Source organism: Nocardioides sp. (assembly GCF_014360585.1).
Classification (GTDB): Bacteria; Actinomycetota; Actinomycetes; order Propionibacteriales; family Nocardioidaceae; genus Nocardioides.
This window is the reverse complement of sequence record NZ_JACIXG010000029.1, coordinates 1-55,640: the sequence shown is the minus strand read 5'-3', so window position 1 is coordinate 55,640 and position 55,640 is coordinate 1. Positions and strand designations below refer to the sequence as shown.

Genomic DNA, 55,640 nt, shown 5'->3' with positions numbered 1-55,640 from the left:
ATCTAGCGCCACTCAACCGTTTCGCCGCAATATCTCCACCCGATGATGGCGAAAACGACGTGGGAGCCCCGGTGTCAACCAGTGACACCGGGGCTCCCACGTCAGGGATCGTCAGCCGATCGGGATCGTCACCTCGGCGACGTTTCCGACCGCGGCGTGGACCTTCTTGTCCACGGGCTCCGCCTTCGGCGCGAGCGTACGCAGGGTCCACTCGCCGTCGCCGGCGAAGAACCGGAAGTGGCCGGTGGCGGAGGTGGGCACCTCGGCGGTGAACTCGCCGGTGCGGTCGAGCAGCCGGACGTACGCACCGTGGACCGGCTCGCCGCCGCGGGTCACCTGACCCTGGATGACTGCTTCCTTGGCGACATCTACGCCGGCGAGCGAGAGCCCGCCCTCAGTCGCGCCGCACATCAGGCGACACCCGGCTCGTCGCCGGTGACGACCGGAACGCCGACGAGGGATCCGTACTCGGTCCACGAGCCGTCGTAGTTCTTCACGTTCTCCTGGCCGAGGAGCTCCTTGAGCACGAACCAGGTGTGCGAGGAACGCTCGCCGATGCGGCAGTAGGCGATGGTGTCCTTGCTCCAGTCCACGCCGGCCTCGGAGTAGATCTCCTTGAGCTCCTCGTCGGAGCGGAAGGTGCCGTCATCGTTGGCCGCCTTGGACCACGGGACGTTGGCCGCGGTCGGGATGTGACCGGCGCGCTGAGCCTGCTCCTGCGGGAGGTGGGCGGGGGCCAGGAGACGGCCGGCGAACTCGTCGGGCGAACGCACGTCGACCAGGTTCTTGACGCCGATGGCCTCGACGGTCTCGTCGCGGAAGGCGCGGATCGAGAGGTCCTGGTCCTTGGCGGTGTAGCTGGTCGCCTCGCGGGTGACGGTCTCGTCGGTCAGCTCGCGGGAGTCGAGCTCCCACTTCTTGCGGCCGCCGTCGAGGAGCTTGACGTCGGTGTGGCCGTAGAGCTTGAAGTACCAGAAGGCGTACGCGGCGAACCAGTTGTTGTTGCCGCCGTAGAGCACCACGGTGTCGTCGTTGGCGACGCCACGCTCGGAGAGCAGAGCGGAGAACTGGTCCTTGTTGACGAAGTCACGGCGGACCTGGTCCTGCAGGTCGGTGGTCCAGTCGAGCTTGATCGCGCCCTTGATGTGGCCCTTGTCGTAGGCGGTCGTGTCTTCGTCGACCTCGATCAGCACGACCTTCGGGTCATCGAGGTGCTCCTCCACCCACTGGGCGGAGACGAGGGAGTTCTCGCGGGTCATCTAGGTACCTTTCGTTTGTTTCTGACGTTCAGAGGATCAGGCGAAGCGCCTGATCAGCAGATAGATCTCGCAGCCGAGGCAGAACCGGAAGACGGCGTTGAGCACGGCCGCGACGAGCGCGAGACCGAGGGCGATCTGCGCCACGAGCGTGGCGCCGAGGACGTACGCCACGAGCGCGACCAGCACGAAGACGAGGCCGACACCCTGGGCGAACCGGGGCGGGGCCGGGTCCTCGAGCTCGTCCGGCGCGCTGAGGCGGGGACGTACGAACTTCTTGAACAACCAAGCGTGCGGGGTCCGCTGAACGCCGAGCCCCGTCCCGATCGCGAAGAGCACCGTCTGGATGACGGTCACCAGGAGCGCCCAGGGCTGCGGCAGCAGCAGAGCCAGGATGAGTACGACGACGGTCAGCGCCGCAGCGAACTGCGGGCCGCGCGGGTCGATTCCGGTCTGCGTCGCCGTCTGGCTTGAGGTCTCGGACATAGGTGTGCTCCTGCGAGAGAGAAGGGGGTCGTCAGAACGAGCCTGACAGGCGAGAGCGATCCCCGGGTCGACTCGGTCGACAAATCTCAGGGATTCAGCGGCAGGAACGACACAGCGCCGAGCGCACGCGGCAGTGATCCACTGCGCGGCGCTTGGTCAGCATGGTCGAGAACATGGGAAGACAGTAACGCGCTGCCGAACCAGCAGGAAACGAATGTCTCGTCATTCGGACGGGCGTATCAGGCTTCGAGATCGACGGTCGGGATCGCGCTCAGGACCTGCTCCTTGCGCGGCGCCCCCGAGGCCCGTGCGATCTCGTATCCGCCGCCGTCGATCACCAGGGTCGTCGGCGTACGCAGGATGTCGAGGCGGCGCACCAGAGCGAGGTGATGCTCGGCGTCGATCTCGAGGTGCACCACCCCCGGCACGACCTCGGCGACCTCGCTCAGGATCCGCCGGGTCGCCCGGCAGGGCGCACAGAAGGCGCTGGAGAACTGCACGAGGGTCGCGCGCGTGCCGAGCTCGGTCTCACCCAAGGCGTCAATGACCGCATCCCATGCGTGCGGCTCGGGCGAGTGGACCTCGTGGGGCACGTGAAGCTCCTTCGTACCTCGGAAACGGCCGTCACTGAGCATCCGGAACAGGCCGAAGGCGAGGGCGACGGCAACCGCGATGACGGCGATCCAGGCTCCGGTGCTCATAGGACTATTGAACCCGCATTCGGTTCCACTCATTCCCTCGAGGCACGACGAAGCCCTTCATTGTCGGACTCCAGGCGGCGTACGTCCTCCTCCAGGGCCAGCACGCGGGCGACGCCGGCGAGGTTGAGACCCTCGGCGAGGAGGTCCCGGATGCGGATCAGGCGCTCGACGTCGGCGAGCGAGTAGAGCCGCGTGCCGCCCGAGGTGCGCGCAGGGTCGACCAGGCCGCGGCGCTCGTAGACGCGGAGGTTCTGGATCTGCATGTCAGCCATCTCGGCAGCCACAGAGATGGCGTAGACGCCCCTGGTTCGCTCCTTCATGCGGTTGATTCTGACACGCAGACTTGAAATTATGTAGCCGTTGGACTATATGAAAGGTGTAACCGCTGATATAGATCCCGTGAGGAGGGAACCATGCTGATCCGAAGCACCGATCCGTTCCGCGAGTTCGACCGCATCACCCAGCAGCTCCTGGGCAGCGGCACCACGAACCGTCCGGCTGTGATGCCGATGGATGCCTGGCGCGAAGGCGACCGGTTCGTCATCGAGTTCGACCTACCCGGCGTCAGCCCGGACACGATCGACCTCGACGTCGAGCGCAACGTGCTCACGGTCAAGGCCGAGCGGGTCACCAAGAACGGTGATTGGCAGATGCTGGCCAACGAGCGCGTCCGCGGCAGCTTCAGCCGCCAGCTCGTCCTCGGCGACAACCTCGACCTCGACAACATCGAGGCGGCGTACGACGGCGGCGTGCTGCGGCTCGTCGTCCCGGTCGCCGAGAAGGCGAAGCCGCGCAAGATCCAGATCTCGACCGCCCCCACGTCGGAACCGGCCGCGATCACCAGCTGAGGCACATGCCCGCCCCGGCAGGCCCTTACGCAGGCGAGTCGCCGGGTGCGGGCTCCCCCTTTGGAGCTATCCGCCCGCGAACGGAGGGAGGAACTCGACCGTGGACCCCGGCGGGACCTCGATCCCGTCGGGGTCACCCGTACCTGCGGGCCGGTCACCGATGAGTGCCGAGCAGGCCTTCAGCACGTCGGGAAGTCGGGTGTCGGCGTGCAGCGCCGCGGCGCGGCGTACGACTTCTGCCAGCGACAACGGGCCGTCGACCTCGATCTGGTCGGACGGAGTCCCGGCCGCTGACTTGGCTGCCGCCCAGTAGCGGACCTCTATAACGTTCGTCACTTTCTCGTGGACAACCTTCCTATGTCACCGAGAGGTTTCGTTAATATGGTCTAACGATCACCTCACCGAGGCTCAATGTTGCGTTTCGGTGCTCTTTCTCAGACTGAGAGGCACCCCCGATGAGCTCGCTTCTGTTGTTGACCAGTTCACTCCAGCCTTCGACAGATGTCCTTCCCGGGCTCGCGCTCCTCGGCCATCAGGTGAAGATCCTCCCTGCTGAAGGTAGCGCGCTTCTCGAGGCTCCCGAATCCGACCTGCTGCTGGTGGACGGACGGCAGGAGCTCGCTCAGGCCCGCGACCTGTGTCGGCTGATCCGCACGACCGGCACCGACATCCCCGTTCTGCTGATCGCCACCGAGGGCGGCCTCGCCGTCGTCTCCCACGACTGGGGGATGGACGACGTCGTGCTGCACACCTGCGGCCCGGCCGAGCTCGAAGCCCGGATCAAGCTCGCGATCGGCCGCAGCTCGGCAGCCCGCGACGCCTCCGACCCCGAGGCCCACGTCATCCGCTCCGGCGAGGTCGTCGTCGACGAAGCCACCTACACCGCCAAGATCGGCGGCCGCCCGCTCGACCTGACGTTCAAGGAGTTCGAGCTCCTGAAGTTCCTCGCCCAGCACCCCGGCCGGGTCTTCTCCCGCCAGCAGCTGCTGCAGGAGGTGTGGGGCTACGACTACTTCGGCGGCACCCGCACCGTCGACGTCCACGTACGCCGCCTGCGCGCCAAGCTCGGCCCGGAGAACGAGACGCTCATCGGCACCGTCCGCAACGTGGGCTACCGCTTCGTGCTGCCGTCGAAGAAGAACGAGGCCAACGCCGACAGCGCTCGGCTGGCCCCCTCTCGCGGGCTGGGTGCTGACGCCTAGGCTTCTCCCATGGCACTCACCGTCGAGCAGGTCCTGGCCATCGCGAAGGCGACCGAGGCGTACGACGGGGTGGCGCCGCTCGACGAGGCGACCCTCCTGACGCTGCGCAACCGGCCGGAGGACGTCACGATCTGGGGAGACGTACGTGGCTTCGGGGCGCTGGTCTCGACAGGCTCGACCGCCGGAGAACTGTCGCTAGTCGTGCTCACCCAGCACCGCGGGGTTGGCCTAGGGCGCCAGCTGCTGCTCCGCGCGCCTTCGCTCCCGACCGGGACGACGGCGTGGTCGCACGGCGACAACCCGGCCGCGGCCGCTCTGGCTGCCAAACAGGGCTGGGAGCGCACCCGCGAGCTGTGGGTGATGCGGCGCCCGGTCGCCGGTCTGCCGCCAGCTCCCTCGTTGCCGGAGGGGGTCGTCGTACGCGGCTTCGAGCAAGGCGACGAGGCCGAGCTGCTCCGGGTCAACGCCGCTGCCTTCGCACACCACCCCGAGCAGGGCGGCATGACCGCGACAGACCTGGCCGAGCGGATGGCGGAGTCATGGTTCGATCCTTCGGGGTTGATCATGGCTTGGGAGGTCTCGACAAGCTCGACCACCGGGGGGCGGTTGCTCGCGTTCCACTGGACCAAGCGCCACAGCGAGACCGACGGTGAGGTCTACGTCGTCGGTGTCGATCCCGCCGCCCAGGGCCGAGGCCTCGGCAAGCTGGTCACGCTTCTCGGGTTGAACCATCTGGCTTCCGCCGGTGTCAGCGAGATCCACCTCTACGTCGAGGGCGACAACACTCCGGCCGTACGTCTCTACGAGGGTCTCGGCTTCACCCGCGCCGCGGCGGACACACACGTGCAGTACACCCGCCGATAGGCTCTGGTCGCGTGAAGTCGACCGAATCCCATCTCACCGATTCTCAGAGCGACCGGGCCGTCGGAGCCATCATCGGGACCGCGGTCGCGGACGCGCTCGGGGCTCACTACGAGTTCGACCGGCCGAAGCTCGGCGCGGACGAGAAGGCGCAGATGCTCGGCGGCGGGCTCGGCCCCTTCGCGCCCGGCGAATGGACCGACGACACGACCATGTCGTGGTGCATCCTCGACGCCGCCGCAAGCGGTCTGGACCTGCGTACCGAAGAGGGCCTGACCGCGGTCGGCCGCAACTTCCGGACGTGGGCGGAGTCGGAGCCGAAGGACATCGGCAACCAGACCGCCCGGGTGCTCAGCACCGCCGGCGAGTCCCCCACCGCCGAGCGGCTGTGCTTCGTCTCGGAGAAGCTGCACGAGATGACCGGTCACACGGGCGGGAACGGCTCCCTGATGCGTACCGCGCCGGTCGCGCTGCGTCATCTCGGCGACCGCCCGGCGGTTGCCGACGCAGCCGCGGCGGTGAGTGCCCTGACCCACTGGGACGAGCACGCCCAGTCCGGCTGCGCCCTCTGGTCGCTGGCGATCGAGCACGCGGTGATGCACGGCGAGCTCGACGTACGCTCCGGCCTCTCCCTCCTCTCCCCCGTCGAAGCCGACTTCTGGACCGAGAAGCTCGACGAGGCCGAGACCGTGCCGCCGGCGACCTTCAACCCCAACGGCTGGGTCGTGACCGCCCTCCAGGCAGCCTGGTCCTCGATCGCCCAGACACCGGCGCCCGAGGCAGATCCGGGCAGCCACTACGTCGAGGCGCTGAACACCGCCATCCGGATCGGCAACGACACCGACACCGTCGCCGCCATCGCCGGCGGCCTCCTCGGTGCCCGTTGGGGCGCCTCCGCGATCCCGGCCGAGTGGCGCAAGCTCAGCCACGGCTACCCCGGCATCCCCGGCGACTTCCTGGTCACCCTCGCCCTCGACACCGTTGCCGCCGGCCGGCGCTGATCCCTGGGCAGCACCGCGTCGCACGCCCCCTACGCCAGTGGGCGATACCTTGTGAACGGTTCACAAAGTGTCGCCCACTGGCGTAGGCGCGGCAAGCACGCAGGGATGTCGGTGCTCACGCTTACCTTCGACATATGAAGCTCACCGCTCGGGTCGCCGCTGAGACGATCTCGGCCGCTCACAACATCGGGCTCCGAGATGCGGGGCGGGTGCTGACGGCTGGGCTTGCGGGCCGGCCGACGAGGCAAGGAAGTGCGCTTCTCTATGACGAGCAAGGGCTCGACGAACTCGTCGACCGCCCCGAATGCCCAGCCTCAGAGCTTGATCGGTGGCGCCCCTTGGTCGTTCGAGTCGGCAGAAAGCAGGCATTCGACATCGACGCTCCCTGGAACGAGCGTGCTCGCGGCATCGCCGGGCCGTGGCGGCTTCCGCTACCGACGTCGTTCTACCTCGCACGTCTCAGCAGCCTCAGCCCACCGACGGGCATGCGACACCCTTTGATCGGTGTCCTCGCCGGCTGGGTGGCTGTCGGCGCCGAGATCGTCGGATACGACGAGGGCCGCTTCCGCCTAGACCCGCCAGGGCCCTGGTTCGACTCGTTTCAAGGCACCTGGCTGCCCCTCGCGCCGCGGCGGCGCTGGATCCTCTGGGGCGCGCCCGCGAGTGAGACCCGGACCCCGGCCACACCCGAACGCACAGCGTCTCAGGCGGCCTACAGGGTCTCACGCGACTGGCTGAGCGACGACCTACCCGTCCGTTCGAACGGACGGCTCTGATCGACCCGGTGGGTTGGACCCGATCAGCGCAGGGGGCGGATGTGGAGGCCGATCTCGGGGTCGACCAGGATCTCCTGCGCGACCGGCATCCCGTCGACGACCAGCTGCGCGTCGACAGCTACGTTGCGCTTGACCAGCCCCAACGCGATCGGGCCGAGCTCGTGGTGACGGGCCGAGGACCCCACGAAGCCGACCGTCTTCTCCCCGAGGACCAATTCCGACCCAGCGGCCGGGAGGCGGTTCTCCGAGCCGTCGAGGTGGAGCAGGACGAGACGGCGGGGCGGGCGACCCAGGGTGTGGACGCGGGCGACCGTCTCCTGACCGCGGTAGCAGCCCTTGTCGAGGTGGACGGCGTACTCCGAGCCGGCGGTCTCCGCCGCGCCCGGCACCCAGCCGACCTCGTTGGGAATCGTGCGGGTGTCGGTGTCGACCCCGAACCGCGGCTCACCGCGCTCGATCCGGAGAGCCTCGAAAGCCCAGAATCCGCAGGCGGGACCCGCGGCAGCGGCGTACGTCTCCAGGGACTCGCGCGGGATGAACGAGTAGCGCCCGGTGGTCGAGCCTGTCGAGACCCGCCAGACCACCACCTGCGACGGCTCCGGCGTCACGGTGACGTCGGACCAGAACTTCATTCGCTCCAGGTACGCCGCCAGCGCGTCACCCCGGCCCGGCTCGGTCCACGCCAAGAAGGAGGTGCCGTCGTCGACACCGGAGAAGAAGTGCTCGACGTGGCCCTGCGGCGACAGGACCAGGGCCGAGGTCCAGACCCCGGGAGCCAGCCCCTCGAACGCCTGCGAGGTCAGCGAGTGCAGCCAGGTCAGCCGGTCGGGCCCGGCGATCCGGACCACGTCACGGTGAGAGAGGTCTACGAACCCCTCGCCGGAGGCCAAGGTCCGCTGCTCCACGTTGAACGAGCCGTAGTGGGCGGCGACGGGTGCGTCGGCACCATCGCCGGCGACGGCGCCGGGCAGGGACAGCAGCGGGCTGGGGGTTGTCATCATGGCTCCTCAGAAGAACAGTCGACACACGCTCCGAAGACGGTCAGATGAGCGACATCTGCCTCGAAGGCGTACTCCTCACGCAGCCGCTCGCAGATACCGTCGGCCACTGATGGGTCAACACTGGTGACCTTCTGACACTTCCTGCAAACCGCATGAAAATGCGGACGACCGGAGACCGAGTGGTAGGTCGATGCCCGCTCGCCCAGATGGGCGTGCCTCACCAGCCCGAGCTCCTCGAGGACCTCGAGGTTGCGGTAGACGGTGGAGAGGTTGATCGCCGAGGACGACTCGCGCACGACCGCTAGCACCTCTTCGGGGGTGGCGTGCCGCAGCTGCTCGACGGCGCCGAGGACCAGCTCGCGCTGGGGCGTGAGGCGATAGCCCTTCGCGCGAAGGGCCTCACGCCAGTCCTCAGCGGCCTCGGTCATCGTGACTGCTTCCTGGGCCTATTTGTTGACCCGCTTGAGCCGCGCCCACAGGTGCGGCTGCAGGGCCTGGCCCATCGCAGCCATGTCGAAGGCGTAGAGCAGGTCGCCCTCGACGTTGCCGTAGAGACGCTTGCCCGCGGTGTATTCCTTCGCGGTCTCGGTGCGGCCGACCGCGTCGGTGGTGAGGTCGAGCTTGCCGCCCTCTGCCTTGCCGTACCAGACCTCGATGATGCCGGTGTTGTGGGTCATCACCCACTCGACCTCCCCCTGGGGGCGGAATCGGACGAAGCCGGTCTCCAGCGCCGCGTCGCGCACCTTCTCCCCGGTCTCCGGGTCGATGATCCACGAGCGCGCGAAGTAGTGGAAGAACGGCCGCCCGTCGTGGGTGAAGATCAGCTCCTGCCCGAACTCGAACTTGTCGATCGTCGGATAGTCACCGTGTCCGTTGCCCTGCCAGGTGCCGAGCATCCACGCGCAGGGACCGGCGTCGGGGTGAAGGTTCTCCGGAAGTTCGAAAGCCACACGCCGAGTTTAGGCCGTAGATCGGCTACGACCCGAAACGCAAGCGCTACTGTGCCGACATGCAAGAACTCGTAGTGAAGGTGACCGTGGGCGCGGAGGCGCCCGAGCGTACGAACCAGGCCTTCACGGTCGCCTCGGCGGCCGCGACCGCCGGCGCGAAGGTGTCGCTCTGGCTCACCGGCGAGGCGACGTGGTTCGCCGTCCCCGGGCGTGCGGAGGAGTTCGAGCTCGAGAACGCCGCGCCGCTGCAGGAGCTGATCGGGCTGGTCATGGAGAGCGGCGAGGTGACCGTGTGCAGCCAGTGCGCCTCCCGCCGCGACCTGTCCGAGGAGGACCTGATCGACGGCGTCTCCATCAAGGGCGCGTTCGTCTTCGCCGAGGAGATCCTGCGCGACGGCGTACAGGCGATCGTCTACTGAGGTCGTCACCTCCGGGAATTACATGAATGTAGTTCCAGGTCGCGGGGATGTTAAACCTCTCGGAGACTCCACACACCGCTTGGATCGCCGTTACCATTCACCCTCGTGAGCACGCAGACCCCCAGTGGCAAGTGGTGGAGCCGTGATTCGGCCGCCCAGCCGGGTGACGACGAGGACCTGACGGCGCGTGCTGCGGAGTTGGCCCGCGCCGCTGCCGCAGCCGAGTCGCTCCGCATCTCCGCCGAGCAGGCGGCCGCCGAGCAGGCGGCAGAGCGGCTGGTGGCCGAGGAGTCCGCTGCCAAGCACGCCACCGCCCGCGCCAAGGCCGACGAGACCGCCAAGCTCCACGCCGAGCTGGCGGCCGACGCCCACCAGGCGCGCGAGGCCGCCGAGAGGGCCGCGGAGGAGTACGCCCTCGCCCGGGTCGAGGCCGAGAAGCTCGCCGACACCCGCACCAAGCAGCGCGCCGAGGCCGAGGAGGCCGCGGTGGCGAGGGGCAAGGAGCTGGAGGAGGCCGAACGCCGCCTTCTCGAGGCGTCCCGTGTCGCCGAGGAGCAGTCCCGCGCCCGCACCGAGGCCGAGGAGGCCGCGCGGACCAAGGCCGAGGAGGCCACCGCAGCGGCCGCGGCTGCCGCCGAGGCCAACACGAAGGCCGCCGAGCACGCCGAGCTGGCCCAGGCCGCCTACGCCGCACGCAGCGTCGCCGAAGCAGCCGCCGAGGACCGCCTCGAGGAGATGGACGAGCTTCGCGACGCGCTCGCGGCGGCCGAGAGAGCCGCCCGCAAGGCCGCCGACGAGTCCCGCGCCGCCTACGAGGCCCGCAGCGAGGCGGAGGCCGCGGCCGAGGCCGCCTACACCGCTCGCGCCGAGGCCGACACCCGCTCCGAGGAGCTCGCGCGGATGCGCGAGGAGGCCGACGCGGCCGCCGCCGGGCGGGCCGACGAGGCGCTGGCCGCGTTCACCGCGCGCCAGGCCGCGGAGCAGGCCGCCAACGAACGCGCCACCGAGGCCGAGGAGGCCGCGGCTGCGCGCATCGTGGCCGAGGAGGCCGCGGTCGCGATGGCGACCCAGGCCGAGCAGGCCGAGCAGGCTCGCAAGGAAGCCGAGGCCGCGGCCGAGGCCGCCTACGCCGCGGCCGAGACTGCCGCGACCGCCCGCGCCGAGGCCGAGGAGGCGGCGAAGGAGGCCTTCGAGGAGCGCAAGTCCGCCGACGCCAACGCCGAGGACCACGCGATGACCCGGGCCGCGGCCGAGGCCGCGGCCGCTGACCAGTACGCCGTGGCCGCCGAGGCGCTCGCCGCCCGCACCGAGGCGGAGGAGGCGGCTCTGCGCGCCTTCAAGGCCGCCGACGCTGCCAACGACGCCCGCCTCGAGGCCGAGAAGAGCGCGAAGCAGTACGCCGAGTTCGCAGCTGCCGCGGCTCACGAGGCCAACGAGAACGAGGAGCGCTATCGGCAGCTCACCGAGCTCGCCTCGCAGGCCGAGCAGGCGGCCGAGTCCGCCAACCTGGCCCGGATGGCCGCCGATCAGCGCGCCTCCGAGCACGCCGACCTGGCAGTGCAGGCCATGGAGGGCCGCCGCGCCGCCGAGCGTGCCGCGACCGAGGCCAACGAGGGTCGCCGTGCGGCGGAGACCGCGCTGCGCGCCGCCCACGAGGCGATGACCGAGGTCGTCACCGGCCAGGCCCGCGAGCGGGAAGAGGCCGAGCGCCGGATGACGGAGATGATGACCCGTCTCGCCGACGTCCAGGAGCAGGCCGCCGAGGCCGTACGCCTGCGGGTCGAGGCCGAGGAGGTGGCCGGCCAGAAGGCGATCGACCGTCAGGCCGTCGAAGCCTCGATCCTGCACAACACCCAGTTGGTCGAGAAGGCCATCGTGGACCGGCAGATCGCCGAGCGCCGCAGCGCCCAGCTCGCCAAGCAGCTCGCCGACCTGCGCGAGGCCGTGATGCTCGCGGTCAAGGGCGGCAGCACCAACAAGCGTGCGATGCAGGCCCTCGAGCTCACCCTCGCCGCGACGCCCTCGCCGCCCGAGGCGAAGCTCCCCATCCCGGACGCACCGGAGGAGCCGCTCGTCGTCGATCCTCTCCCGGCCGCCCCGCCGGCCCCGCCGGCCCCGCCGGCCGAGCCTGCCCCAGCAGCCGAGTCCGCCCCGGCGGCCGAGCCCTCCGAGACCGCACCTGCGCCGGTCTCCTCGTCCGCCAGCCCCGAAGCTGGTCCCCCGACCGCGCCCGTGACCCTGCCGGAGCGGCAGCCCGGCAAGACGCAGGGCGACAAGAACCAGGCATCCTCCAAGGACCCGTTCGCGGATCCGACTGACCTGCCGGACACCCCGAGCGACGCCCTCCCCCAGCGCTCCAGCGGCTGGCTGGCCGCGGTCAAGCTCGCCGAGTCCGGCAAGTTCCCCGGAGCCAAGATCCCTGGCGCCGACAATGTCGCGCCGGCGCCCGCCGACGACTCCTCTGATGCCGACCAGAAGGACGAGAAGGTCGGCACCAAGAAGCTCACCGTCCGCACCTTCAGGCCCGAGGACGGCTCGCTCATGACCGAGAGCACCGTCACGGTCACCGAGGAGGGTGTGCTCGACGTCCGCAAGGACGAGCAGACCCACACCTACGACCTCTACGACACCCACACCGACATCACCATCAAGGGTCAGCCGACCACCGACGAGTGGGTCGTCGAGTTCGCCACCGACGAGGCCGGTGCGGTCCAGGTCGACAAGTCGATGGTCGACCCCGAGGCGTTCCAGCGCGAGGTGCTCCGCTGGCGCCCCGACATGGCCGGCTGAGCAGCTTGCAGCGATACCCGGTCAACCGGGTGTCGCTGCGCTTCTCAGGCGTTGCAACACCTGAGAAGCGCAGCAATTGCCAGAGAAGTCAGAGGTTGTCGCGCAGGACCTGAGCGATCTCGAGGACGGCGGCGCGTGAGGTACGCCCCGCGCCGACCACGTTCAGGAACCCATGGATCTGGTCGGCGAAGCGCTTGTGCGCGACCTTCACCCCGGCCTCCTCGAGCTTGGCCGCGTACGCCTCACCCTCGTCGCGCAGCGGGTCGAAGCCCGCGGTCGCGACGTACGCAGGGGCGACCCCGCTCGTCGGGATCTCCGCGTACAGCGGAGCGTGGCGCGGGTCGCGGCGGTCGATCCCCTCGGGCAGGTAGTTGTCGGTGGCCGCGGCGATGAAGTCGGCGGTCAGGTAGAAGCCCTCGCTGAGCTCCTCGCGGCTGCGCGTGTTCGCCTCCGACTGGGTGACCGGGTAGATGAGCAGCTGGAAGGCGCAGTCCTCGCCGACCGCGAGCGCGACCCCGGCCGCCAGGTTGCCACCTGCCGAGTCACCACCGACCCCGATCCGGGCCGGGTCCGCGCCGAGCTCGGCCGCATGCTCGACCGCCCACCGGAACGCCGCGACCGAGTCGTCGTACGCCGCCGGGAACGGCGACTCCGGTGCCAGCCGGTAGTCGACCGAGAGCACCTTGACCCCCGACTCGCTGGCCAGCAGCCGGCAGGGGGCGTCGTGGGAGTCGAGGTCACCGAAGATGAAGCCGCCGCCGTGCAGGAAGACCAGCAGCGGAGCGTTGCCCGAGACGCCCTCGGGGGTGTAGAGCCGCGCCTTGAATCCCGCGACCCAGAGCTCACGTACAGACCCGATCTCCTGGCGGCCACCACCGAGCTGCGACTGCCGCAGCAGCGCCACCCGCCCCTTCGGGATCGGCAGCGTCGACGGGTCCGGCTCCCCCGACACCTTCATCAGCGCGAGCATGATCTGCGTGTCCACCGCCAGCGTCTGCCCGTCGTAGGTCACCGGCTTGCCCACGATCCGCCGCTGCACCGCCGGCGGCAGGTTCATCGCGGCCGCGAAGGCAGACTTCTTCACCGGCACCAGCAACGGATCGATCAGGGACGACGCACGCGCGAGAATCGACATGCGCCCAAACTACCCCGTTACCGGGACGTCGTGTAACAGGTAGTTCACCAGGCGACCGCGCACCTGGTGCGCAGGAGCGGGACGTACGGTGGAATCGACGGTTCCAAACCACGCTCGGATGAAAGACTGGCCCCATGAGTCTCGACCCGCAGGCCCCCACCCGGTCGGCCGAGGACACCGTGAGCCTGACTGCGGTTCCCGACCAGCCGTTCGACGTCGAGCCCGAATACATCCCCGACCACGAGGCGCTGGCCGAGGTCGAGAAGTACGAGGACCGGTTCCTCGACCGGGAGCTGTCCTGGCTGCGGTTCAACGAGCGAGTGCTGGAGCTGGCGGAAGACGAGACCCTGCCGCTGCTGGAGCGCGTACGCTTCCTGGCGATCTTCACCTCCAACCTGGACGAGTTCTTCATGGTCCGCGTGGCCGGGCTCAAGAGAAGGATCGCGGCAGGGGTGGCGGTGAGAGCCGCCTCCGGGCTGATGCCGCGCGAGGTGCTCGAGCTGATCTGGAAGAAGACCCGGGAGCTCTCCGAGCGCCATGCCGAGGTGTTCCGCGGGCAGGTGAAGCCGGCGCTGCTCGACGAGGGCATCCAGCTGCTGCACTGGGAGGACCTGACCCCCGAGGAGGTCAAGGCCTGCAAGAAGCTGTTCAAGGAGCGGGTCTACCCGGTGCTGACGCCGCTCGCGGTGGACCCGGCCCACCCCTTCCCCTATATCTCCGGCCTCTCGCTCAACCTCGCCGTCCGCCTGCGCGACCCGAAGTCGAAGAAGAAGCACTTCGCCCGGGTCAAGGTGCCCCCGATCTTCGCCCGGTTCGTGCCGCTCGGCAACGACCGCTTCGTGCCGCTGGAGGAGGTCATGGCCGAGCGGCTGCAGAAGCTCTTCCCGGGCATGGAGATCATCGAGGTACACACGTTCCGGGTCACCCGCAACGAGGACCTCGAGGTCGAGGAGGACGACACCGAGAACCTCCTCACCGCACTGGAGAAGGAGCTGCTGCGGCGACGCTTCGGTCCGCCCGTACGCCTCGAGGTGCAGGAGTCGATGACCGACTCGACGCTCGACCTGCTGGTCTCCGAGCTCGGCATCTCCGACAAGGAGGTCTTCCGGCTGCCTGGCCCGCTCGACCTGCGCGGGCTGCACGGGATCGCCGACATCGACCGCGGTCAGCTGAAGTATCCGGCCTTCCTGCCGAGCACCCACCCGGCCCTGGCACCCGTCGAGAGCGCCGCGCCGGTCGACGTCTTCAAGGCAGCGCGCCGCGGCGACGTACTCCTCCAGCATCCCTACGACTCGTTCGCGACCAGCGTGCAGCGCTTCCTTGAGCAGGCGGCGGCCGACCCCCGGGTGCTGGCGATCAAGCAGACCCTCTACCGCACCTCGGGCGACTCCCCCATCATCGATGCCCTGATCGACGCCGCCGAGGCCGGCAAGCAGGTGCTGGTGCTGGTCGAGATCAAGGCACGCTTCGACGAGGTGGCCAACATCCGCTGGGCACGCAAGCTCGAGCAGGCCGGCTGCCACGTGGTCTACGGCCTGGTCGGCCTGAAGACCCACTGCAAGCTGGCGATGGTGGTCCGCGAGGAGCCCGACGGCACCATCCGCCGCTACACCCACATCGGCACCGGCAACTACAACCCCAAGACCTCCAGGCTCTACGAGGACATGGGGCTGATCACCACCGACGAGGCCATCGGCGAGGACGTCGCCCACCTGTTCAACAACCTCTCCGGCTGGAGCCGCGAGGCGACCTACGGTCAGCTCCTGGTCGCGCCCGGCAACGTACGTCTCGGCCTGATCGAGCAGATCCACGCCGAGATCGCCCACCATCTGGCGGGGCGGCCGGCCCGGATCCGGCTGAAGGCCAACTCCGTGGTCGACGAGGCCATCATCGACGCGCTCTACCTGGCTTCCCAGGCGGGCGTTCCCGTGCAGCTGCTGGTCCGTGGAATCTGCGCGCTCCGTCCGGGGGTGGAGGGGCTCAGCGAGACCATCGAGGTGCGCTCGATCCTGGGCCGGTTCCTCGAGCACTCGCGGATCTTCTGGTTCGAGAACGGCGCTCCCGACGAGGGCGACGGACCGAGCGCCTGGATCGGCTCGGCCGACATGATGCACCGCAACCTCGACCGACGGGTCGAGGCCCTTGTACGCCTCCCCACCCCGGAGCTCGTGGCGGAGGTCGGCTCGCTGTTCGACATGGCCTTCGAGCCGACCACCGACGCCTGGGTCCTCGGTCCCGACGGGACATGGGCCCGCAACCACGCTCCCAACCATCTCCAGGCGATGTTGATCACACGGCAGCGCCGGCGCAGGCGCGCTTCGACAGGCTGAGCACGCCCTGACTTTCGTCGTGTCAAGCGGACTCGCCTAACATGAGCCCGCAGGTCTGCCTCATCCAGCCAGGAGCCCCCCGTGCGTTTCCGAATCCGCCCGGTCGACACGTCGTTCTACGACCTGTTTGCCGAGTCCGCCAACCACCTCGTCGGCGGTGTCTCGCTGCTCGCCGAGATGCTCAGCGACACAGCCGATCGCGAGGAAGTCGCGCGACGGATGCGCGACGCGGAGCATGCCGCTGACGAGACGACCCACGAGATCGTCAAGAAGGTCAACTCGACCTTCGTCACGCCCTTCGACCGCGAGGACATCTACGCCCTCGGCTCCGGTCTCGACGACGTGATGGACTCGATGGACGAGGTCGTCGACCAGATCTTCGTCTACGGCGTCAACATCCTGCCCCCGGAGCTCTCCGACCAGGTCACCGTGCTCCAGCGCTGCGCCGAGCTGACCGCCTCCGCGATGCCCAAGCTTCGCTCGATGAAGGAGCTCTCGGAGTACTGGATCGAGATCAACCGTCTCGAGAACCAGGGCGACAAGAACCACCGTCGCATCCTCGCCAAGCTCTTCTCCGGTGAGTACGACGCGATGGAGGTCCTCAAGCTGAAGGACATCGTCGAGTCCCTCGAGGATGCGATCGACGCGTTCGAGAAGGTCGCGAACACCGTCGAGCAGATCGCCGTCAAGGAATCCTGACACCGTGGAACTTGCCATCGTCATCACGGTGGTCGTCGTCGCGCTCGTCTTCGACTACACCAACGGCTTTCACGACGCCGCCAACGCCATCGCGACCTCCGTGTCCACCCGCGCGCTCACGCCGCGCATCGCCCTCCTGCTTGCGGCGGTGATGAACTTCGTCGGTGCCTTCCTGGGCCAGAAGGTCGCCCAAACCGTCTCCGACACGATCACCCCACCATCGGGAGCGCAGGGTCTGACCGTCGTGATGGCCGGCCTGCTCGGCGCCATCGCGTGGAACATGATCACCTGGTACTTCGGTCTTCCGTCGTCCTCGTCGCACGCCCTGATCGGCGGCCTGGCCGGCTCGGCGCTCGCCGCCGGCGCGTTCGTCAACTGGGTCACGGTGCTGGAGAAGGTCGTCATCCCGATGTTCATCTCGCCGTTGGTGGCCTTCGGTCTCGGCTTCGGCGTGATGCTCGCGATCATGTGGATCTTCCGGCGCGCCAACCCCCACAAGGCGCAGAAGGGCTTCCGGATCGCGCAGACGATCTCGGCCGCCGCGATGGCGCTCGGTCACGGTCTCCAGGACGCGCAGAAGACCATGGGCGTCATCTTCCTCGCCCTGGTCACCGGTGGCTTCCTCTCACAGGGCGACGACCTTCCGTTCTGGGTCATCGCCGCCGCCGCGACCGCGATCTCCCTCGGCACCATGTCCGGCGGCTGGCGCATCATGCGCACCCTCGGCCGTCGCATCATCCACCTGGACCCATCGCGCGGCTTCGCCGCGGAGTCGGTCGCCGCCTCGGTGCTCTACACCACGGCGTACATCTGGGAGGCTCCGATCTCGACCACCCACACGATCACCTCGTCGATCATGGGTGTCGGCGCGACCAAGCGGTTCTCCGCGGTCCGCTGGGGTGTGGCGAAGTCCATCGTCATGGCCTGGATCTTCACCTTCCCCGCCGCCGGCGGCGTCGCGGCCCTGACGTATCTGCTCTGCCACTTCGTTTTTCAGCTCCCGTAAAACCGCGCCGAGTCGGCGCATCTGACCCCGTGTCTCGCGAAGCGAAGCGAGCGAGAGGGGTCGGATGCGCCGACTCGGCATTTCGTCCTCAGCCGAAGCGGCCGGAGATGTACGCCTCGGTGTCGGGGTTGTCCGGGTTGGTGAACATCTGCTTGGTGGGGTTGAACTCCACCAGGTGACCCGGCTGACCGGCGGCCTTCAGGTTGAAGAAGCCGGTGTCGTCGGAGACCCGGGCGGCCTGCTGCATGTTGTGGGTGACGATCACGATCGTGTAGTCGGACTTCAGCTCGTGGATGAGGTCCTCGATCGCGGCGGTGGAGATCGGGTCGAGCGCCGAGCACGGCTCGTCCATGAGCAGCACCTCCGGCTGGACCGCGATCGCACGGGCGATGCAGAGCCGCTGCTGCTGACCACCGGAGAGCCCCATGCCGGGCTTGCCGAGGCGGTCCTTGACCTCGTTCCACAGGTTTGCGCCACGCAGCGCGCTCTCCACGATCGTGTCCGCCTCGGACTTCTTCATCCGCTTGGCGTTGAGCTTGTTGCCGGCGAGCACGTTGTCGTAGATCGACATCGTCGGGAACGGGTTCGGCCGCTGGAAGACCATGCCGACCTTGCGGCGTACGGCCACCGGGTCGACGTTCGGCCCGTAGATGTCCTGGCCGGCGATCGTGATCTTCCCCTCGACGTAGGCGCCGGGGATGACCTCGTGCATCCGGTTGAGGGTGCGCAGGAAGGTCGACTTGCCGCAGCCGGACGGCCCGATGAAGGCGGTCACGGACTTCGGCTTGACGGACATGGTGACGTCCTCGACGGCCTTGAAGTCGCCGTAGAAGATGCTGGTGTCCTTGACTTGAATGGACATGTGTTACTCCTAGCGCCCGGTCTTGGGGGCGAAGATCGTGCCGACGATACGGGCGATGAGGTTGAGGACCATGACGAGGATGAAGAGCACCAGTGCTCCACCCCAGGCGTACTCGACGCCCTTCGCAGTGGCCTCGGACAGCTGGGTGTAGATGAAGACCGGCACGGTCATCATCGGGCTGTCGTCGAAGGCATTGGTGTTCAGGTTCGGGTTGAAGCCCGAGGCGACCAGCAGCGGCGCCGTCTCACCGATCACTCGCGAGATCGAGAGCACGACACCGGTGACGATGCCGCCGATGGCGGTCGGGAGCACCATCTTGGTGATGGTGCGCCACTTCGGCACGCCGAGGGCGTACGCCGCCTCGCGCAGGTCGTCGGGGACCAGCTTGAGCATCTCCTCGGTCGAGCGGACCACCGTCGGGATCATCAGCAGCGAGAGCGCGACGCCGCCGCCGAAGCCGAAGCGCGTGCCCGGCCCCATGATCAGGGTGAAGAGCGCGAACGCGAACAGGCCCGCGACGATGGACGGGATGCCGGTCATGACGTCGACCAGGAAGGTGATCCCCTTGGCGAGGCGGTTGCCCTTGCCGTACTCGATCAGGTAGATCGCGGTCATGATGCCGATCGGGATCGAGATCACCGCCGCGATGCCGGTGACGATCAGGGTGCCGATCAGCGCGTGGTAGAGCCCGCCCTGGTCGTCGCCGGTGACCGAACGCATCGAGAAGGTGAGGAACTCCGGACTGATGGTTGCGGCGCCGCGGGAGACGACCGTGTAGATGAGCCAGATCAGCGGGATGACCGCGACCGCGAAGGCCGTCCACACCAGCCCGGTGACGAGCTTGTCGGTCGCCGAGCGCTTGTTCTCCACCAGCAGCGCCCACAGGGGGTAGCCGATGAGGAACGCGAGCACACCGATGACAGCGGCTCCGACGATGCCCACGCCGAGCACCACGGCGAGGCCGCCGAGGGCGAGCGCAGCGACGCCGACCAGCCACTGGGCACCGCGCGGGAGCGTGGCGTGAGCCAGCATGTTCTCTTCCTGTACCACGTCGTCGACAGAGGGGTCGATCTTGCTCACTTGGCCCTCCCTCGGGCGACGATCCAGCGGGCGAGCGCGTTGACCAGGAAGGTGAACGCGAACAGCACGAGGCCGGTCGCGATCAGCACGGAGAGCCGGTCGGGCGTGCTCTCCTTGTAGCCCTGGGCGATGTATGCCGCGATGGTCTGCGGGTTGTTGGTGCCGATGATGAACAGCGAGATGATCACCTTCGGCGAGACGATCATCGCGATCGCCATGGTCTCACCGAGGGCCCGGCCGAGGCCGAGCATGACCGCGGAGACCATGCCGGAGCGGGCGTAGGGGAAGACCGCGTAGCGGATCATCTCCCAACGGGTCGCGCCCAGCGCCAGCGCCGCCTCCTCGTGCAGTCGCGGCGTCTGCGCGAAGACCTCGCGGCAGATCGAGGTGATGATCGGCAGGACCATCACGGCCAGCACGATCGCGGCGGTGAACAGCGTACGGCCGTTGCCGGAGGGCTGGCCGTCGAAGAACGGCAGCCAGGCCAGGTTCTCGGAGAGCCAGGTGTGGGCCGGCACCAGGTACGGGCCGAGCACCACCGCACCCCACAGGCCGAAGACGACCGACGGGACCGCGGCGAGCAGGTCGATGACGTACGCCACGGGGGTGGCGATCCGCCGCGGGGCGTAGTGGCTGATGAAGAGCGCGATCGCCACGCTGAAGGGGACCGCGACGATCAACGCCAGCACAGCGGCGTACATGGTGGCGAACAGCAGCGGCACGACCAGGCCCAGGAACGAGCCCCGGCCGGTGTAGTGCTGCGCGTCCACACTGAAGCCCGGGATGCCCTCGATGCCCAGGAAGATGAAGACGGCTGCCAGCGCCACCAGGATGAGAGTGGCGGCAGTGACGGCGATGCCTCGGAAGACGACATCACCCACCGAGCCACGGCCGGACAGCTCCGACTTCGTGTCAACGCCAGGGTCGGCGCCGGGGTCAGCGGCGACAGTCACAAGGCATTCCTCGACTTTCTTGTTTCGGTTCTCAAGACAGCCGTACGGGCGGCGGCCGCAGCCACCGCCCGAACGGCGATCACGTCAGACTAGTCGGCACTACTTGATCGCGCCGACGAGCTCCAGAGCCTTGTCCGCGGTCTCGCGGTCCAGCGGCGCGGAGCCGGCCTCCTCGGCGGCGGCCTCCTGGCCCTCCTCGGAGAGGATGAACTCCAGGTAGCCCTTGACGTTGGCCGCGTCCTCGGCGTTCTCGTAGGTCGGGCAGGCGAGCAGGTAGGTGACCAGCACGACCGGGTAGACGCCGGCCTCGGTGGTGGTGCGGGCGACCTCGACGGCCATGTCGTTGTCGCTGGTGCCGACCGACTTCGAGGCAGCCAGGATCTTGGCAGCGGCCTCAGGGGTCGGCTCGACGAAGTCCTCGCCGACCTTGACCTTGACGGTGGCGAGATCGTTCTCGGTCGCGGCGGAGGCGTCCACGAAGCCGATGTAGCCGGCACCCTGCATGGCGGTCACGACACCGGAGGTGCCGTCGCCGCCCTCGCCGCCCTTGATGGAGGCGGGCCACTCACCGTCGGGCTCCTCGGCCCAGCCACCGGCGGCCGCGAGGTACTCGGTGAAGTTCTCCTGGGTGCCGGAGTCGTCGGCGCGGTGGACCGGGGTGATCGCGGTGTCCGGAAGCTTGGCGTCCGGGTTGGTCGCGGCGATCGCCGGGTCGTTCCACTTGGCGATCTTGCCGGAGAAGATGTCGGCGAGGGTCTTGGCGTCGAGGTTGAGCTCGTCGACGCCCTCGACGTTGAAGACGACGGCGATCGGAGAGACGTACGCCGGGACCTGGATCGGGTCACCGCCGCACTGCTCCTTGGCCTTGGTCAGCTCGCCCTCGTCGTCGTTGAGGGCCGAGTCGGTGCCACCGAAGAGGTAGCCGCCGGTCGCGAAGCCCTCACGGCCCGAGCCGGAGCCCACGGGCTCGTAGACGACGCTGAGGTCGGGGTTCGCGTCCTGGATGCCGGCGACCCATGCCGCCTGGGCCTTTTCCTGAGCAGAGGAACCGCCACCCTTGATGGTGCCCGAGAGGGTGCCTTCGCCTTCGCTGCCGCTGTTCTGCTCGTTGGCGGCGCCGCAGGCGCTGATCGAAAGAGCAAGGGCCGCGGCTGTGATGCCCGGGACAAGTGCCCGGCGCAGCGAGGTGGTGTTCACGCAAGTCTCCTGATGATGATGCAGTCGATTCGGAGTTGTCGCGATGACCGTAAGCAGCCGAGGTGGACGGGAAACTCGGCGTAGGTGAACACAGGCTGAACGTGGGACACAAAGTCGATGGCAAATCGGCGTCAGTTGCGGGCACGGAAGATGAACAGGCAGGCCTCGAGCCCCTTCAGGCCTGAAAGGCCTCCGCCGCACACACTTCGCCGGCCCGCACGTGCAGCACCATCAGCTCGCCCTTCGCCAGCTTCGGGTCGCGCACACCCAGGCCGCCGAAGAGCCACGGCAGCACCGGTCGGTGCGTGCAGATCACCGTCGGGACGGCCAGGTCGCGCAGGGTCTCCGCGGCCAGGGCCGACACGCTACCTTCCTCCGCGCCCTCCTCGCTCAGCTGTCTCAACTGCTCGGACGAGATGCCAGCCATTCCGGCGTACGGCGCGACGGACTGCACGCAGCGGACGCTCGGCGAGGTGATCACCCGGCCGACATCGTAGGCCATCAGCAGGCCGGCCAGGGTGACCGCCTGGGTCCGCCCGGTGTCGTCGAGCGGCCGCTCCCGGTCCGCGCGGGACCAGGCCGAACGGCCGACTGCCGACCCGTGCCGAAGGATGACGAGGGGCGTGGTGGGGTGGCGTACGTCCGCCGCCTCCTGCAGCGTGGCCCGGTCGTACGGATAGGTGAGCCGCTCGCGCGCCTTCTCCACCGAGAGCCACTCGACCTCGTCGATCTCGTCGTTGACCTGGTAGCCGTCGACGTCGTCGTCGGTGCCGGCAGCGGCGCGGCCGACCCAGTAGTGGACCACCTTCTGGCCCGCATCGACGGGATAGCGCTGCGGCCGGAGCGGGCGGCCGAGCGCGACCCTCAGGCCGGTCTCCTCGCGCACCTCACGGATCGCGGCCACCGGCACCGTCTCGCCGGGGTCGACCTTGCCCTTGGGGAAGGACCAGTCGTCGTACTTGGGCCTGTGGACCAGTGCCACCTCTGACTGGTCGTCGTGCTCGCGAAAAACCACTACGCCGGCGGCCGGGATCTCGGGCATGGGCACAGGGTATGTCGGCTGGGTGTATCAGTTGGGCGATCGGCTCGTCTAAGGTTCGTCGGGATGCTCCGCAACCCTCAACTTCTCGACCGCCCCCGGACGTGGGCCGGTCGGTCGTCCCGAGTCGTACGCGCCCACCCCCTGTTGACCGTCGCGGTGGGCGTCCTCGTCGTGGCGCTCGTTATCTTCCTGGCCCGGACGTGGGCGACCCGCGGCGGCGACCTCGACGAGGCGCTGCGGCTGGCCCCCAGCGAGGCGACCCGGGTCTCGTTCACCGACTGGGCCGGGATCCGCGAGAGCGTCGGCACCGACCTCGATGCGAGCTCCACACCGGCAGACGTCCACGAGATGATCGACGAGGCCTATGCGTTGGACCTCACCTCGACCTCGGTGCTGCCTGATGCCTCGGGGCTGCTCCAGCAGCACTTCGGCTGGTCACCGGCGACCCTCGACTGGGAGCTCTACACCCAGTCGTCCGAGGGCGCGCTCATGCTCGCGCACCTCGAGGACATGGACGCCGACCACCTCGTCGACAAGCTCACCTCGATGGGGTTCACCGCTCCTGAGGACGATCCCGCCGACGGCGGCGTCTGGGACGGCACTCTGGTCCCGTTCGGCAACTTCACCGACTCCGGGATCGACTCGACGATCTCCCCGCAGCTCACCTACATCGCCTTCCTGCCCGAGCGGGACCTCATCGTGGCCTCGGACGGTCGGCGCTACCTCGGCGACCAGGTCGAGAACCTCGGCGACGGCGATCTGAACGAGCCGATGACAAAGGCAGCCGACCGGCTGAGCGACCCGCTCTCGGCGTTCGTCTACGACGGTGGCTTCACCTGCAGCGAGATCGGGCTCGGCGGTGCCTCTGCCGCCGACCAGGACCAGGCCGACGGCCTGGTGGACGCAGCCGGCGACATCAACCCGATCGCGGGCTTCGCCATGGCGGCCGAGCCGAGCGGGAACGTACGCGTCGCGATGGCCTTCGAGAACGACGACCAGGCGCGCACCAACGCCGACACCCGGGCCAAGCTCGCAGTCGGCCCCGCCCCGGGCCAGGGCGGCACCTTCGACGAGCGGTTCGAGCTCGGCAAGGTCGCGGCCGAGGATGCGGTCGTCACCATGCAGCTGCAGCCGAAGGACGGCGCTGCCGTGCTCTCCGACCTGGCGAACGGACCGCTGCTGTTCGCGACCTGCTGAAGACCTCTACGGGATGATCCCGAGGATCCGGTCGATCTCCTCCTGCGAGAGGTGGTCGTCGGACTCGCTTGCGGCGACGATGAGGTTGGTGGTGAGCTCGACCTCGAGGAGCAGCTCGGGATCTTCCAGCGTCACATCGAACTGGTCAGCCACGCCCGCCTCCTCACCCTAAGACCTCGTCTTCACATCATCTCCCAGTCTCGGTGGATCTGCGTGCTGATCCACCAAGAACCATCAAAAGTTGTCATATCAAGCGTGACACAGAATTCTGAGAGCGCTCCAATCAGACCAGCTCTGGGCTGAGACCACGAGGCCCCAGCCAGACGGCTGGGGCCTCGGTGCAGATGATCAGTGTCGGCTTACGCCGAACCCGAGATCGTCTTGATGTTCAGCGAGCGAATCAGAGAGGACGAACGTTCTCGGCCTGCGGGCCCTTCGGGCCCTGCGTGACGTCGAACTCGACCTTCTGGTTCTCGTCCAGCGACTTGTAGCCGTTGGTCTGGATCGCAGAGTAGTGCACGAAGACGTCGTCGCCGCCGTCCTCCTGCGCGATGAAGCCGAAACCCTTCTCGGCGTTGAACCACTTAACGGTGCCCTGAGCCATCTGCTCGTTACTCCTTAGTCGGGGCGAGAGGCCACCAGGTTCGGTAGCCCCGCATCAGGGGCGGGTGACACGTCGCTCCGACCTGTGTTTCCCGAACCGAGGCCCGGGCGGGCACAGAGCAGAAACGCCGTTGGCTCACAAACTCCGCAGGCGTCAGACCTTCTGGAACTTGCTCCTGTTGCGGGAGTGACATTAGCAACTCGCGGGCCGCTGCGAACCCCCCTTGGCGGATCGTTTTCCGCGCGAGGGGGTGAAGCTTGCGCGACAGAGCCGTGAAACGGCCGCTCAGCGGGACGTTCGCCGACGCCTTCCGAGTCCGCCTCCGGCAAGCAGAAAGACCCCCGCCCGGGCCCCGGGCGGGGGTCTGACCTGGTAGGCCGTGTCGGTCTCGAACCGACGACCCATGGATTAAAAGTCCACTGCTCTACCAACTGAGCTAACGGCCCGCCGGGAGTCTACCGGAGCAGCGGTCTTCTCCTATTCATGGACGCCCGGCGACGCGCTCATCCGCTCGCTGACGATCCGGGAGCACCGCTCGGCGGCGGCCGCGCCGGTCAGCGCATGCTCGAGCAGCAGCTGGGCCCAGCGCTCGTAGCGGGCGACCTCGACCGGGTCGGCGATCTCGAGATCGCCGGCGCTGGTCTCGAGGGTGACGATCCGGTCGCGCTGGTCCCAGCCGTGCTGGACCAGGACCGGGAAGCTCTCGAAGGGAACGATCCCGATCGTCGCCTTGGTGGTCGTCGCCAGCCTGGCGATGTGATCGATCTGGGCGCGCATGATGTCGGGGGAACCGACCAGGTGATGGAGGGCAGCCTCGCCGACCAGGATGGTGATCGATCTTCCCGCCTCGTAGAGGATCGCCGAGCGACGCAGCCGCGCCGCGATCACGCCCGAAGTCTCCTCGGGCTCGGCGTCCCGTTCACGAGAACCGCCCGCCAGGGACAGCAGGGCACGCGCGTAGTCGGGGGTCTGCAGCAGCTCCGGGACGCTGTGTGGTGCGAAGCTGGTCAGGACCTTCGTGGCGACCTCGGTCGCCGCGTACGCCTCCTGGCGCTGCTCGGCGCCGCCGCCGGTCGGAGGGGCGTCCCGGAAGGCAGCCTGCTCGAGGTCGGCACGGGCACGCAGCGCGAGCAGCATCTCCCTGTCGGCGCCCACCGCGGCCGCCCAGTCGCGGACCTCGGACTCGGAGATCGACTGGCGGCCCGACTCGATCTTCGACACCTTCGGCTGGGACCACCCCGACCCCAGAGCAGCCGCGAGGTCGATCCCGGTCAGCCCGGCAGCGCGACGGGCATCTCGGAGCGCCTCGGTGAGCGCTTCGCGGGCTCGACGGTTGGGACGGGACACGGCAGGGGCCTCCTTCGACGGGCGGGGCCGCTTCGGCAGGAGCGGCGACTAGACGGAACCATCGTGCCTGATGTGCATACTGCGCGTCCAGATGCACATCACGATTGGCATTGGCGTCATATAATGCTTTACTGAGGTCGGGGTCGGCATCGACAGGAAGGCAGGGCCTCGGATGAGCACCAGACGAACCCAACCCGGACGACCACGCCTCGTCCCAGCGAGCACGACAGCCCCACCACGCGAGCAGGTCCTTCATGCCGCTGCGCAACTGTTCGTCACCAAAGGCTTCTCGGCGACCTCCACCCGGGAGATCGCCGAGAAGGTCGGGATCAGGCAGGCGTCGCTCTACTACCACTTCACCGGCAAGGACGAGATCCTCGCCGAGCTCCTGGAGCGATCCGTCCGTCCCACCGTCGACAGGGTCGAGCAGATCGAGAAGCTGACCGCGTCGGAGTCCCCCGAGACCGCCCTCTACCTGCTGGCTCTCGTCGACATCCACACTCTCGCCGAGGCGCCGGACAACATCGGCACGCTGGCCACCCAGCCCGATGTGACCAGCAGCGAGGCCTTCGACGCCTTCCGGAGCACGCGCGCCGAGCTGGCCGACGCCTACGGTCGGATCGCCACCCGCGCCGCGGCGCCCAGCCTCGCTCCGGCAGCCGACCCGCGCCATCTCGGCGAGATGCTGATGCACCTGGTCGAGGTCACCACCAGTCTGCGCAGCAGCGGCGTCCCGATCGACGACACGACCGCCGACATCATCGCCTCGACCTGTCTGCGCGCCTGCGGGGTCCCCGGCAGCCGCGTTGCTCCGGCGGCACTGTCCGCGGCTGCGCTCATCGACCAGACGCGCCCTGTGCGCGCCCAGCGCCCGGACCGGGGGAACTGACAGCCCAGCGGGGCCCGACCGGCTCAGTGCCGGTCGGACCCCGCTGCGTACGAACGAATTTTCGTTCAGTGGGTCCCGGTGATGCGGTCGAGCGTGCCCGGGGTGTAGGGCGAGCCGGCCTCCAGGTAGTTGGCGAAGGCGTCGATGTCGAGACCGCCGTAGTAGGGGTCGGTGCCCTTGGTGAAGGCCTCGAAGGCGTCGCCGCCGCCCTGCAGGAAGTTGTTGGTCACGACCCGGTAGGACGCGGCCTTGTCGATCGGCTGCCCGTCCAGCTTGACGGACCCCTCGACCGGACCCGACGGGCTGATCTCGTAGGAGAAGCCCTCCGAGACCTGCAGGATCTTGTGGGTCGTGGCGTTGGCACCGGTGACCTGCTGGGTGAGCAGGTCATAGACGTCCTGGCCGGTCATGGTCAGCGAGACCAGGTAGTTGTTGAACGGCTGGACCGTGAACGCCTCGTCGTAGGTGACGTCGCCGACGGCCTCACCGTAGGGCGAGTTGGCCGCGGTCAGGTCGGCGCGGATGCCACCCGGGTTCATGAACGCGATCACCGGCGTCTGTCCGTTGTGGACCGTCGACTGGTCGGCCAGCTGGGCGTCGGCGATCAGGTCACCGAGCGCAGACTCACCGGCGGGGCTCTGGTCACGCTTGACGTCGGTGGTGATCGTGCCGAGCACCCGGGAGGCGATCGGCTCGACCAGCTCCTTGTAGGTGTTGATCAGCTTGGTCTGGTCCTGAGCCTTGGCGACGTCGCGGGTGACGAGCATGTTCGAGCCCTTGACCGAGGAGCGGACGATGTCGCGCGACTTGAGGTTGTACTTCAGGTTGGTCTCGGTGTAGAGCCGCCCGAAGGACGAGGCCGAGGTGATCATGCGGGACTTGCCCTCGGGGTCGGGCACGTCGCAGACGTAGGGGTTGTGGGTGTGACCGGTGACCACCATGTCGATCTCGGGGTCGAGGTTCTGGGCGATCGGCAGGATGGGCGAACCGGCGACCAGCTCGCCGCCGCCCGCGCAGGTGTAGTCGTAGCTGGCGTTGACGTCGTAGACCTTGCCGGTGGCCGGGTCGGTCCACTTCTCCTTCGGCAGGTTGGCGCCCTCGTGGATCAGGGTGACGATCGCCTTGACACCCTTCTTCTTCAGCACGGGCACGAGCGCGTTGGCGGTCTCGACCTCGTCCTTGAAGGTGAGCCCCTTGACCCCCTCGGCGGTGACGATGTCGGGGGTGGCCTCGAGGGTCATGCCGATGAAGCCGATCTTGGCGCCGTCGACCTCCTTGATCGCGTACGACGGCAGGATCGTCTCGCCGCTCGCGTCCTCGATCACGTTGGAGGCGAGGATGTCGAAATCGGCGCCCTCGTACTCGTGGGCGGCGCAGGAGTTCTGGTTGTCCTTGCCGTCCCCGTCGTCGATGCAGCCGCCGTCGGCGATGCGCTGCAGCTCCTTGTAGCCCTCGTCGAACTCGTGGTTGCCGACCGCGGTCACGTCCAGGCCGAGCTGGTTGAGCGCCTCGATGGACGGCTCGTCGTGGAAGGCAGCCGAGAGCAGCGGCGAGGCCCCGATGAGGTCGCCCGCGGCGACGGTCAGGGAACGGTCCTGGCCCTTGCGGGCCTCAGCCAGGTGGGAGGCGAGGTATTCCACGCCACCCACGTTGACGGTGTCGTCGACGGGCTTGCCGGTGGCCGGGTCGATGTGGTGGCCGGTGACCAACCGACCGCCCGAACCCGACGGGGCCTCGAGATTGCCGTGGAAGTCGTTGAACGAGAGCAGCTGGACATCGACCAGGTGCTTCCCAGGTTTGGCCGAGGCAGAGTTCGCGAGCGGAGTGGCAACTGCGGCGGCCGCGAGTGCGACGGCGGCAACAGCCACAGCGGGGCGAAGAGTTCGGGTGAAACGAGGCATTTGCTGTGCTCCCCATCTGAGTGATCAACGAGGGGAACGATGCCCCTTCGGGTTCTGATTGTGAAGAGGTAACAGGATTACCGCCGCCGAATCGTCATCAACCGTTAATCAGCAGCGTTATTTTGCTTCGGGCTCCGCTTCAGCCGAAGAACTCGGTAACGTCGACGGCTCCCCCGGCCTCCTCGAACTCGTCCCGGACCGCCTCTCGCAGCTTCGCGTCGGAGAGATAGTCGGCGGCCACCGCGGCGAGGCCGTAGGCGGCGTCGACGAGCACCTCGTCGGCGTACGGCGTGACCGCGGCAGCGGCGAACTCCCGGCTGTGCAGGGACACGTCGGGCTCGGCGATCTTGACCATCGCGTGCAGGCCGGGGACCCGGAAGGAGACGTTGCCGAAGTCGGTGGAGCCGGCGAGGAGATCCGGGACCACACCGGGCGCGAGGACGGTGTGGTTGCGCTCCTGGTAGCGGCGGTTCCAGGCCTCCGCGAGCCCGGTGTTGTTGCGGATGGGCAGGTAGACCGGTGACTCGTCCCAGCTGAACTCGACCCCGCAGCCGGTCATCAGCGCCGCACCCATCGCCATCTCCTCCAGCCGCTGGGAGAGGATCTTGAGCGTCTCGGGGTAGGCGGAGCGGACGTAGAACTGGATCGAGGCGTGCTCCGGGATCACGTTGGGGCGCAGACCGCCCTCGGTGATGATCGCGTGCACCCGGTCGGTCGGCGGCATCTGCTGCCGGTTGAGCGCGACGCCGGTGTAGAGCAGGTTGGCCGCGTCCAGGGCGTTGCGCCCCATGAACGGCTGGATCGAGGCGTGCGCCGGCACCCCGACGTACGTCACCCGCAGTTGCCTGCGGCCCAGGAAGACCGGCTCGGAGTTGTCGTAGGTGAACGGGTGGACCATGATCGCGGCGTCGACGCCGTCGAACGCACCCTTCTGCGCCATCAGCTCCTTGCCGCCACCGCCCTCCTCGGCGGGGGTGCCGAGCCAGATGACCCGGCCTCCAAGGCGGTCGATCACGCTCGCGATGGCCAAGAACGCGCCCACGCCGACCGTGGCGATCAGGTTGTGGCCGCAGCCGTGACCGATGCCGGGGAGCGCGTCGTACTCGGAGAGCACCGCGACCGTCGGACCGTCCAAGGTGTCTCCGGCTGACGCGTAGAGAGCGGTCGGCAGGCCATAGGCACCGCGCGCCACCTCGATGCCGTGGGCCTCGACGAACTCGGCGAGCCCGGCCGCGCTCCGGTGCTCCTCGAACCCGGTCTCCGGGTGGTCGGCGAGGTCGTGGGAGACCGCGACCAGCTCAGGGCCGAGATCCACGAGCTTGTCGCGGATCGCGTCCAGGATCCCCCGCGGCGCACCCGCCGAGGGGGACTCGACCGCCTTGGTGATGAGCGCCTTGGCGTCCGCCTCGTCGCGGAGCTGGTTGACCAGGAACGGGTTCGGTTGCTGCGGCTGGCTCATGCCGCCGCCTCGGTTGAGAAGGGCAAAGAATACCGAAACGGCGGCCTGAGGCCTATGGTCACTCGCTGGCGCTCGCTCATGCCGCCAGAGGCTATCGGTGGCCTGTCGTCGCCAGCCCCCGAGGGCCCAGCCGTCATCGATCGCTCAGAGCCCAGCCGTCGGCGACGATGCGGGCCTCGTCGCCGGGACGCGCCGAGTCGAACACCGTACGCCGCCCCTGGCTGACCACGATGCCGTCGACGTAGATCCCGCGGCCCTGGGAGGACGAGTCGGTCTCGTAGGTCCACCTGACCGCGGTCGTGCCGGCGGGCAGCTCCGCGTGTCCGCGCAGCCACCGGCGGCCGCCGTAGCCGTTGACCGCCTCGCTGGTCTCCCAGCTCCAGCCGCCACCCTCGAGCTTCCACGGCAGAGCACTGAAGGTGGTGCCGTCGGTGGAGTACTGCAGCCGGCCGAAGTCGAAGCGCGGCTCGGTGTCGAAGTAGTAGTCGAAGTCGAGCAACGCAGCGTCAGTGGCCGCGAGCGGCACGTCGAGCGTCGCCTTCTTCGCGTTGGTGCGACCCGAGTACCACGACGTACGCCCCTTCGCGGGCTTGACTGCCGAGGCCATGCCGAGCTCGTCGGAGACGACCCGGCGGGAGGGGTTGTTGCTGCCCCAGTCACGGCTGGGGTGGACGCGGTTGGTCATGAGCACGACGAGCTGGTGGCCGATCGGGTCCATCACGATGCTGGTGCCGGTGTAACCGGTGTGGCCGAAGGAGACCGGCGACCAGATCGGTCCGTGGTACCAGGTCGTGGCGAGCTCCCAGCCAAGGCCACGGGAGCTGGTGAACTGGCCACCCGTGAAGTCGCGCAGCGAGAGCCTGACCGTCTCCTCCTCGAGGATCCTGGTGCCGTTGTAGACACCGCCGTTTAGGAACATCTGGCCGAACCTGGCCATGTCCGCGGCGGTCGAGAAGATGCCCGCGTGGCCGGCGACGCCGTCGAGAGCCCAGGCGTTCTCGTCGTGCACCTCGCCGCGGATCATCGGGCGGCCGGCCCACGGCTGGTACTCGGTGGCGGCGACACGGGGGAGGATGTCGGCGGGCGGGTTGTACATGGTGTCGCGCATGCCCAGGGGCGCGGTGATGTGGTCGCGTACGTAGGCGTCGAGCTTCTTGCTCGAGAGCCGCTCGATGAGCAGCCCGAGGGTGATCAGGTTGATGTCGGAGTAGCGGTAGACCTGCTCGGGCGCGTGGGTGGGCTTCGTGCTCATGATCGCCGCGACCCGCTCGTCGTAGGTGTCGTAGCCCGCCCACAGCGACGGCGACGGGCCGGCGAGCAGGCCGGAGACGTGCGTGAGGAGGTGGCGTACGAGGATCACGCTCTTGCCGTTCGGCGCGAACTCGGGCAGATAGGTGACGACCGGCGCCTCGAGATCGAGGCTGCCCCGCTCCACCAGCTGGAGGATCGCGGTCGCGGTGAAGAGCTTCGACATCGAGGCGACGTCCCACAGCGTGTCCAGCCCGGCATCGACCTGCTGGTCCGCGGGCAGCTCGACGACGCTCGTGCCGTCGAGGCCGTACCTGAGCGCCTTGCCGACGCTCTCGTGGGCCACGATGACGCCGTCCTTGACCGCGATCGCGGTGGCCCCTGCGTACAGGGGGTGGGCTGGGTTCTCCGTGGTCGGCTCGAGGAACCGGGCCAGCTCCGAGCGGATCTTCGCGATCCGCGTCGGGTCCAGGCCCACCTGGCGGGGATGGCCGGGGCGCAGGACCGTGCGCGGGGTGAAGGTGAGGTCCTCGGGCGTGATCGTGGGCGGCTGACCGGCCAGCGAGGCGAGCGTCTTGGCGCCCACCTTCGTCGGCGTCTCGGGCGTCGAGGCGACCGCGGTGCCTCCGACCATCGCCATCGTGATTCCACCGAGGGCGCCGCCGAGGAGGCTGCGCCGTGAGGACATGACCAAGTCTGACCGTGGGGGCGTCATGTCTCGATGATGCCGCTCCGGAGGCGCCTTCGCGTCGGAAAGAAAAATCTCTTTCAGCGAGACGAAGGTGGGGCCAGAGATTCTGTCCTCAGATTCCCCGCCTTCAGAGATTCGGCCGATGCTCCGCCCACGGTGCGGACTGCTCCAGCTGAGCAGCGACCTGCAGGAGCAGGCCGTCGTCGCCGAGTTGCCCGGACAGCTGCACGCCCAGCGGGAGCCCGGACGCGGTCCGGTGGGTCGGCACCGAGATCGCCGGTCGTCCGGTGAGATTGGCGAGCTGGGTGTAGGGCACCCAGCCGAGGTTCTCGGCGACCAGCTGGTCGATCAGGCCGGTCGCCCGCATCACCCGACCGCCGCGCACCTTGTAGAGCAGCCGTGCTGCGGTCTGGAGAGCCTTGGGCGTGACCACCTGCCCCACCTTCAGCGGCGGCTTGGCCAACGTCGGGGTGAGCAGCAGGTCGTACGTGGCGTGGAAGTCGCTCAGGCGGCGGACGTGGTTGCGGCGGTTGATGTGGGCCAGCTCGACGGCGACCACTCCCCCGGCTCGGCCGAGCTCGGCCACGGCCAGGGTGTCGGCCTCGAAGTCGGCGTCCTTGGCGCCGATCCGGAGCTTGGTCTCGGCGACCTCGGCGGCCGCCGAGGCGAACCAGATGGTGAGGAAGTCACGGCCGATCTCGGCGGCGTCGTAGGGCGCCTCGACCTCCTCGACCTGGTGGCCGAGCGCCTCGAGCATCTTGGCCGCGTCTTCGACGGCCGCGATCGCCTCCGGGTCGGGCGCGGTGATCGAGGACACCGAGGTGAACCCGATGCGGAGCTTGCGCGGCGGGGTCGCGATGGCCTCGGAGAACGCCGCGCCGGGACGAGGCGCGTGGATCATCGCCATCGCCTGGTCACCGACGAGCGCGTCGTAGAGCCCGGCCGCGTCGCGTACGGAGCGGGTCACCACCCCTTGGACGACGAAGCCGCTGGACGCGTCCAGGCTCTGCGGCCCCAGGGGAAGCAGCCCGCGGGTGGTCTTCAGCCCGACCAGGCCGTTGCAGGCGGCAGGGATCCGGATCGATCCGCCGCCGTCGTTGGCGCCGGCGGCCGGGACGATCCCGGCGGCCACCGCGGCCCCCGACCCGCCCGAGGAACCACCGGGCGTGTGGCCGGTGTTCCACGGGTTGCGCGCGGCACCGAACAGCTCCGGCTCGGTGATCCCCTTCGCCCCGAACTCCGGGGTGTTGGTCTTCCCGAAGATCACCAGACCGGCGTCGAGAGCGCTCTGGGTGAAGTAGGAGTGCTCTTCAGCGACATCGTCGACGAGTGCCCGCGAGCCGTAGGACGTCGGGTGGCCCCGATACTCCTGAGCCAGGTCCTTCACCAGGAACGGCACCCCGGCGAACGGCCCGCTCGGGCCGTCGCCGGCGACCTGTGCGTCGGCCTCCGGGATGTCGGCGACGATCGCGTTGATCCGCGGATTCACCGCCTCCGCCCGTTCCCGCGCCGCGGCCAGGACCTCGGCCGCGGTCACCTCCTTGGAGGCGACCAGCTCCGCCAGCCCGGTGGCGTCGTACCTCAGATACTCATCGACCCGCATGGGCGCAGGCTAGGGCATTTCAGTCCATCCGTGGGCTGACTCCTGGCCCGACGTCGAGCCCGCCGAAGTAGAAGACCACCAGCACCAGCAGCCAGGCGACCCAGAACGGGATCACGAACGGGAGGGTGCGGGAGATCAGGGTGCCGAGCCCTGCTTCCGGTTCGTACTTCCTGATCATCATCAGCACGACGAACATGTAGGGGTTCATCGGAGTGATCACCTGGGTCGCGCTGTCACCGATGCGGAAGGCGGCCTGGGTGAAGCCGGGCTCGAAGCCGATCAGCGCGAACATCGGCACGAAGACCGCGCCCATGATCGTGTACATCGATGATCCGCTGATGATGAACAGGTTCAGGATCGAGCACAGGATGATGAAGCCGACGATCACCGGAAAGCCGGTCAGGCCGGTGCCCTGCAGGCCGTCGGCGCCGACCTTAGCGAGCGCGGGACCGACGTTGGACCAGTTGAACAGCGCGATGAACTGGCCGAGCATGAACGCCAGCACCAGGAACGGCGCCATCTCCCTGATGCCCTCACCCATCACCTTCGGTACGTCGGCGGCGGTCTTCAGGGTGCCCGCGACGAATCCGTAGACGATGCCCGGGGCGAGGAAGAGCACGAAGGTGATGAAGACGATCGAGTCCATCAGCGCGGACTCCGGCAGGAAGTTGCCGTCGTCGTTGCGCCAGGGCGAACCCTGCGGGACCACGGCCAGGACCATCGCGAGCGCCAGGACCGTTCCGGTCGCGATCGCCGCCCAGAACGCCTTGCGCTCCTGAGACGTGAGCTGGGCCTCCAGCGGCCGGCGGTGGCTCCTCAGGGCCGCCGCGACCTCCTCGTCGTTGCTCTGGAAGCGGTCGGCCGCGTCGCCTTCGACCTCGCCGGTCGGTACGTTCTGGCGGACCATCCTCGGCTCGAGGACCCGGTCGATGATGAAGCCCGCGACCAGCGCGAGCACGATCGCCGAGGCGACGTTGAAGTAGTAGTTGGACACCGGGGTCACCGCGGCGCCCGGATCGGGGAGCGTCGAAGTCACGGAGTTGGTGATCCCGGAGAAGAGCGCGTCCAGGCTGGTCACCACGAGGCTGGTCGAGTAGCCGGCGCCGGCGGCGGCGAACCCGCCGACGAGCCCCGCCATCGGGTGCCTGCCGGCGGCCTTGAACACGGCCGCGGCCAGCGGCGGGATGACGATCATCGACGCGTCCGCCATCACGCTCGCGGTGACGCCGACGACCCCGAGGGCGTACGGCAGCAGCCACCGCGGCGCGGAGGCCAGGGTGAGACGGATGGCCGCCGCCAGCAACCCCGTCCGCTCTGCGACCGTCACGGCGAGCAGGATCGTCACCACGGTCAGCAGCGGCGGGAACCCGATGAAGTTCGCACCGATGTTGACCGTGAGCCAGGTCAAACCCTCGGCCGTGAAGAGCCCGTTGATCACGAGCGGCTCGTCGGCACCGGGAAGCGTCACCTGGGCATCCATGGCGGCCAGGAGCGTCGAGACCACCCCGACGACCAGGAACAGGATCAGGAACAGGATGAACGGGTCCGGGAGCTTGTTGCCGGTCCTCTCGACCCAGGCGAGCACCCGGTCGCCTCGTGTCGACGCGTTCGGTTCAGCGGTTGCGGACATACAGCTCTCCTACCGAGTCGGAGCGTGGGGTCGCCTGCAACAACGAAGGCCCCGCGACGGTAGCAAATCCGCATCCCGGACCAGCGCGATTCAGCTGGTCCGTAGGTCAGTTGAAGATCTGGCGATGATCTCCCTCGACCCGGTCGCGCTTCCACATGTCGATCCCGGTGGCCGTGGCGTACTCGTCGATCCTGGCCAGCTCCTCGGTGGTCAGCTCCGGACCGGAGAGCGCGCCGAGACAGTCGGTGACCTGCTCGGGGCGGGAGGCTCCGATGACGACCGAGGTCATCCGCGGGTCACGCAGCGCCCAGGCGAGCGCCATCTGAGCGAGGGTCTGGCCGCGGTCTGCGGCGAGGGCGTTGAGCGACTCGATGCCGGCCAGCGTCTCGGGCGTGAGCGCGTCCGGGGACAAGAACCGCGCCTTGGCCGCGCGGGAGTCCTCGGGGACGGTGCCGCCGAGATACTTGTTCGTCAGCAGGCCCTGCGCCAGCGGCGAGAACGAGATCGCACCGGCGCCGACCTCGTCGAGCGTGTCCAGCAGCCCGTCGGTCTCGAGCCAGCGGTTGAGGATGGAGTAGGACGGCTGGTGGATCAGCAGCGGTGTGCCGAGATCGCTCAGGATCGCCGCCGCCTCCCGGGTCAGCGCCGAGGAGTAGGAGCTCAGCCCGACGTAGAGGGCCTTGCCGGACCGCACGATCTGGTCGAGCGCGCCCATGGTCTCCTCCAGCGGCGTGCTGGGGTCGGGGCGGTGGTGGTAGTAGATGTCGACGTAGTCGAGGCCCATCCGCGTCAAGGACTGGTCGAGGCTGGAGATCAGATACTTCCGCGAGCCGCCGATCTTGCCGTACGGGCCCGGCCACATGTCCCAGCCGGCCTTCGTCGAGATCACCAGCTCGTCCCGCAGCCCCGCGAAGTCCTCGCGCAGGTGGCGGCCGAAGTTCTCCTCCGCCGAGCCGTAGGGCGGGCCGTAGTTGTTGGCCAGATCGAAGTGGGTGATGCCGGAGTCAAAGGCCGTACGCAGGATCGCCCGCTGCCGCTCGAACGGCAGGTCGTCACCGAAGTTGTGCCACAGCCCGAGGCTGACCGCCGGCAGGTCCAGGCCGCTGCGGCCGGTCCGCCGATACTCCATCGCGTCGTAGCGGGATTCCGCCGGGACGTACGTCATGCGCCGGTTCCCTTTCCGGCGCGCAGCGCCACCTTGATCATCGGCCACTGCAGCGGCAGCCGCGCGAGCGTACCCGCGAAGAATGCGCCCGACTTCGGCGTGCGCTTCCGGTTCGCCCGCTTCCCCGCGTCGACGCTCATCTGCACGTTGGCCGGGAACACACCCACCAGCAGCGCAGCGCTCGCGAGCCCCGCGATCCTGCGAGTCTTCGGGTGCAGCAGCCCCAGCCCGCAGACGATCTCCACGACCCCGGAGACCTCGACGACCTTGCGCGCATCCGGCAGCGCCGACGGCACGATCGGCTCGAAGACCTGCGGCCTCACCAGATGCAGTGTCCCCGAGCCCAGGAACAATGCGGCCAACCCGGCAAGCGGCAGATCGAGCCGCGAAGAAGAAGATTCAGTGCTCACGGGTACGACTCTTCCACAGGCGCAAAGCGGCTCACCTCAGGGCCGTCACTGCCGCCCACGGGATGAGCTCAGTTCTGCTCCCGCTGATCGCCCCGCCCTCAGATTGGCGGTGAAGGCTCGGATGTCCTCGACCAGACCCGGATGAGCGCCGTCCGCGGGAACCTCGACCTCGACGATCTCCGCGATGTCGGCCAGGGCGTCATCGACCAGCGCCTCCGGGCCGCGGAGTCGCCACGACGCGAGCTCTGCGATCAGGTCGGCGCGGGTCACGGCGGCATGGTGGTAGACCCCGTCGACCGCGAGCGCCAGCTCACCGTCATTCGGCAGATGCCGCTGTGGGACGACGTCATACGCCGGGGCGATCTCGACCGAGCCGTCCGGGTGGTGCAGCAACGAGACGTTCTTGGCATGCATGTCGAGGTTGCCGATAGCCGCTGCCAGCACCGTCATCGTGGCCAGCTTCCGCAGCGAGGCGGAGTCACCGAGCGCACTGAGCTCGCCGGCGACCCGCTTCAGGGAGACCTTGCCGCCGTACTTCTGGTACTTCTGGTCGCCGCGCGCCCCCAGCACCTGGTTGAAGTCCTCCTGATGCACCCTGCTCGGGACACCGTCGGCCCAATCGCCGCGGTCGTACCGTTCGATCACCAGCGCCGGCTCCCCGGCGAACTCCTCGATGAACGTCTCGTACGTCGTCAGCCCGAGAGCCTGCGCGAACCGGGCGCCGTATTCCTCGTCGTAGATCATCGACGGGAAGTCGGAGGTGACCGGCTTGAGGATGTGTGTGGACGGATACCCGTCCAGCGCCCGGTGCCAGCCGTCGTCGTTGCGCACCAGGACGATCTTGTCCTGTACGCCCGCGAGCGACGTCTTGCCACCGGCCGGCTTGTTGGCGAGCGGGAAAGAGCCGACCTCACTGAGCAGATCCGCAACCCCTCGCTCACCGACAGGTTCGAGCTTCGGGCTCCGCGGTTCGCCGAGGCCGTCGGGGTCCCAGATCTGAAGGGCGCCCGCCACATCTCGCCCGTAGACCCGCAGCATCCCGATCACATCGCGCTCGTTGACGTCGGCCATCGCCGCAAGCCGCGACAGCATCCGACCTTCGGGAAGCATCTCCGCGAAGAAGTTCTGTCGGCGCGGTTTGCGGCCGCGCGGCGCGACCGGGGCGAGTGGAACAGCCAGCGACAGGACCGTGCTGTCCAGACCGTACGTCTCGACCGCGCCCGCGGAGGCGACGAAGTCGTACGTCGCGCTCGATCCGGCCAGCCGTCCGATCGGCTCGCCGTAGAGCTCGACCACGAGGTCACTCATCGTCGTTCCGAACGTCGATGGTCGCGGTCAGCTCGGTCCCGGTCTCCCGCATCAGAGCGAAGAGACGGTCGACGAAGATCGACGGCTTACCCGCCTCGATCTCCCAGATGTAGCGCTGCGTCGTCCCGATCCTCGCCGCGAGCTCACGTTGGCTCCACCCGTTGAGCAGGCGCGCCTGCTGCAGGATCCGGCCCAGCGACTCGGGGCTGGTGACCTTCCCGGTATACGACATGAACCCACCTCCACGACTACGATATCGTATTCGTGAGGTTTGACTACTAAATCGTAGTCAAACTTTTGGACTCCCTTTTCGTAGTCGCGACGGAGCATCGCGAAATCGCAATGGGGGCGACGTGGGAGTCCTGACGTCACCCAGTGACCTCAGGACTCCCACGTTCGTCGGATGAGCCGGTCAGGCGCCGGACGCCGCCTCTTGCTCCTCGAGTTTTGTCAGGCAGATGTCGACGATCATGTCCTCCTGGCCGCCGACGAGGCCGCGACGGCCGCACTCCATGAGGATGTCGCGGGTGTCTACGCCGTAGCGGGCGCTGGCGTTCTCCGCGTGGCGGAGGAAGGAGGAGTAGACGCCGGCGTAGCCCATCGTCAGGGTCTCGCGGTCGACCCGGACGGGACGGTCCTGGAGCGGGCGGACGATGTCGTCGGCGGCGTCCTGGAGCTTGAACAGGTCACAGTTGTGCTTGAAGTCCGACAGGTTGGCGACCGCGATGAAGGCCTCGATCGGGCAGTTGCCGGCGCCGGCGCCGTGGCCGGCGAGCGAGGCGTCGACGCGGTAGACACCGTTCTCGACCGCCACGACCGAGTTGGCCACCGACAGCGACAGGTTCTCGTGGGCGTGGATGCCGATCTCGGTCTCGTCGTTCAGTACGTCGCGGTAGGCCCGGGCGCGGTCGCGGACATCGTTCATGGTGAGCCGGCCGCCGGAGTCGGTGATGTAGACGCAGTGGGCGCCGTAGGACTCCATCAGCTTCGCCTGCTGGGCGACCACCTCGGTCGGCGCCATGTGGTTGAGCATCAGGAACCCGGAGACGTCCATCCCCATCTCGCGAGCCGCGGCGATGTGCTGCGCCGAGACGTCTGCCTCGGTGCAGTGCGTCGCGACCCGCACCGACCGCACGCCGAACTCATAGGCACGCTTCAGGTCGTGGATGGTGCCGACGCCCGGGAGCAGCAAGGTGGTCAACCTGGCGTTCTTGATGACCGAGGCCGCCGCCTCGATCCACTCCCAGTCGGAGTTGGAGCCGGGACCGTAGTTGACCGAGCCGCCGGTCAGGCCGTCGCCGTGGGCGACCTCGATGGCGTCGACGCCGGCCTCGTCGGCGGCGATGACGATCCGCTTGACGTCCTCGGGGGTGATCCGGTGGCGTACGGCGTGCATACCGTCGCGCAGCGAGACCTCTTGGACATAGATGGGCGTCGACATGTCATGCCTCCTGAGCAGCTGTGTTGGTCTCGACACGCTCGCTGGCGCTCGCGGCTCGACCGACGCCAGCAGCGATGCGTTCGGCCATCTGCAGCGCGGCCGAGGTCATGATGTCGAGGTTCCCCGCGTACGCCGGGAGATAGTGCGCGGCGCCCTCGACCTCGAGGAAGACCGACACCTGATGCGTGGGCCGGGTCGTCTCGCCCTCGGCCAGGAGCGTCTCAACCGGCTGGTCCTCAGGGATCTCCTGCACCTGCACCTTCTGCTTGAGCCGGTAGCCGGGGACGTACGCAGCGACGTCACCGACCATCTTCTCCACCGACTCGGTGATCTCCGCGGTCAGCTCCTCCAGCGAGCGCGACCCGCCCTCGACCAGCGCATAGACCGTGTCGCGCATGATCAGTGGCGGCTCGGCCGGGTTGAGGATGATGATCGCCTTGCCACGCTTGGCGCCGCCGACCTGCACGATCGCGCCCGAGGTGGTCTCGGTGAACTCGTCGATGTTGGCCCGGGTGCCGGGCCCCGCGGACCGGGACGAGATCGAGGCGACGATCTCCCCGTAGGCCACCGGCACGACCCGCGCGACCGCGGCCACGATCGGGATCGTGGCCTGGCCACCGCAGGTCACCATGTTCACGTTGGGAGCGTCGATGTGCTCGTCGATGTTGACGGCCGGGATGACGTACGGCCCGATCGCCGCCGGGGTGAGGTCGATGAGCCGCTTGCCGTAGGGCGCGAGACGCTCCGCGTTGGCGACGTGCGCCTTGGCCGAGGTCGCGTCGAAGACGATCTCGATGTCGTCGAACTCCGGCAGTGCGATCAGACCCTCGACTCCGTCGGACGTGGCCGCGAACCCGAGCTTCCGCGCCCGCGCCAGGCCGTCGGAGTCGGGGTCGATCCCGACCATCGCGCCCATCTCCAGGTGCTGCGACGTACGCATCACCTTGATCATCAGGTCGGTGCCGATGTTGCCCGACCCGATGATCGCCACCTTCGTCTTACCCATGGACGTCACTTCCCTACACTGAAGGCCACCGAGCCGAGGCCCGACACGGTGGAACGGACGGTGTTGCCCGGGGCGATCGGCCGCATCGGCCCGAGCGCGCCGGAGAGGATGAGCTGGCCGGCGCGCAGCGGCTCCCCGAAGTCGCGGGCGTAACGAGCCAGCCACTGGACCGCGTTGACCGGGTCGCCCAGGCAGGCGGCGCCGGTGCCGGTCGAGACCTCCTCGTCGTCGATCGACATCGACATCGAGACGTCCTTGGGCTCGAACTCGTCCAGCCGCCGACGTTCGGTCCCCAGGACGAAGGCCCCCGCGGAGGCGTTGTCCGCGACCGTGTCGCCGAAGGCGATCTTCCAGTCCGCGATCCGGCTGCCGCAGATCTCGATCGCCGCGACGGCGTAGTCGATGGCCTCCCTGACCTGGTCGTAGCCGAGGTCACCGTCGGCCAGGTCGGCCGCGAGGACGAAGGCGATCTCGGCCTCGGCCCGCGGCTGCAGGATGGTGTCGGCGGGGATCGTGGCATCAGCTGCGTACGCCATGTCGTCGAAGAGCACCCCGAAGTCGGGGGTGTCCACGCCGATCTGCTCCTGCACGGCCTTGGACGTGAGCCCGATCTTGCGGCCCACGATCGTGGCCCCGCCGGCGACCCGGGCGGCGGTGAGCCGCTCCTGGATCGCGTACGCCGTCGCCAGGTCGGTCGCCTCCAGCAGGTCCCGCATCGGTGGCACAGGGGTGCCGGTGGCGGCGGCGGTCAGCAGCCGGTCGGCGGCTGCCGCGACGGCAGCGTCGGGCGGGGAGGTCACTTCGCTCATGTGCCCACGGTCTCAGCAGAATGGCCGAACCAGGGGACCATGCGTTTCACTGACCGATACGGTGATCACATGCCGCACCAGCCTGCCGATCTCGACACCGTGCTCGGCAAGGCGGTGACCATCCTGCGGGCCTTCACGGTCGACGACCAGGTGCTCCCCCTGGCCGAGCTCGTCCGCCGTACCGGCCTCCCGAAGGCGACCGTCCACCGCGTCGCCGGCGACCTGGTCACCAACCGTCTCCTGGACCGCACGCCGCTCGGCTATCGGCTCTCGGGCGGCCTTTTCGAGCTGGGCATGCGCGCCTCGGTCGAGCGCTCGCTGCTGGAGCTGGCGATGCCGTTCCTCCAAGACCTCTACGAGCGCACCCACGAGACCGTCCACCTGGGGGTCCGCGAAGGGCACGACGTCGTCTACGTCGCCAAGATCGGCGGCCACCGACAGGCCAAGTCACCGTCCCGACCGGGCGGACGGATGCCCGTCCACTGCACCGCGATCGGCAAGATCCTGTTGGCCTTCTCCGACCCCGAGGTGCAGCAGGAGGTCCTCAGCAGCCCCCTCCAGCGGCGTACGCCCCACACGATCGTCGCGCCCGGTCTGCTGGAGCGCCAGCTCGGTGCCGCGGTCGAGAACGGCGTCGCCTTCGAGCGCGAGGAGTCGGCGCCCGGGCTCCAGTGCATCGCCGCCCCCATCCTCACCGACGGCGACAGGGCTCTGGCCGCGATCAGCATCACCGGTCCCGTGGGGCGCTTCCGCCCCGAGGCCTACGTGACCCAGGTCCGGGCAGCCGCCCAGGGGCTCTCCAGCCTGGCGAGCCGACGCCGCTCTCTCTCCAGCTGAGGAGCTCAGTCGGTGCGGGCCGGCGGCAGGTCGGCCAACCTGGCGTCGGGGTGGGCCCGGACGGCGTCGAGAAGCTCCAGCCAACCCCGCCCGACCTCGTCGAGCCTGTCTTCGGAGACGAGCCGGAAAGCGGCCGCCCGCAAGACCTCGACCCCTGCCTCGGGCGTACGTCCGGTGGTGCGCAGGACCGTCAGCACCTCTTCCACCGCGGCAGCGGGCGCGGCAGGATCGCCCGCCAACGCCCACTCCAGCTCGTCCTCGGTCGCGACGCCATCGTCGCTCATCGGCGCTCGCTCACAGCTTGATCCAGTAACGCCGGGTGGGGCCATACCCGTACGCAGATGCGTCGATGACGTCTTGGAGCTCGCCACCCTGGGACTCGATGGTGCGAGCCGAGGCCCCGTTGTCCTCGTCGCAGGTGATCAGGACGCGCTCCAGGCCCAACGCTCGCGCCTCGGCGAGCACCATCCCCAGCGCTCGCCGGGCGTGGCCCTGGCGACGGGACGAGGGCCGCACCGAGTAGCCGATGTGCCCGCCCACGTTCTCCAGGGACTCGTTGAGCTCGTGGCGCAGCTGGATGAACCCGACGACCTCGCCGTCGTCGGTGATCCAGAAGCTCGAGGCGTGCACCCGTCCGGGAGGCGGCGGCACCGAGATGTCCCGGTCCCGCGCGGTCTTCGCGACCAGCCGCTCGCACGCCTGCCGGCTCGTGTCGGCGGCCTCCTCGTCAGGGATGGAGGCACCATCGACGTGCCCTCCCTCGAACTCGCGGACGGTGGCCGCCCAGGAGTCGTAGAGGTCGAGCGTGGGAAGAACGAGTGCAGTCATGTCGCAAGCAGACCAGCCGAAGGCCCCGCGGACAAACCGATAACGCCGGATCGTGCCGGACGGGGGCCGGCCAGGACGGCATCAGCCGTCGATCACGACGGTCCCCCGCGCTCGGGAGACGCACAGGATCATGTGCCCCTCGCGCTCGTAGTCGGCCAGGGCGTGGTCGCGGTGCTCGACCTCCCCCTCCAGGACCCGCACCCGGCAGGTGCCGCAGAAACCCTGCTGACAGGAGTACGCCTGGGCGGGCCGCACCCGGCGGACGGCCGTCAGAGCAGACTCCTCGGCGCCCACCTCCACCTCGGTCCCGGAGTCGTCGAGGCGTACCCGGAACGGGCGGCCGCCGAGCACCGGCGGCGGCGAGAACCGCTCGTAGTGCAGGCGGTCGATCTGCGGATCGGGGATCTGTGCCCGGATCGCGTCGATCATCGGCATCGGACCGCAGCAGTAGAGCGCGGCTCCCGCAGGCGCCAACGAGATGATCTTGGCGGCGTCCGGGATGCCCATCTCGTCGTCGGGCCACAGCTGGATCTCGTGGTCGCCGACGATCGTCCGGATCTCCTCGAGGAACGGCATGGTGTCGCGCGAGCGGCCGGTGTAGACGAACTCGTACGGCACGCCTCGGCGCACCACGTCGCGCAGCATCGGCAGGATCGGGGTGATCCCGATCCCGCCGGCGACGAAGAGATAGCCGGCGGGCGAGTCGACGAACGGAAAGGCGTTGCGCGGCCCCTTCAGCACCAGCTGGTCGCCGACGGCGAGATAGTGCGCCTCGACCGACCCGCCGCCTCCCCCGGCGGTCGGCTCGATCAGCCGCACGCTGATCCGGTAGGCAGAGAGGTCGTCGGGGTCGGAGTTGAGCGAGTACTGCCGCAGCCTCCCGCTGGGCAGCACCACGTCGACGTGGGCGCCCGGGTCCCAGACCGGGAGGGCGGCACCGTCCTCGCGTTCGAACCAGATCGCCTTGACGTCGGCGCCCTCCTGGTCGATCCGGCTGACGCGCACGTGGAGATCGCGGTCGATCCGGCCGAGCGGCCTGCGGCGGCGCCAGGACCGGTAGGCGGCCTTGGTCCAGTAGCCCGCGACGACTGCCTCGAAGCCCTTGTAGAGCCGCGAGTCGGGGATGTCCGGGACGGCGTAGCGTGCCGGCTTCACTGGCCCTCCGCGAGGGCGTCGGCCCGCAGCGCCGCGGGCGACTTGGCCAGGTAGCTCACCGCCTGGGCTGTCGACCCTTCCTTGGACGGGTCGTAGGCGGGCAGGAAGAACTTCCAGGTCGCCCACCCGATGCGTACGACCCCGGGCACCAGCCCGCGGCGCTCGGCGTCGATCAGCTTGAGCAGAGTGGCCTTGGACCGCTTGGCCTGATCGGGCTGCGCTGGATCGGGCTGCGCTGGATCGAGCGGCGTCGGGTCGTGGTCCATCAGGTACTGCGCACCGCGCCACCACAGCACGAGCAGCGCAGTGCCGCCGAGCAGGTAGGAGCGGACCCGACGGAGATAGCGCCCGTCGACATGCTGGAAGACGTCGTACGCCACGTTGCGGTGCTCGACCTCCTCGGCCCCGTGCCAGCGCAGCAGGTCGAGCATCGTCTCGTCAGCGCCGGCCTCGTCGAGCGCGGGCGAGTTGAGCACCCAGTTGCCGAGCACCGCGGTGAGATGCTCGAGGCCGGCGATGATCGCGGCGCGCTCGATCAGCCACTCCTCCTTGGCCCGACCGGTCAGGTCGCGGTCACCCAGGATCTTGCGGAACAGCGCCTCGATCTCGGCCGCGAACGGACGTACGTCGAGGCCGTTGGCGGTGAAGTAGTCCTGCACCTCCTGGTGGGCGGCGGCGTGCACGCCCTCCTGCCCGATGAAGCCGATCACGTCCTCGCGGAGCTGGTCGTCCTCGATCAGCGGCAGGATCTCGGAGAACACCTTGACGAACCACCGCTCGCCCTCGGGCAGCAGCAGGTGCAGCACGTTGACGTAGTGGGAGGCGAAGGCCTCGCCCGGGATCCACACCAGCGGCAGCCGGCTCCAGTCGAACTTCACGTTCCGCGGGTGGAGGGCCACCTTGGCCGGCTCGTGCCCGCGCTTGCTCTCCTTGCTCATCGCACACCCTCCTTCTCGACGAAGGCCGCGATCTCGCCGGCGATCAGCTCCGGCTCCGCGGTCACCACCCAGTGTCCGCCGTCGATGACCTGTGTGACCAGCGATGTCGCGTACGCCCGGGGAGCCTCGGTCTGCAGCGGCACCGTCACGTAGGCGTCGTCGCGCGGGGCGATCACCAGCACCGGCACGTCGGTCGGTCGCGGCTCCGGACGGACCAGCTTGCCGAGGAAGTTCGCGCGGTAGAGCTCGACCCCGTTGACCTGGTCCTTCGTCGGCCGCGGTCCGCCACCGACGAACCGGGCGAGCAGCCCCGAGCGCACCATCGCCTCCGGCAGCAGCGGCGCCTGGAAGACGAAGACGTACCAGGAGTGGGCCAGCTGCCGCAGCGAGCTCCGCAGGTGCGTCCGCTCACGCAGCCACGCGGTCGCCATCCCGAGGTCCGGCCCCGAGATGGAAACGTACGTCGCGATCCGGCTGCTCAGGGCCGGGTCGGTCACCGACTCCCAGGTCTGGATCGAGCCCCAGTCGTGCGCCGCGACATGCACCGGCGCGTCGGGCGAGACGGCGTCGATGACCGCCTCGAAGTCCGCGGAGAGCTGTGCCAGGCGATAGCCGCTGGTCGAGTCGGGAACCCCCGACTCCCCCGTGCCGCGTACGTCATAGGCGACGACGTGGAACCGCTCGGCGAGCACCTCCGCGACTCCGTCCCAGACGGAGTGGTTGTCGGGGTAGCCGTGGACGAGCACCACGGTCTCGGCGTCGGCCGGCCCACGCTCGTAGACCGCGAGCCTCAGCCCATCGGTGGTCTCGACCAGCCGTTTGGTCTGCTCGGTCATGCGTCCTCCTACGTCGCAGGCATCTCATCCCATCAGTTAATGAGACACCTTCCCCGCAAACAATAGCAAGCACTTCTTCTGAGCAGGACTCGGCCGGGCACAGTGATCACCGTCGAAAACCACCGGCCCGCCGCAAATCTGGTCTGCGGCGGGCCGGTTCGGAGAGCCGAGGCTACGAGGCGCTGCGGGAGTCAGCCAGACGAGACTCCTCCGCGGCGTGCTCCTCGAGCTCCTTGCGCCGGGCCTCCACCTGGGCGGCGACCTCGTCCGGGTCGTCGATGAGGGCGGCCATGCCACCCGGGACGCGTTCGAGCGCCTCGCGGGCGAAGATCTGCTGCATGGTGGTGGTGCGCTCGGAGCGGTCCCTGCCGATGAAGGACATCATCCAGTGCAGCGTCGCGGTGAGCCGGTTGCGGAACCCGGTCATGTAGGCCAGGTGGACCACCAGCCAGCCGAACCAGGCGAGGACGCCGGACAGCTTGAAGCTGCCCATGCTGAGGACGGCGTTGAAACGGCTGATGGTGGCCATCGAGCCCTTGTCGAAGTACTTGAAGTCGCCCGGATCCGGCTTGCCCTTCAGGCGGGCCTTGATGGTCTTGGCCGCGTGCTTGCCACCTTGGATCGCGACCTGGGCGACACCGGGTAGGTGGTCGAGGCTGATCATGTCGCCGACCACGAAGATCTCGGGGTGGCCCGGCAGGGTGAGGTCGGGGTTGACCGCGATCCGGCCGGCGCGATCGAGCTCGGCGCCGGTCTGCTCCGAGAGCGTCTTGCCCAGCTCGGAGGCCGAGACGCCCGCGGCCCAGATCTTCGCGATCGAGCCGATCCGCTGGGTCTGGCCGTCCTTGAACTTCATCTCGATGCCGAACTCGTCGACGTGCGTGACCATCGCCCCGAGGACGACCTCCACACCGGCCTTCTCAAGCGCCTTCTGCGCTTTGGCACCGAGCTTCTCGCCGAACGGCGGCAGCACCTGCGGCGCAGCGTCGACGAGCACGACTCGCGCCTTCTCCGAGGAGATGTGAGTGAAGTCGTTCTTCAGCACCCGGTGGGACAGCTCGGCGATCTGGCCGGCCATCTCCACGCCGGTCGGGCCCGCGCCCACCACGACGAAGGTGAGCAGGTCGCCGATCGGCTCACCGCGCGAGGCGGTCAGCTCGGCGATCTCGAAGGCACCGAAGATGCGCCCACGCAGCTCGAGCGCGTCGTCGATCGACTTCATGCCGGGCGCGAACTCGGCGAAGTGGTCGTTGCCGAAGTAGGACTGGCCGGCGCCGGCAGCGACGATCAGGGAGTCGTAGGGAACGTCGATCTGCTGGTTGAGCATGGTGGCCTTGACCGTCTTGGCCTCGGCGTCGATCTCGTTGACCTCACCGAGCAGCACGCTGGCGTTCTTCTGCCGGTGCAGGATGTCACGGGTCGGCGGGGCGATCTCGCCCTGCGAGAGGATGCCGGTCGCCACCTGGTAGAGCAGCGGCTGGAACAGGTGATGGGTCGTCTTCGCGATCAAGGTCACCTCGACGTCGTCGCGGCCCTTGAACGCCTTCGCGGAGAAGAGCCCCCCGAAGCCGGAACCGATGATGACGACCCGGTGCTTTGCCTGGTCCGCTGACATTGCCAATACCCTCCGCTACCTGAAACACAAGAGACCGTTTGAACGTTCCACCTCATATTCTGAACCATTCCGGCGGATCTGTTCATTCCCGGGTGGGACTACTTGGTCACAGTTGCCAGTCAGCCGCTGAGCATGCGTTTCTGCCGCGTGTCTGTTGTCGGATCGAAACCCGCTGACTTTAATCTGTGAGGGCGGGCGGGACCTTGTGCCCTAGTGGTCCATGGCCAAGATCAGACACCTTCAAGTGCGGAAAATCCTTGCAACGAACGACACACAACGCGATCGTGTGTACTGCGAACCCCCGAGCTCGGAGGAGGAGACCATGCCGTTGAGCCGGCCAGCTCTTCTGCTCCGCACCGGTTCCCGCGCAGTCCAGGACGCCCGCTCCTGGGTCCGGGCGGCCTGTGAGGAGATCGACCGCGCCGAACTCACCGAGTGCGCCGAGTTCGGCGTCTCCGAGCTGGTCTCCAACGCCCTCTTCCACGGCGCCGCTCCGGTCACGATCCGGATGCGCGGCACCGTCGACCACCCCCGCGTCGAGATCCGCGATGCCTCGACCGAGCCACCGCTGCTGCCGGTCCCACTCGCTCTCGACGACGAAGAGGAGGTCCTGCTGACCGTCGGCCGCGGCCTCTCGATCGTGGCCAGCGTCTCCGACGCGTGGGGCGCCGACATCGACGCGTCCGGCAAGACCGTCTGGTTCGCCCCAGCCGCGGAGATCGACGAGGGCGACGGGGTCGAGGGCGTGATCACCGGCCCGGCCGGCGCGCCACCGAGGCCCGAACGCCTCGGCTCCGAGACCGTGGACGTCAGCATCCTCGGCGTACCCGTTGCGCTCTACAAAGGCTTCCAGCATCACTTCCGCGAGCTGAGGCGCGAGGTGCGCCTTCTCTCCCTCGCGCACGCCAACGACTACCCGCTCGCCGCCAGCCTCTCGGCCCTCTTCGGCTCGCTCGAGCGCCAGCTCCTCGACGGCCTCGGCCACGGTCACCTCTCCGGGGTGATCGGCTCCGGCGCCCACCGGGAGACGGCAGACCTGCACGTGCGCATGCCGCGGTCCGCGGCCGAGACGATGCGCCGCTTCCTCGACATGCTCGACCTCATCGACGAGTTCTGCCGCCAGGAGCGGCTGCTCGTCCTGGCCCGCTCCCCCGAGCAGGTCGCCTTCCAGCGCTGGTTCCTCGGCGAATACCTCACCCAGGCCGCCGGCGGGCGCCCGACCCGCTGGTGCGGGACCCAGATGATCGGCCCGCTGCACTAGTACGCTGTCGGCGTGCTGCGTGAGCATCGCGACCTGCTCGCCCCCATCGCCGCGGGAGGCTCGCTCGGGTCGCTGGCCCGCTGGGGCCTCGCGGAGGCGCTCCCCCAGAGCCCCCAGGAATCGACATGGCCGTGGGCGACGCTCCTCGCCAACGTCTCCGGCTGTCTGCTGCTCGGCCTGCTGATGGCTTTCGTCCTGGGTCCGTGGTCGACTGTCCCGTTCTGGGGCCGCTACCTGCGTCCCTTCCTCGGAGTCGGCGTGCTCGGCGGCTACACCACCTTCTCGACCTACGAGCTGGAGATGTACGTCCTGATCGGGCATGCGCCGGCGCTGGCGATGCTCTATCTGCTCGTCTCGGTGGTCGCCGGGGTCGCCGCCGTCTGGCTCGGGCTGACCCTCGGCCGGGTCATCGTCCTCGACAGCGGTCGCGAGGTCGTGGTCGGTTGCGTCGACCCGGACCTCGGTCCCGACCCTGCTCCCGACCCGGGCGAAGGAGAGCAGCGGTGACCGTGCTCCTCGTCCTGCTCGGCGGCGCGGTCGGTGCGCCGGCGCGCTACCTGACCGACCTCTACGTCCGGCAGTGGACCGGCGCGGACTTCCCCTGGGGGACGATGGCGGTCAACGCCGTCGGCTCCCTCGTGATCGGGTTGCTGGCCGGGGCGGCCGCGGGCGGCGTACTTCCTGCGTGGGTGCTCACCCTGGTCGGCACGGGCTTCTGCGGGGCGCTGACCACGTTCTCGACCTTCTCCTACGAGACCGTCCGCCTTGCCGAGGACGGCCGGTGGCGATCGGCGGCCCTGAACGTCGTCGGCTCGCTCGCGGTCGGTGCGATCGCGGTCAGCCTCGGCTGGGTGGCCGGGTCGGCGGTCTAGGCCCAGCCGAGCTCGTGGAGCTTGTCGTCATCGATGCCGAAGTGGTGGGCGATCTCGTGGATGACGGTGATGCGGATCTCGGCGGCCAGATCGTCCTCGTCGACGCACATCTGCTGCAGCGGCTGACGGAAGATGAAGATCCGGTCGGGGAGAGTGCCTCCGTAGAGGTCGTTGCGGTCGGTCAGCGCCACCCCGTCGTAGAGACCGAGGGTCCCCTGGGGCTCGCCCTCGGGCGGCCACTCCTCGACGAGCACGACGAGGTTGTGCACCTGGGCAGCCAGCTCGTCCGGGACGGCGTCGAGCGCCTGGTCCACGAGTGCGTCGAAGCGCTCTGGGCTTATCTCAATCCCCACACCCGCTATTCTGCCGGGTGACAGATACTTCTACGCAACCGCTTCAGGAGTATTTTTTCGCAGGTTTGCGCGAGCCTGGCGCTCCAGGTCCCGCTGGTGGAGCTCTCCGTTGCGCGGACGGCCGCGGGTGCGCTTGCGAGCGACCACGATCCCCTCGTAGAAAACCTCGCCGCCCCACACGCCGTGCGGCTCCTGCCGGGCGATCGCACCCTGCAGGCAGGAGAGCTGCAGCGGGCACGTACGACACAGCGCCTTGGCCCGGTCCGCGTCGACGCTGGTCGCGGCGAACCACAGGTCTCCGTCCTCGATCGCGCACGGCAGCTCGCTCCAGTGCACGCCGGTGGCCTCTCTCGCCGTCGCCACAGGCGAACCAGTCATCACAGCCCCATCCCCTCGCTGATCCCCGTCTTCAGGGATACCCACAGAAGAGGGTGGTCGGATGGCCTGTCAGTTTTCTGTCAATAGGCAGGTGCTTGGAGCGGTCACGCAGAGTTGAGCTGTCATCTACAACAGGGGATTCCACAACACCGCGACCCTGCTGGTACAAACTGTCCACACTAGAGGGAGGAAGGGCTAGGGTTTGCGATCATGCGCTCAATGAGAAAGGCCTCGGCGTCCATCACCGTGGGCCACCGACCGGTGGAGGATTTCCACAGACGGATGGCGCATGACCCCAACAGCCGAGCCATCGCCTCGGAGTCCCGGGACTGGCTTCTGGTGAAGTCCCTGCTCCAGCCGGGCGAGGTCCAGTGGGCACGGGTCGCGGTGAAGTTCCCCCACGAGGGAAATGCCTCAGGCCACGCGTTCCTGACCGACCGTCGGGTGATGTTCGAGTTCCACGAGCGCGTCTTCTCGGTCAACCTGGCCGTGGTCACCTTCATCGGTGTCCCGCCCCCGCCCAGCCTGGGCGACTTCATCATCGAGGCCCTCGTGCCCGGATCGTCGTACTCCACGACGATGAAGATCCGGGACAAGGACGCCTTCCACGACTTCTTCCCGACCCTCGACTACGCGGCCCGCGCCGCCGGCGCCCAGCTGAACGTCAACGCCAGCTGGGGTGGCGAGTACGGCTCCGGCAGCTCCCAGGGTCAGCCCGCTCCCAGCAGCTACGGCGTCGCTCCGGCCCCCGGGTCCTACCCTGCCCAAGTGTCCTACCCGAACACCGGCTCCTACTACCCCAACCAGGGCCCGTACGGCACCAACACCGGCTCCTACTACGGTCAGTCGCCGAGCACGGGCGCCCAGCGCGCCGTCGGCGGCTATGCCGGACAGCAGGGCGCGCAGCAGCGTGCCCGCGAGGAGGCTGCGCTGGTCGAGGCCAACCTCGCCCACGCACTGCCGGCCTTCCTGCACGAAGGTGAGTCGATCCTCGCCGGTGCCGACATGCTCCAGAACATGACCGACGTCGAGATGAAGGTGATGTCCACCGAGTCGCGCCTGATCGTCGTCGAGGGCAACATCCTGTGGGCCTCCCCGCTCGAGCAGACCCACGTCATCTACGCAGGTGGCGAGCGCAGCCACCTGCGCCTGCTGGTCGAGCGGGTCACCGAGACCATGGCGCTGACCCCGGCTCCGCCGTCGGCGAACCCGGCCGACCAGCGCCGTCTCGTACTTCGTACGTTGCGCGATGCCGCCGCCGGCGAGCAGCTGCACAACCACCTGACCACCAACGGCGGCCAGGTCTTCGACGCCTGGCCGGAGCACTAGCCCTCTACATACGAAGAGAGCCCCAGCCGACCGGCTGGGGCTCTCTCGTGTCTGCTGTGGGTCAGTCCTGCGGGTTGAAGAACAGACCGAGGGCGACGGCCCAGACGAGGTGCCACAGGTAGACACCCAGGACGGTGCCCCATCCGAGGTTGGTCGAGAAGAAGCCCGGGTCGATCCCGATGACCTCCTCCGGGTGCAGGGCCGGGATCCACCAACCGCAGGAGGCGGTGGCGAGGAACATGCCCATGCCGAGCGAACGCGCGAGGTTGCTCGAGGTGGTGTGGGTCTTGCCGAGCCACGGGAAGATCACCAGGGCGTAGGCGAGCGCGAAGACCATGCCGTTGAAGTAGTGGAAGCCCATGCCGGCGAACCACTGCGAGACGGCGAAGCCGGCCTCGTTGGCGGTGGCGTTCGGGGTCAGGATGACGCCGTTGAAGAACGCGAAGTCCAGCGGACCGTCCATGATGCCGAGGCCGTAGATCCAGTAGCCGAACATCGTGGCGAGCTGGGTCGCGCCGAAACCGGCGACGAGGGCACCGATGAGGCGGTTGTTGTTGACGAACTGCGGCCAGTGCGTGCCGGTCGTCTGCGCCATCACCGCCGGCTGCTGGATCGCCGGCTCCTGGTACTGCGGCTGGGCCTGAGACTGCTGCGGACGCTGGTCCCAACCAAGGGCGGGGGGCTGCTGCTGGGCGGGCGCCGACGGGGTGCGGTAGGCACCGTTCGTCTGCATCCGCGACGCAAGCTCGTCCGCACTCGCCGCATGGGGCGGCCGATGCGGGTAGTACGACGACATGGTGGTGTTGCCTCCTGATTACCGAACGTCTAAGTCGTTCCCCCGTGCCCTGCCGAATTTGCGACGTCGACACAAGCGGCAGAATCCTCTCACGGGAGGACAGCAGCCCGCACGTTACCGCCTACTCGGCTTATATCCCACAGGGTCGAACGGCCCGAGCCGGGGTGAGGTCGGGGGGACCTCTGGCCCGAGACTCCTGCCGAAGCAGGAGGACCACCCTCCCACGCACGCCCTCCCCCGCGCTCGCCACCGCCCGGCGTGTCCCGCCCTCCGGGCACACCGCGGATCGCACCAGTAACACCAGCCCCAGGGATACCCGGATGACCGGGTAACCCACACGACAGCCGCCCACGCGAACGATCACGCCGAACAACTAAAGGGGTCGGCGGTAAGACCCCGCCGCGGCCGGAGGCCGCCATGTAAATCGAGAAACGACGTGGACCGCTTTGCGGTCACACGTCGTCTTCGTTTCGAGCGACCCTGACGAGACTTGAACTCGCGACCTCCGCCGTGACAGGGCGGCGCGCTAACCAACTGCGCTACAGGGCCTAGTTTGTTTCCGCTGTTCTGCGGCAACGGGAAAAACATAGCCCATGGGCGCGGAGGATTCACAATCGGGGAGGCGTCCTACTCCTCGAAGGGTTCCTCGCCCTTCGGCTCCTCGTCGGTGAGGCCTTCCACGAGGCGGTTCTTGACCATGTACGCCATCGCCCGGTCGGCTGCCCGGGCCTTGCGCCGCAGGGCCTCGACACCGGGGGCCTTCTCGTCGCTGTACGCCGCGAGCCGGGCGACCTCGCGCCCGGTCTGACGCTGGATCTCGGACATCGCGAGCCACACCCCGAGGTCCTGCTCGAGACCTTCGCGGGAGCGCAGGATGGCTGCGGTGAGGAGCTGGATGACGGTGACCTCGACGTCCTCGGCGGTGGACGAACTGGAGACGAGGGTCGCGGCGATCGTGCCGGCGCCGGTGGTGGTGATCGCGCCGGCGGTGACGAGCCCGCCGACCATCCCACCGGGACCGAAGGCGGAGAGCGCCCCGATGATCGCGGCTCCCCCGGCCAGCCCGGCCGGGGCGGCCAGCGCGAGTCCGATCGGCCCGGCGACCAGCACGGCGGCCCCGATCCCGATGCCGACCCACAGCTTCCACTGGTCGACCGGGTAGACGGCCTTCGACGCGGACTGCATCGCGATGTGCAGGTTCTCGCCGAGGCCGCCACCGAGCCCCATCCAGACCGTCAGGTCGTGGAATGCCTGGCGGCGTACGTCGTCGGGGACGTCGATCTCATACGGCCGCACCGGGTTGGCGGTCGCCAGTGCCACCAGGGCGAGGACGGCCTCTTCCTTGGAGAGCTGGGTCAGCGGCTTGGGCCGGGGCAGGTCCTGGTCACTGGGAAGGTCGGGCGAGACGCGCAGGTCCAAGAGCTGTTGGGGGATGCGTACGCCGTCGTGCTGGTAGTTCTCGATCACCCGCTCCAGGACCTCGTGCTGGACGACGCGCAGGGCGGCGCCGAAGCGCTCCTGGGTGGCGCCCTTGAGGTGGTCGCGGAGGAACTGGGCGTAGGCGAGCCACAGCGCCAGGCGCACCTCGAGCGAGTTGAGGGCGACGTCGGGGGTGCCCTCGACGCGCGCGATCTCCTTGGTCAGCGAACCGAACAGGCCGCGTCCGATCGCGGTGGCGACCGGCTTGGAGCGGAGGTAGGTGGTGGTGCGGTGATCGAGACCGAGCCCGACCTGGAGATCGAGCGCCCACGGGAAGTGGCGCCAGATGCCCCGCAGGCCGGTCACCGCGTCGCCGTTGCTCCACACATTGACCCACCAGCCGACGTGGTCGACAGGCGACTTCATCTCCAGACGGTCGGAGTCCTCGTGGAGGTTCGGGTGGGCGGCGGGGCTGCCCATGGTGACCAGCCCGACGACCGTCAGCTTCGGCGGGAGCCGGCGCAGCAGATCGATCGCGATGATCGAGCCCAGGCTGTGGCCGACGATGACGATCTCACCCTCCTCGGGAAGCTCGTCGAGGACCATCCGCAGCGTACGCGCCCTGATCCCGGGCTTGGTCACATAGTTGTGCGCCTGGCGGAGCACCCTCAGCACGATCGGCGCCAGCGAGTCGGTCACCCCGACCGGTGATGCCGGGACAGGCTCACCGAGGATCTTCTCGAGCTCAGCGGTCGCGCGCTCGACCCGGCGGCGTACGCCCCGCTGCTCCTCGGCGCTCAGCCTCGGCGTCGTGACCGGCGGGATCCTCAGGGTCCGGTCAGCGATATCGGTGCGGAGCACGTCCGGATACTTCGGCGCAATGACCTCGACCCCGTCGAGCCCCGGGTAGCCGACATCCTGGAGCGCCTTGTCCAGCGCACGGCGCCAGGCGTCGCGCGGGTCACCGTTGCCGACGCCGTGAAGGTAGAGGAGCGAGACCACCTTTTGATTGTCTCTTATGTCGTGAGAAACACGGGGTTACGCGGGGCCGACTGTTTCAGGGGCCGGACATGTCGGGGCCCTCATCCCGCTGTTCGCGCCTGTCGAACCCCGCCTTCGCTGGCCTTGTCGAACCCGCCTTCGCTGGTCGAGCCGCCGGAGCCGCTAGGCGGAGGCGTGTCGAGACCAACACAGTCGCTTCGGTGGTTGAGCTTGTCGAGACCCCCCTGTCACCGGCGGTCGAGCCTGCCGAGACCCCCCGTCCCGCTGGTCATGCCTGCCGAGACACCCGACACCGGTGGTCGAGCCTGCCGAGACCCCACCCCCGCTGGTCGAGCTTGTCGAGACCCTCGCCCCCGCTGGTCGAGCCGCCGGAGCCGCTAGGCGGAGGCGTGTCGAGACCAACACAGTTCCCTGCCGGGACGTCTCTCGCTCCCGGTGGTCGAGCTTGTCGAGACCTCCCTGCCGGAACGTCCCACCCGAGGCCGGCCTGGGCCGCCGACCCTTCTTTGAAGGGTGTTCTCGACATGCCCCGGAGTCAAGGACGGCCTTCGGCCGCCGGCTACGCCGGCCGCATTCGCGGTCCTTGACACCGGACCACGTCGAGAAAAAATTTGGCTGGCTATCGGGGCGGCGGCCCGGGTGTGGCGCAGCGCATTCATTCCTCGGACGGATGATGTTGAAGGAGCGGGAGGGTGGCCCTTCGGGCCACTTACCATCC

The 55,640-nt window shown here is 68.6% G+C and carries 56 protein-coding genes and 2 tRNA genes; 16 read left to right on the top strand and 42 right to left on the bottom strand.

The annotated features are described in order from the left end of the window. Positions 1-111 precede the first annotated feature (111 nt). The 5 genes from H5T77_RS11895 to H5T77_RS11875 form a co-directional block, all read right to left on the bottom strand. Positions 112-411: a DUF1416 domain-containing protein gene (locus tag H5T77_RS11895; protein WP_045549621.1), complete on the bottom strand. Its 300-nt coding sequence runs from the start codon at positions 409-411 to the stop codon at positions 112-114. Beyond that, complete coding sequence (locus tag H5T77_RS11890; RefSeq protein WP_292649422.1) at positions 411-1,259, bottom strand: sulfurtransferase; 849 nt, start codon at positions 1,257-1,259, stop codon at positions 411-413. Before H5T77_RS11890 ends, H5T77_RS11895 begins: the two co-directional genes overlap by 1 nt. 36 nt (positions 1,260-1,295) lie before the next feature. Then, positions 1,296-1,742, bottom strand: a complete 447-nt coding sequence (locus tag H5T77_RS11885) for a DUF4395 domain-containing protein (RefSeq protein WP_292649421.1) — start codon at positions 1,740-1,742, stop codon at positions 1,296-1,298. A gap of 239 nt (positions 1,743-1,981) precedes the next feature. Then, positions 1,982-2,443 (bottom strand): thioredoxin family protein, encoded by a 462-nt coding sequence (locus tag H5T77_RS11880; RefSeq protein ID WP_292649420.1) that lies wholly within the window; start codon positions 2,441-2,443, stop codon positions 1,982-1,984. Between the two features lie 29 nt (positions 2,444-2,472). Beyond that, the gene (locus tag H5T77_RS11875) at positions 2,473-2,763 is read right to left on the bottom strand and encodes a MerR family transcriptional regulator (RefSeq protein ID WP_292649419.1); all 291 of its coding nucleotides are present in this window, start codon (positions 2,761-2,763) and stop codon (positions 2,473-2,475) included. A gap of 93 nt (positions 2,764-2,856) precedes the next feature. Between H5T77_RS11875 and H5T77_RS11870 the strand changes: the two genes are divergently transcribed. Further along, on the top strand, positions 2,857-3,291 hold the full coding sequence (locus H5T77_RS11870; protein ID WP_292649418.1) for an Hsp20/alpha crystallin family protein: 435 nt from the start codon (positions 2,857-2,859) through the stop codon (positions 3,289-3,291). A gap of 66 nt (positions 3,292-3,357) precedes the next feature. Here H5T77_RS11870 and H5T77_RS11865 read toward each other — a convergent pair whose 3' ends face one another. Then, on the bottom strand, positions 3,358-3,627 hold the full coding sequence (locus tag H5T77_RS11865; RefSeq protein WP_292649417.1) for a MoaD/ThiS family protein: 270 nt from the start codon (positions 3,625-3,627) through the stop codon (positions 3,358-3,360). Positions 3,628-3,746: 119 nt separating this feature from the next. Between H5T77_RS11865 and H5T77_RS11860 the strand changes: the two genes are divergently transcribed. Genes H5T77_RS11860 through H5T77_RS11850 form a run of 3 tightly spaced genes read left to right on the top strand, consistent with a single transcriptional unit; the run spans position 3,747 to position 6,355 of the window. Beyond that, positions 3,747-4,493 (top strand): response regulator transcription factor, encoded by a 747-nt coding sequence (locus H5T77_RS11860; RefSeq protein ID WP_292649416.1) that lies wholly within the window; start codon positions 3,747-3,749, stop codon positions 4,491-4,493. A gap of 9 nt (positions 4,494-4,502) precedes the next feature. Beyond that, on the top strand, positions 4,503-5,357 hold the full coding sequence (mshD, locus tag H5T77_RS11855; RefSeq protein ID WP_292649415.1) for a mycothiol synthase: 855 nt from the start codon (positions 4,503-4,505) through the stop codon (positions 5,355-5,357). Between the two features lie 11 nt (positions 5,358-5,368). Then, positions 5,369-6,355 carry an ADP-ribosylglycohydrolase family protein gene (locus H5T77_RS11850; RefSeq protein WP_292649413.1) on the top strand — a complete coding sequence of 329 codons (987 nt, stop codon included), beginning with the start codon at positions 5,369-5,371 and terminating at the stop codon, positions 6,353-6,355. A gap of 799 nt (positions 6,356-7,154) precedes the next feature. On the opposite strand, the gene ygfZ is transcribed toward H5T77_RS11850, so the two are convergent. The 3 genes from ygfZ to H5T77_RS11835 are packed head-to-tail and all read right to left on the bottom strand — an operon-like array spanning position 7,155 to position 9,082. Further along, entirely contained in the window at positions 7,155-8,129 is a 975-nt protein-coding gene (gene ygfZ, locus H5T77_RS11845; protein ID WP_292649409.1) for a CAF17-like 4Fe-4S cluster assembly/insertion protein YgfZ, read from the bottom strand. Further along, the gene (locus H5T77_RS11840; RefSeq protein ID WP_183550471.1) at positions 8,129-8,560 is read right to left on the bottom strand and encodes a Fur family transcriptional regulator; all 432 of its coding nucleotides are present in this window, start codon (positions 8,558-8,560) and stop codon (positions 8,129-8,131) included. Before H5T77_RS11840 ends, ygfZ begins: the two co-directional genes overlap by 1 nt. A gap of 18 nt (positions 8,561-8,578) precedes the next feature. After that, the gene (locus tag H5T77_RS11835; protein WP_292649398.1) at positions 8,579-9,082 is read right to left on the bottom strand and encodes a heme-binding beta-barrel domain-containing protein; all 504 of its coding nucleotides are present in this window, start codon (positions 9,080-9,082) and stop codon (positions 8,579-8,581) included. Between the two features lie 59 nt (positions 9,083-9,141). On the opposite strand from H5T77_RS11835, the gene H5T77_RS11830 reads away from it, so the two are divergent. Together H5T77_RS11830 and H5T77_RS11825 are read left to right on the top strand one after the other, a co-directional pair. After that, positions 9,142-9,501, top strand: coding sequence for a DsrE family protein (locus H5T77_RS11830; RefSeq protein ID WP_292649394.1), 360 nt, complete (start codon positions 9,142-9,144; stop codon positions 9,499-9,501). 105 nt (positions 9,502-9,606) lie between these two features. Further along, entirely contained in the window at positions 9,607-12,291 is a 2,685-nt protein-coding gene (locus H5T77_RS11825) for a coiled-coil domain-containing protein (protein ID WP_292649392.1), read from the top strand. Positions 12,292-12,379: 88 nt separating this feature from the next. On the opposite strand, the gene H5T77_RS11820 is transcribed toward H5T77_RS11825, so the two are convergent. Beyond that, complete coding sequence (locus H5T77_RS11820; RefSeq protein WP_292649390.1) at positions 12,380-13,426, bottom strand: alpha/beta hydrolase; 1,047 nt, start codon at positions 13,424-13,426, stop codon at positions 12,380-12,382. A 134-nt stretch (positions 13,427-13,560) separates the two neighbouring features. On the opposite strand from H5T77_RS11820, the gene H5T77_RS11815 reads away from it, so the two are divergent. From H5T77_RS11815 to H5T77_RS11805, 3 genes are all read left to right on the top strand, one after another. Further along, positions 13,561-15,756, top strand: coding sequence for an RNA degradosome polyphosphate kinase (locus tag H5T77_RS11815; RefSeq protein ID WP_292649387.1), 2,196 nt, complete (start codon positions 13,561-13,563; stop codon positions 15,754-15,756). Positions 15,757-15,837: 81 nt separating this feature from the next. Continuing rightward, a complete protein-coding gene (locus H5T77_RS11810) occupies positions 15,838-16,455 on the top strand; it encodes a DUF47 domain-containing protein (RefSeq protein WP_292649384.1) in 618 nt (205 codons plus the stop codon). Between the two features lie 4 nt (positions 16,456-16,459). After that, positions 16,460-17,461 carry an inorganic phosphate transporter gene (locus H5T77_RS11805; protein ID WP_292649381.1) on the top strand — a complete coding sequence of 334 codons (1,002 nt, stop codon included), beginning with the start codon at positions 16,460-16,462 and terminating at the stop codon, positions 17,459-17,461. An 88-nt stretch (positions 17,462-17,549) separates the two neighbouring features. On the opposite strand, the gene pstB is transcribed toward H5T77_RS11805, so the two are convergent. The 5 genes from pstB to H5T77_RS11780 all read right to left on the bottom strand — a co-directional run bounded on the left by pstB (position 17,550) and on the right by H5T77_RS11780 (position 22,595). Beyond that, a complete protein-coding gene (pstB, locus tag H5T77_RS11800) occupies positions 17,550-18,323 on the bottom strand; it encodes a phosphate ABC transporter ATP-binding protein PstB (RefSeq protein ID WP_292649378.1) in 774 nt (257 codons plus the stop codon). A 9-nt stretch (positions 18,324-18,332) separates the two neighbouring features. Continuing rightward, positions 18,333-19,403, bottom strand: coding sequence for a phosphate ABC transporter permease PstA (gene pstA, locus H5T77_RS11795; protein WP_292649374.1), 1,071 nt, complete (start codon positions 19,401-19,403; stop codon positions 18,333-18,335). Next, complete coding sequence (gene pstC / locus H5T77_RS11790; RefSeq protein ID WP_292649372.1) at positions 19,400-20,356, bottom strand: phosphate ABC transporter permease subunit PstC; 957 nt, start codon at positions 20,354-20,356, stop codon at positions 19,400-19,402. The genes pstA and pstC overlap by 4 nt, the downstream gene beginning before the upstream one ends. Before the next feature lie 99 nt (positions 20,357-20,455). After that, the gene (gene pstS / locus H5T77_RS11785; protein ID WP_292649369.1) at positions 20,456-21,553 is read right to left on the bottom strand and encodes a phosphate ABC transporter substrate-binding protein PstS; all 1,098 of its coding nucleotides are present in this window, start codon (positions 21,551-21,553) and stop codon (positions 20,456-20,458) included. A gap of 175 nt (positions 21,554-21,728) precedes the next feature. Further along, positions 21,729-22,595, bottom strand: coding sequence for an NUDIX hydrolase (locus H5T77_RS11780; RefSeq protein WP_292649367.1), 867 nt, complete (start codon positions 22,593-22,595; stop codon positions 21,729-21,731). Positions 22,596-22,658: 63 nt separating this feature from the next. Between H5T77_RS11780 and H5T77_RS11775 the strand changes: the two genes are divergently transcribed. After that, positions 22,659-23,792 carry a cupin domain-containing protein gene (locus tag H5T77_RS11775; RefSeq protein ID WP_292649366.1) on the top strand — a complete coding sequence of 378 codons (1,134 nt, stop codon included), beginning with the start codon at positions 22,659-22,661 and terminating at the stop codon, positions 23,790-23,792. Positions 23,793-23,798: 6 nt separating this feature from the next. Here the strand turns inward: H5T77_RS11775 and H5T77_RS11770 are convergent, their stop codons facing one another. The 4 genes from H5T77_RS11770 to H5T77_RS11755 all read right to left on the bottom strand — a co-directional run bounded on the left by H5T77_RS11770 (position 23,799) and on the right by H5T77_RS11755 (position 25,743). Further along, positions 23,799-23,945 carry a hypothetical protein gene (locus H5T77_RS11770; protein ID WP_179659874.1) on the bottom strand — a complete coding sequence of 49 codons (147 nt, stop codon included), beginning with the start codon at positions 23,943-23,945 and terminating at the stop codon, positions 23,799-23,801. Between the two features lie 247 nt (positions 23,946-24,192). Further along, complete coding sequence (locus H5T77_RS11765; protein ID WP_045548871.1) at positions 24,193-24,396, bottom strand: cold-shock protein; 204 nt, start codon at positions 24,394-24,396, stop codon at positions 24,193-24,195. 370 nt (positions 24,397-24,766) lie between these two features. Further along, positions 24,767-24,842: transfer RNA gene (locus H5T77_RS11760), tRNA-Lys, on the bottom strand. Positions 24,843-24,873: 31 nt separating this feature from the next. Next, on the bottom strand, positions 24,874-25,743 hold the full coding sequence (locus H5T77_RS11755) for a helix-turn-helix domain-containing protein (RefSeq protein ID WP_292649336.1): 870 nt from the start codon (positions 25,741-25,743) through the stop codon (positions 24,874-24,876). A 172-nt stretch (positions 25,744-25,915) separates the two neighbouring features. On the opposite strand from H5T77_RS11755, the gene H5T77_RS11750 reads away from it, so the two are divergent. Next, positions 25,916-26,632 (top strand): TetR/AcrR family transcriptional regulator, encoded by a 717-nt coding sequence (locus H5T77_RS11750; RefSeq protein WP_292649335.1) that lies wholly within the window; start codon positions 25,916-25,918, stop codon positions 26,630-26,632. Positions 26,633-26,697: 65 nt separating this feature from the next. Here the strand turns inward: H5T77_RS11750 and H5T77_RS11745 are convergent, their stop codons facing one another. The 12 genes from H5T77_RS11745 to H5T77_RS11690 form a co-directional block, all read right to left on the bottom strand. Further along, positions 26,698-28,500 (bottom strand): bifunctional metallophosphatase/5'-nucleotidase, encoded by a 1,803-nt coding sequence (locus H5T77_RS11745; RefSeq protein ID WP_292649332.1) that lies wholly within the window; start codon positions 28,498-28,500, stop codon positions 26,698-26,700. Between the two features lie 172 nt (positions 28,501-28,672). Continuing rightward, on the bottom strand, positions 28,673-29,992 hold the full coding sequence (locus tag H5T77_RS11740; RefSeq protein WP_292649329.1) for a M20 family metallopeptidase: 1,320 nt from the start codon (positions 29,990-29,992) through the stop codon (positions 28,673-28,675). 133 nt (positions 29,993-30,125) lie between these two features. Then, positions 30,126-31,928, bottom strand: coding sequence for a serine hydrolase (locus H5T77_RS11735; RefSeq protein ID WP_292649326.1), 1,803 nt, complete (start codon positions 31,926-31,928; stop codon positions 30,126-30,128). Between the two features lie 130 nt (positions 31,929-32,058). Further along, positions 32,059-33,534 (bottom strand): amidase, encoded by a 1,476-nt coding sequence (locus H5T77_RS11730; protein WP_292649323.1) that lies wholly within the window; start codon positions 33,532-33,534, stop codon positions 32,059-32,061. 19 nt (positions 33,535-33,553) lie between these two features. After that, positions 33,554-35,164: an AbgT family transporter gene (locus tag H5T77_RS11725; protein WP_292649320.1), complete on the bottom strand. Its 1,611-nt coding sequence runs from the start codon at positions 35,162-35,164 to the stop codon at positions 33,554-33,556. A gap of 106 nt (positions 35,165-35,270) precedes the next feature. Next, the gene (gene mgrA / locus H5T77_RS11720; protein WP_292649317.1) at positions 35,271-36,329 is read right to left on the bottom strand and encodes an L-glyceraldehyde 3-phosphate reductase; all 1,059 of its coding nucleotides are present in this window, start codon (positions 36,327-36,329) and stop codon (positions 35,271-35,273) included. Then, positions 36,326-36,739, bottom strand: coding sequence for a DoxX family protein (locus H5T77_RS11715; protein WP_292649314.1), 414 nt, complete (start codon positions 36,737-36,739; stop codon positions 36,326-36,328). The genes mgrA and H5T77_RS11715 overlap by 4 nt, the downstream gene beginning before the upstream one ends. A 45-nt stretch (positions 36,740-36,784) precedes the next feature. Then, the gene (locus H5T77_RS11710) at positions 36,785-38,047 is read right to left on the bottom strand and encodes a type II toxin-antitoxin system HipA family toxin (protein WP_292649312.1); all 1,263 of its coding nucleotides are present in this window, start codon (positions 38,045-38,047) and stop codon (positions 36,785-36,787) included. Beyond that, the gene (locus H5T77_RS11705; RefSeq protein ID WP_292649310.1) at positions 38,040-38,279 is read right to left on the bottom strand and encodes a helix-turn-helix domain-containing protein; all 240 of its coding nucleotides are present in this window, start codon (positions 38,277-38,279) and stop codon (positions 38,040-38,042) included. Before H5T77_RS11705 ends, H5T77_RS11710 begins: the two co-directional genes overlap by 8 nt. A 180-nt stretch (positions 38,280-38,459) precedes the next feature. Further along, entirely contained in the window at positions 38,460-39,488 is a 1,029-nt protein-coding gene (dmpG, locus tag H5T77_RS11700) for a 4-hydroxy-2-oxovalerate aldolase (protein WP_292649308.1), read from the bottom strand. A gap of 1 nt (position 39,489) precedes the next feature. Next, on the bottom strand, positions 39,490-40,494 hold the full coding sequence (locus tag H5T77_RS11695) for an acetaldehyde dehydrogenase (acetylating) (RefSeq protein WP_292649305.1): 1,005 nt from the start codon (positions 40,492-40,494) through the stop codon (positions 39,490-39,492). A 5-nt stretch (positions 40,495-40,499) separates the two neighbouring features. Further along, positions 40,500-41,303 (bottom strand): 2-keto-4-pentenoate hydratase, encoded by an 804-nt coding sequence (locus H5T77_RS11690; RefSeq protein WP_292649303.1) that lies wholly within the window; start codon positions 41,301-41,303, stop codon positions 40,500-40,502. A 69-nt stretch (positions 41,304-41,372) separates the two neighbouring features. On the opposite strand from H5T77_RS11690, the gene H5T77_RS11685 reads away from it, so the two are divergent. Beyond that, a complete protein-coding gene (locus H5T77_RS11685; protein ID WP_292649300.1) occupies positions 41,373-42,140 on the top strand; it encodes an IclR family transcriptional regulator in 768 nt (255 codons plus the stop codon). A gap of 5 nt (positions 42,141-42,145) precedes the next feature. On the opposite strand, the gene H5T77_RS11680 is transcribed toward H5T77_RS11685, so the two are convergent. The 6 genes from H5T77_RS11680 to H5T77_RS11655 all read right to left on the bottom strand — a co-directional run bounded on the left by H5T77_RS11680 (position 42,146) and on the right by H5T77_RS11655 (position 47,512). Next, positions 42,146-42,424: a hypothetical protein gene (locus H5T77_RS11680; RefSeq protein WP_292649298.1), complete on the bottom strand. Its 279-nt coding sequence runs from the start codon at positions 42,422-42,424 to the stop codon at positions 42,146-42,148. 10 nt (positions 42,425-42,434) lie between these two features. Then, the gene (locus tag H5T77_RS11675; protein ID WP_292649294.1) at positions 42,435-42,968 is read right to left on the bottom strand and encodes a GNAT family N-acetyltransferase; all 534 of its coding nucleotides are present in this window, start codon (positions 42,966-42,968) and stop codon (positions 42,435-42,437) included. A gap of 81 nt (positions 42,969-43,049) precedes the next feature. Then, positions 43,050-44,123: a PDR/VanB family oxidoreductase gene (locus H5T77_RS11670; protein WP_292649290.1), complete on the bottom strand. Its 1,074-nt coding sequence runs from the start codon at positions 44,121-44,123 to the stop codon at positions 43,050-43,052. Beyond that, entirely contained in the window at positions 44,120-45,061 is a 942-nt protein-coding gene (locus tag H5T77_RS11665) for a metal-dependent hydrolase (RefSeq protein WP_292649288.1), read from the bottom strand. The genes H5T77_RS11670 and H5T77_RS11665 overlap by 4 nt, the downstream gene beginning before the upstream one ends. After that, positions 45,058-45,897 carry an alpha/beta fold hydrolase gene (locus H5T77_RS11660; protein ID WP_292649285.1) on the bottom strand — a complete coding sequence of 280 codons (840 nt, stop codon included), beginning with the start codon at positions 45,895-45,897 and terminating at the stop codon, positions 45,058-45,060. The genes H5T77_RS11665 and H5T77_RS11660 overlap by 4 nt, the downstream gene beginning before the upstream one ends. 172 nt (positions 45,898-46,069) lie before the next feature. After that, positions 46,070-47,512 (bottom strand): NAD(P)/FAD-dependent oxidoreductase, encoded by a 1,443-nt coding sequence (locus H5T77_RS11655; protein WP_292649282.1) that lies wholly within the window; start codon positions 47,510-47,512, stop codon positions 46,070-46,072. 322 nt (positions 47,513-47,834) lie between these two features. Here H5T77_RS11655 and H5T77_RS11650 point away from each other — a divergent pair, with 322 nt between their 5' ends. The 3 genes from H5T77_RS11650 to crcB are packed head-to-tail and all read left to right on the top strand — an operon-like array spanning position 47,835 to position 49,645. Then, entirely contained in the window at positions 47,835-48,773 is a 939-nt protein-coding gene (locus tag H5T77_RS11650) for an ATP-binding protein (protein WP_292649279.1), read from the top strand. A 12-nt stretch (positions 48,774-48,785) separates the two neighbouring features. Further along, entirely contained in the window at positions 48,786-49,280 is a 495-nt protein-coding gene (locus tag H5T77_RS11645; RefSeq protein WP_292649277.1) for a fluoride efflux transporter FluC, read from the top strand. Further along, positions 49,277-49,645, top strand: coding sequence for a fluoride efflux transporter CrcB (gene crcB / locus H5T77_RS11640; protein ID WP_292649275.1), 369 nt, complete (start codon positions 49,277-49,279; stop codon positions 49,643-49,645). The genes H5T77_RS11645 and crcB overlap by 4 nt, the downstream gene beginning before the upstream one ends. On the opposite strand, the gene H5T77_RS11635 is transcribed toward crcB, so the two are convergent. Together H5T77_RS11635 and H5T77_RS11630 are read right to left on the bottom strand one after the other, a co-directional pair. Then, positions 49,642-49,998, bottom strand: coding sequence for a metallopeptidase family protein (locus H5T77_RS11635; RefSeq protein ID WP_292649273.1), 357 nt, complete (start codon positions 49,996-49,998; stop codon positions 49,642-49,644). The two genes, crcB and H5T77_RS11635, sit on opposite strands and share 4 nt — an antisense overlap. Positions 49,999-50,028: 30 nt before the next feature. After that, the gene (locus tag H5T77_RS11630; RefSeq protein WP_292649271.1) at positions 50,029-50,376 is read right to left on the bottom strand and encodes a WhiB family transcriptional regulator; all 348 of its coding nucleotides are present in this window, start codon (positions 50,374-50,376) and stop codon (positions 50,029-50,031) included. Positions 50,377-50,658: 282 nt separating this feature from the next. Here H5T77_RS11630 and H5T77_RS11625 point away from each other — a divergent pair, with 282 nt between their 5' ends. Further along, a complete protein-coding gene (locus H5T77_RS11625; RefSeq protein WP_292649268.1) occupies positions 50,659-51,705 on the top strand; it encodes a hypothetical protein in 1,047 nt (348 codons plus the stop codon). A gap of 61 nt (positions 51,706-51,766) precedes the next feature. Here H5T77_RS11625 and H5T77_RS11620 read toward each other — a convergent pair whose 3' ends face one another. The 3 genes from H5T77_RS11620 to H5T77_RS11610 all read right to left on the bottom strand — a co-directional run bounded on the left by H5T77_RS11620 (position 51,767) and on the right by H5T77_RS11610 (position 54,922). Next, the gene (locus H5T77_RS11620) at positions 51,767-52,438 is read right to left on the bottom strand and encodes a hypothetical protein (protein ID WP_292649265.1); all 672 of its coding nucleotides are present in this window, start codon (positions 52,436-52,438) and stop codon (positions 51,767-51,769) included. Positions 52,439-52,976: 538 nt separating this feature from the next. After that, positions 52,977-53,050 (bottom strand) — tRNA-Asp (locus H5T77_RS11615). A 78-nt stretch (positions 53,051-53,128) separates the two neighbouring features. Then, on the bottom strand, positions 53,129-54,922 hold the full coding sequence (locus H5T77_RS11610; RefSeq protein ID WP_292649262.1) for an alpha/beta hydrolase family protein: 1,794 nt from the start codon (positions 54,920-54,922) through the stop codon (positions 53,129-53,131). Between the last annotated feature and the right edge of the window lie 718 nt (positions 54,923-55,640).

Excerpts from the sequence above, each read along its gene's own strand:
- H5T77_RS11665 (WP_292649288.1), bottom strand. The coding sequence starts at position 45,061 with ATGAGCAAGGAGAGCAAGCGCGGGCACGAGCCGGCCAAGGTGGCCCTC.
- H5T77_RS11875 (WP_292649419.1), bottom strand. The coding sequence starts at position 2,763 with ATGAAGGAGCGAACCAGGGGCGTCTACGCCATCTCTGTGGCTGCCGAG.
- H5T77_RS11680 (WP_292649298.1), bottom strand. The coding sequence starts at position 42,424 with ATGAGCGACGATGGCGTCGCGACCGAGGACGAGCTGGAGTGGGCGTTG.
- H5T77_RS11730 (WP_292649323.1), bottom strand. The coding sequence starts at position 33,534 with ATGCGGGTCGATGAGTATCTGAGGTACGACGCCACCGGGCTGGCGGAG.
- dmpG (WP_292649308.1), bottom strand. The coding sequence starts at position 39,488 with ATGTCGACGCCCATCTATGTCCAAGAGGTCTCGCTGCGCGACGGTATG.
- H5T77_RS11750 (WP_292649335.1), top strand. The coding sequence starts at position 25,916 with ATGAGCACCAGACGAACCCAACCCGGACGACCACGCCTCGTCCCAGCG.
- H5T77_RS11815 (WP_292649387.1), top strand. The coding sequence starts at position 13,561 with ATGAGTCTCGACCCGCAGGCCCCCACCCGGTCGGCCGAGGACACCGTG.
- H5T77_RS11895 (WP_045549621.1), bottom strand. The coding sequence starts at position 411 with ATGTGCGGCGCGACTGAGGGCGGGCTCTCGCTCGCCGGCGTAGATGTC.
- H5T77_RS11830 (WP_292649394.1), top strand. The coding sequence starts at position 9,142 with ATGCAAGAACTCGTAGTGAAGGTGACCGTGGGCGCGGAGGCGCCCGAG.
- H5T77_RS11840 (WP_183550471.1), bottom strand. The coding sequence starts at position 8,560 with ATGACCGAGGCCGCTGAGGACTGGCGTGAGGCCCTTCGCGCGAAGGGC.
- H5T77_RS11625 (WP_292649268.1), top strand. The coding sequence starts at position 50,659 with ATGGCGCATGACCCCAACAGCCGAGCCATCGCCTCGGAGTCCCGGGAC.
- H5T77_RS11885 (WP_292649421.1), bottom strand. The coding sequence starts at position 1,742 with ATGTCCGAGACCTCAAGCCAGACGGCGACGCAGACCGGAATCGACCCG.
- H5T77_RS11860 (WP_292649416.1), top strand. The coding sequence starts at position 3,747 with ATGAGCTCGCTTCTGTTGTTGACCAGTTCACTCCAGCCTTCGACAGAT.
- H5T77_RS11710 (WP_292649312.1), bottom strand. The coding sequence starts at position 38,047 with ATGAGTGACCTCGTGGTCGAGCTCTACGGCGAGCCGATCGGACGGCTG.
- H5T77_RS11820 (WP_292649390.1), bottom strand. The coding sequence starts at position 13,426 with ATGTCGATTCTCGCGCGTGCGTCGTCCCTGATCGATCCGTTGCTGGTG.
- H5T77_RS11880 (WP_292649420.1), bottom strand. The coding sequence starts at position 2,443 with ATGAGCACCGGAGCCTGGATCGCCGTCATCGCGGTTGCCGTCGCCCTC.
- H5T77_RS11775 (WP_292649366.1), top strand. The coding sequence starts at position 22,659 with ATGCTCCGCAACCCTCAACTTCTCGACCGCCCCCGGACGTGGGCCGGT.
- H5T77_RS11630 (WP_292649271.1), bottom strand. The coding sequence starts at position 50,376 with ATGACTGGTTCGCCTGTGGCGACGGCGAGAGAGGCCACCGGCGTGCAC.
- H5T77_RS11690 (WP_292649303.1), bottom strand. The coding sequence starts at position 41,303 with ATGAGCGAAGTGACCTCCCCGCCCGACGCTGCCGTCGCGGCAGCCGCC.
- H5T77_RS11780 (WP_292649367.1), bottom strand. The coding sequence starts at position 22,595 with ATGCCCGAGATCCCGGCCGCCGGCGTAGTGGTTTTTCGCGAGCACGAC.
- H5T77_RS11660 (WP_292649285.1), bottom strand. The coding sequence starts at position 45,897 with ATGACCGAGCAGACCAAACGGCTGGTCGAGACCACCGATGGGCTGAGG.
- H5T77_RS11735 (WP_292649326.1), bottom strand. The coding sequence starts at position 31,928 with ATGTCCTCACGGCGCAGCCTCCTCGGCGGCGCCCTCGGTGGAATCACG.
- H5T77_RS11705 (WP_292649310.1), bottom strand. The coding sequence starts at position 38,279 with ATGTCGTATACCGGGAAGGTCACCAGCCCCGAGTCGCTGGGCCGGATC.
- H5T77_RS11870 (WP_292649418.1), top strand. The coding sequence starts at position 2,857 with ATGCTGATCCGAAGCACCGATCCGTTCCGCGAGTTCGACCGCATCACC.
- ygfZ (WP_292649409.1), bottom strand. The coding sequence starts at position 8,129 with ATGACAACCCCCAGCCCGCTGCTGTCCCTGCCCGGCGCCGTCGCCGGC.
- H5T77_RS11620 (WP_292649265.1), bottom strand. The coding sequence starts at position 52,438 with ATGCAGACGAACGGTGCCTACCGCACCCCGTCGGCGCCCGCCCAGCAG.
- pstB (WP_292649378.1), bottom strand. The coding sequence starts at position 18,323 with ATGTCCATTCAAGTCAAGGACACCAGCATCTTCTACGGCGACTTCAAG.
- H5T77_RS11725 (WP_292649320.1), bottom strand. The coding sequence starts at position 35,164 with ATGTCCGCAACCGCTGAACCGAACGCGTCGACACGAGGCGACCGGGTG.
- H5T77_RS11655 (WP_292649282.1), bottom strand. The coding sequence starts at position 47,512 with ATGTCAGCGGACCAGGCAAAGCACCGGGTCGTCATCATCGGTTCCGGC.
- mgrA (WP_292649317.1), bottom strand. The coding sequence starts at position 36,329 with ATGACGTACGTCCCGGCGGAATCCCGCTACGACGCGATGGAGTATCGG.
- H5T77_RS11685 (WP_292649300.1), top strand. The coding sequence starts at position 41,373 with ATGCCGCACCAGCCTGCCGATCTCGACACCGTGCTCGGCAAGGCGGTG.
- H5T77_RS11675 (WP_292649294.1), bottom strand. The coding sequence starts at position 42,968 with ATGACTGCACTCGTTCTTCCCACGCTCGACCTCTACGACTCCTGGGCG.
- H5T77_RS11890 (WP_292649422.1), bottom strand. The coding sequence starts at position 1,259 with ATGACCCGCGAGAACTCCCTCGTCTCCGCCCAGTGGGTGGAGGAGCAC.
- H5T77_RS11740 (WP_292649329.1), bottom strand. The coding sequence starts at position 29,992 with ATGAGCCAGCCGCAGCAACCGAACCCGTTCCTGGTCAACCAGCTCCGC.
- H5T77_RS11650 (WP_292649279.1), top strand. The coding sequence starts at position 47,835 with ATGCCGTTGAGCCGGCCAGCTCTTCTGCTCCGCACCGGTTCCCGCGCA.
- H5T77_RS11765 (WP_045548871.1), bottom strand. The coding sequence starts at position 24,396 with ATGGCTCAGGGCACCGTTAAGTGGTTCAACGCCGAGAAGGGTTTCGGC.
- mshD (WP_292649415.1), top strand. The coding sequence starts at position 4,503 with ATGGCACTCACCGTCGAGCAGGTCCTGGCCATCGCGAAGGCGACCGAG.
- H5T77_RS11695 (WP_292649305.1), bottom strand. The coding sequence starts at position 40,494 with ATGGGTAAGACGAAGGTGGCGATCATCGGGTCGGGCAACATCGGCACC.